The organism is Kitasatospora sp. NPDC091335 (genome assembly GCF_044757205.1).
Taxonomy (GTDB): Bacteria; Actinomycetota; Actinomycetes; order Streptomycetales; family Streptomycetaceae; genus Kitasatospora.
In genome coordinates, this window is record NZ_JBIVUM010000011.1 from 114478 (window position 1) to 172148 (window position 57671).

Sequence of the window (57671 nt, forward strand, 5' to 3'; positions counted from 1 at the left end):
GGTCGATCTCCGACCCACCACGATCCGTCCGGGTCCGATCGACCCCACCTCGATCCGGTACGCCCCGGTCCGGCTCACATCCGACCGTTCGCCCCGGTTCGTCCACCACCGATCCACGGAGGCCCACCCATGCCGCAGCCCGGCTCCGCCACGGTGCGCTCGCGTGTGCGCATCCCGCTGACCTTCCCCGACGGCTTCCGCGCCGAGGCGGAGGTCTTCACCTTCCGCGGCCTCGCCGACGGCGCCGAGCACCTGGCGCTCGCGCTCGGTACGGCCCCCGAGGGCGGGACGCCACTGGTCCGGCTGCACTCCGAGTGCCTGACCGGCGACGTCTTCGGCTCGGACCGCTGCGACTGCGGGCCGCAGCTGCGCGAGTCGGTGGAGCGGATCAGCGAGGCCGGCGGGTACTTGCTCTACCTGCGGCAGGAGGGCCGCGGCATCGGGCTCTACAACAAGCTGGACGCGTACGCCCTCCAGGACTCCGGCCTTGACACGTACGACGCCAACACCGCGCTCGGCCTGCCCGAGGACGGCCGGGACTACACCGCCGCCGCCCAGATGCTCGCCGCGCTCGGCGCCACGGACATCGACCTGCTGAGCAACAACCCCGACAAGGCGGCGCAGCTGGCCGAGCTGGGGGTGGCGGTGCGGCACCGGGTGCCGACGGGCGTGCACCTGTCGGCGAGCAACATCCGCTACCTGCGGGCGAAGGCGGAGCGGACGGGGCACACGATCGAGCTCTCCCGGCTGGTCGGCTGAGCGGTCGTACGGTCCCGCGGCCGGCGGACCGCACGGTCTGCCGACCGCTGCCGGACGTCCGACGGCAAGCGACGGCTGACAGATGTCAACCAACAGATAACAGCTGACAGATTTCGAAATCTGTCAGCTGTCAGCTGTTATCTGATACCTGTCAGCCGCCCGCCGTCACCCGCGCCCGGCCCGCCCCCACACCGTCCGCAGCCCCCCGTACACCGCCAGCGGCAGGGCCACCAGCAGCGCGGCCCAGAACGCCCCGTGCCCCCACACCTCGGCGATCGCCCGGAACAGTCCCTCGAACACCGGGATCCGCAGCGCCTCGACCGGCCCGAGCGGGCCCGGCCACGCCCCGAGGAACAGGGTGGCCGGGATCCAGAGCACGAACAGGACCCGGGCCGTGGCCGGCGTCCCGAGGGTGCTCACCAACGACACCACCGCCAGCAGGAGGACGAACCCGGCCTGGTAGGCCGCACCGGTCTGCCCCGTCCCCCAGGAGTCGGGCGTCCGGTGCACCCCGGTGGCCGCCAGCCGGACCTCGACCGCCGCCCACAGCAGCAGCACCAGCACCGCCGTCGTCCCGAGCGCGAACCGCACCCGGTCGCGCGCCCCCGCACCGCCCGTCCCCCACCGGCCGGACGAGCTGCTCCGCACCCGCTCAGCCCCGACCCCGGCACCAGCCCCCGCGCCGGCGGACGCGGACGACCGCGCCACGTTGCGCGCGTCCAGCCGCCGCCAGGCCTCCCGGACCTCCCTGCGGGCCTCCTGGGCGGGCTTCAGCAGCCGCCCGGCTCCCCGCTCGATCAGCGCGAGCCCCGCCACGATCGCCACCACCGCCGCGATGCCGGCCCAACTCCCCATCCCGCCCTCGAACATGACCACCCGCTCGGCCACCGGCTGCGGCGTCTCCAGCGCCGTCATCGGCGGTCCGAGCCGCAGGTAGCCGATCGCGAAGGCCCCGGCCCCGGTCAGCAGCACCGTGCCGACGCCCACCCGGGCGGGGAAGAAGGCGAGCACGGCGGCCGCGACGAAGCCCGCACCGAGCTGGCCGACCACCTGCCGGGCCGCCTGGTCGCCGGCCGTGCGCAGGTGGCCCCCGAAGGCACCGGTGGGCGAGATGTCGAGCTTCTCCCCCGCCTGGACCGGATGGCGGAGCACCGCCCCCGCCCACGACAGCAGCCCGAAGGCGAGGAGCAGCAGCACGACGGCCCCGGCCCGGCGCGGCAGCGCGGTGCGGGCGTGCGGCCACCAGGCCGCCAGCCGGCCCCGCCAGTCCACCGGCGGCCGGCGGCGCCGGTTGAGCCACAGCCGGGCCAGCCTCCCCTCCCGCCGTACCCCGGGCTCGGCCCCGGACCCGACACCGGGCTCGGCCCCGGACTCGGCCCCGGACCCGACACCGGGTTCGGCCCCGGGCTCGGAGCGTTCGGGCCGTCCCCGGCCACGCCGCCGCAGCGCCTCCGCCGCGACCAGGGCCGCCCGCCCGGCTGCGCCGGGTCGGCGCCCACCGCCCGGCGCCGGAGCGCGGACCAGCGGCGCCGCACCACGTCCCGGGGCGTGGCGGCCGCCGGGTCGGGGGCCGGTCGGCGGGCCACCGTCCGTACGGCACCGCGGGCGCCCGTGCCCGCCGTGAGCGCCCCGTCCACCACGGTGGCCGCGACCACGGCGGCGAGTTCCGACACCCGCGCGGGCAGCGGCAGCCGGTGCAGCGCGGCGGGCAGCGGTGAGAGCCGGCCGAGCAGCCGCCGGCGCTCCTCGGGCCGGATGCTCAGCCAGACCGCCTGCCGGTGCGCCTCCTCGCGCTCCTCCGGGCTGAGCCCGTCACCGCCGCGCCGGCCGCCGCCGACGGTGCGGGCCAGCCGGTCCACCTCGACCAGCACCTCGGGCAGTCCGGCCAGCGCGAGCAGCCGCGAGCAGTGCTCGCCCGCGCACTCGGGGTGGAAGCAGTCGTAGCGGGCGGCCACGGCAGGTCCCCCGCCCCGGACGAGTTCGTCGATGAACTCGGCACCGTCCGGCTCGGTGACCACGCGTTCCAGCCCGGTGGTGTCGATCGGACGGTCGCGGTAGTGCGGGACGGCGGACGGCGCGAAGGCGGCGCCGAGGGCGAGCACCGCGACCGCCGCCACGGACTCGCGCCGGGAGCCCGGCGACCTGGCCACGTCGGAGAGGTAGTGCAGATCGAAGCTGGTGTCCTCGACCTCGTCCCGCAGCCAGTCGCGCAGCCGCTCCGCTCCCCCGGTGGCGAGCCAGCGCGCCGCCGCGGCGGAGTTCCTGAGCAGCCCCTCGGTCAGCCGGACCGGATCGGTGAAGGGGTTGCCCAGGAAGGTGACCGGCCGGTGCACCCTGGCCTGGGTCTGCGGCCGGCGGCGGACCACCTCGGGGGTGCCGCCGGCCAGCCAGCTGCGGACCTGCGGCGCGGTCCAGCGGTCCTCCGGCATCTTGGTGAACAGCCCCTGGAGGAGCAGCAGTTGGCGCGGGTCGCGGACGGCGCCGAGGTCCACCTCCTCGCCCATGACCAGTTCCAGCTCCAGCTCCTGGTCGGCCGGGCGCTCGCCGTCCGCGCCGACGAAGCGGGGGCGGCCGACGAACAGTTCGTACAGCACGTTGCCGAGCCCCCACCAGGGCCCGGCCTGGTGGTTCTTGCCGGCCAGCTGCTCGGGGGCCATGTAGGCGACGGTCACCATCATCGCCGAGGTGAACCGGCGGCTGTCGGTGAGCCGGTCGACGCCGCCGAAGTCGGCGATCACGAACTCGCCGGACCCACGGCCGGGGCGCACCAGGATGTTGGCGGGCTTGAAGTCCAGCGGGTTTCGCTTGATCCGCTGCTGCCAGAAGTCGAGCAGGGCGACGAGCTCGTAGACGATCTGCTCGGTGGTCCGCCGGTCACCGTGCCCGCCCTCCCGCCACAGCGCGGCGACGTACGCGGCGAGGGTGGTCGGCAGGTACTCCATGGCCACCCAGTCGGCCTGGGCGCCGTGGTGCCGGACCCGCCCGAAGTCGATCAGGTGCGGGACGTGCCGGCGGAAGCCGTCGTTGCGCAGGTGGACGAGCAGCTCGTGGTCCATCGGCTGACCTGCGACGGCGACCTTGACGGCCGCGTCGCCGTGCCCGTCGGTGCGCCGGACGTACCAGACGGTGCCCTCGGAGCCGGCCCCGGCCCGGCCGAGCGGGATGAAGCGGTCCCGCAGGGCGTCCGGGAAGACTCCCTCGAAGGGGCCCTCGGCGCCGGGGAAGTCGCCGAACCCGGCCTCAGGGCCGCCCGGCCCTGCGTGGACTCCCCCGCCGGACCCTGCGTCTGGGCCACCGGCCGGGCCCGGGCTGCCGACCGGAGCGGGGCCGCCGGGCCCGATGCTGTCCTGCCAGGAGGACGAGCCCGCCCCCGGCCCGGGCCGGACGACCTCGGTCGCCGCCTCCGGGCCGACGCCTCCCGGAGGGCCGGGGCGTGCCGGCCGGACCGCCGTCGGAGCCTGCGGGTCGAAGCGCGGCCCGGAATCGGGCCTGCGCCGCGTGGCCGCCTCCGGGTCGAAACGCGGCGCGGCCGCGGGCACCCGCCGGGTCGCGGCCTCCGGGTCCACCCGGGCCGGCGGGACGGAACCGAGCCGGGACGACCGGCCCGGTACGGCGTCGGACGCCCGCCACCGCCCCCGCGACCACCGCTCCACCCTGCTCCGCGGCAGGTCGCCCGGCTCGGCCCCGGCGACCGACCGGGGTCTCGGCCCGCCCCGGCCGCCCTCCGCCGGATCCGCGCCCTCCGTCGTGCCCATGCGACGCTCTCCTCCCCCGCTGCCCGGACCGGCGCGGGGGCCGCGACCACGGGCGCGCCGGTGCCGGGGTGGTGTTCGACGCGCCATCATCCCCCATGGCGGGCACGGGTGTCGGCCGCTTTCCCGGATCAGGACCGACCTGCCGCAGGACCGATACCGAAGGCCCCGTCCGCGACGGGGGACGAGGCCTGAGCAGGACCCGAGCGGGAGCACGGGCAGGCCTTCAGCGCTCCTCGACCGGGCGCCCCTTCGGCTCCTCCACGACGCGCCGGGCGATCTCGTCCGGCCGCACCGGGCGGCCGAAGTGCCAGCCCTGCGCCCAGTCGCAGCCCATGGTCCGCAGCCGCTGGGCGTCCCGGTGGGTCTCCACGCCCTCGGCGGTGACGGTCAGACCGAGTGCGTGCGCCATCGACACCAGTCCGCTGACGATCCGCCACCCGGTGGACTCGTCCTTGCCCGGTTCGTGCAGGTCGCCGACGAAGGAGCCGGCGATCTTCAGCCCGGAGACCGGCAGGTCGCGCAGGTAGGCGAGGTTGGACCAGCCGGTGCCGAAGTCGTCCACGGCCAGCGACACGCCGAGGTCGACCAGCCCGTGCAGGGTGCGCAGCGCCTCGTCCTCGGGCCCGACCACGGTCGACTCGGTGATCTCCAGCTGCAACCGGGCCGGGTCCAGCCCGGTGTCGTCGAGGATTCGGGCGAGGTCGGTGACCAGCGCGGCGCTGCGGGCCTGCCGGACCGCCAGGTTGACGTTGAGCTGCGGGGCGGCGTCCCCGAACCGCTTGATCCAGTCCGCGGCCTGGCCGCAGGCCTGTTCCAGCACCCAGCGGCCGAGCGGCATGATCAGCCCGGTCTCCTCGGCGGTGGTGACGAACTCGTCCGGGCCGAGCACGCCGAGCTGCGGGTGGCGCCAGCGCACCAGCGCCTCCACGGCGGCCAGCCGGCCGTCCGCGAGGCGGTAGAGCGGCTGGTAGTCGATGAAGAACTCGCCGCGGTCCAGGGCCGCCGGCATCCGCACCGACACCGCGTAGCGGCTGACGGCGCGGGCGTTCTCCTTGGGGTCGAACAGCGTCCAGCGGCCGCGCCCGGCCTCCTTGGCCCGGTACAGCGTGAGGTCCGCGGCCCGTACGGCGGCGCCCGGGGTGGTGGTGGACACCCGCCGCTCCAGCACGCCGACGCTGGCGCCGACGGCGAGCTTGTGGTCACCGATCAGCACCGGCCCTGACAGGGCCTTGAGCACGGTCTTCGCGGCGGCCACCGCCTCCTGCTCGCCCCGGCACTTCTCCAGCAGGACGACGAACTCGTCGCCGCCGAGCCTGGCCACCAGGTGGCCGAGCGGGGTGAGGGCGGCCTTGAGCCGGGCGGCGACGGCGGCCAGCAGCTGGTCGCCCATGTCGTGGCCGAGGCTGTCGTTGACCACCTTGAAGCCGTCGAGGTCGACGTAGCAGAGGCCGAAACGGGCGCCCGGCTCGGGCTCCTCGAACAGCTTCTCCAGCCGCTCGAAGAAGGCCGAGCGGTTGGGCAGGCCGGTCAGCGGGTCGTGGGTGGCCTGGTAGCGCAGCCGCTCCTGGAGCCGGTACCGGTCGGTGACGTCCTCCAGCATCGCGACCTGGTACTGCGGGATGCCGTCGTCGTCGCGGATCAGCGAGACGGTCAGGTGGGTCCAGACCACCTCGCCGTCCTGGCGGTAGTACGGCTTGTCGAACTGGAAGTAGTCCCGTTTGCCACTGATCAGCTCCTCGTACGCCTCCCACACGCCCGGGGCGTCCTCGGGGTGCACGAGATCGCCGACCCGGCGGCCGATCATGTCCTCCGGGCCCGCGCCGAACAGCTCCTGGAGGGCCTTGTTGACCGCCATGATGTTGCCGTCGGTGTCGCCGATGCCGATGCCGATCGCGGCGCTCTCGAACAGTGCCCTGAACCGGGCCTCGGACGCGCGCAGCGCCCGTTCGGCCTCCTTGCGGGCGGCGTCGGCGGCGGTGCGGATCGCCTCCTGCTCGTTCAGCGTGCGCTCGCGCAGGGCGCCCGCCCAGCCGGCCGCGAAGGCGCCGGTCAGGGCGGGGCCGCGGTCGTCGTGGACGGGCTGCGCCTGGAGCAGCTCGACCGCCCTGGCCAGCAGCACCGGGTCGGTGAAGTGCGCGTCGACCAGTTCGGCGCCGGCCTGTGCGGCCAGCCGGGGCTCGAACGGGTCGTCCTCCTGGGCCCGGTGCAGCAGCGCGGCGGTGCGCGCGACCAGCCGGCCGAGCAGGCCGGGGTGGACGGCGATGCCGTGGTCGGCGGAGAGCAGCCGGGCCCAGTCCTCGTGGAACCGCTCCGCGTCGCCGCGCACCGGGGTGGTACTCATCTGCTGAACCTGGTTCCTCTGGTGCACGCGCCGGTTCCGGCGGCCGCCGCGCGGGGCGTGCGGCCGTCGGTGCCTCGTCCGTCGCGTCCGCTCAAGGGCGGATCCCCACGCCAGCCACCCCGGTCATCCGCTCGGGGTGCTCGCCGACCGTACCGGGCTGGTCCGGGCGCCACTGCGGCAGGTAGACCACGCCCGGTTCGACCAGCTCGAAGCCGGAGAACATCGCGGTGATCTGCTCGTGGGTGCGCATGGTCAGCGGGGTGGGCGTCATCCGGTAGAGCTTCTGGTGGTCCTCGGCCTGGTCGGGGCGGCCCTCCAGGGAGGCGTGCGAGAGGACCAGCGCGCTGCCGGGCGGGAGGGCGTCGCGGATCGTCCCGATCAGCTTCCACGGGTCCTCGTCGTCGCTGACGAAGTGCGCGACGGCGACCAGCAGCACGGCCACCGGCTCCCCGGCCGCGAGCAGCTCGGTGACCTCGGGGCGGGCCATCAGGTCGGCGACGTCGCGCAGGTCCGCCTGGACGACGTCGCTGTCCGGGTCGTCCTCCAGCAGCAGGCGGCTGTGCGCGACGGCGACCGGGTCGCGGTCCACGTAGACGACCTTCGACTCGGGGCGGATCGCGCGGGCGATGTCGTGCAACGCGCCGAAGGTCGGGATGCCCGAGCCGATGTCCAGGAAGCGGGTGATGCCCTGCTCGGCGAGGAAGGTCACGGCGCGACGCAGGAAGGCGCGGTTGGAGCGCATGATCTGGGGCAGCTCGGGCCACAGGGCGATCGCCTTGCGGGCCATCTCCCGGTCGACCTCGAAGTTGTGTGAGCCCCCCAGGTAGTAGTCGTAGACCCGCGCGGCGTTCGGTTTGTCCAGGTCCGTACCCTCCGGTACCCAGTTCGGTCGCCGCATGCCTGTGACTCCTTCACTCCGGTTTATGGGGCCGCAGCGCCCTGAGGGTGCTGCTGTGACTGATGAGACTACAAGCACAGAAGATCCTCCTCCGCACCCCGAACGGGTGCAAGCGGAGTGCACCCTTCCTGGCGGGCGGGCGTTTCCGGAACGTTCACCTCCGCTCCGGGCCCGGGTCGCGGACCAACTCGGCAACGGCCCACCGGCGTTCGGGCCTCGGTCCGGCCGGGCCGGACTAGGGTGGGGACGTGGACCCGAACCACTACCGATTCCGGGGCGTCTGGCGGCTCGCGGCTCCGGCATCCGCCGTGTACGCGGCGCTGGAGGACGTGCAGGGCTATCCGCGGTGGTGGCCGGAGATCCGCGAGGTCCGGCGGACCGGCGCGGACTCCGGGGACGTGGTGGTGCGCGCGCTGCTGCCGTACCGGCTGGTGATCGGACTGACGGCGACCCGGCGCGACCCGGCCGCCGGAGTGCTGGAGGTGGCCATGCGGGGCGACCTGGACGGATGGTCGCGGTTCACCGTGACGGCGGACGGACAGCCGGGCGGGGCGGGCGGGACGGTCGGGGCGGGCCGCGGGGGCAGTCGGGTGCTGTTCGAGGAGGACACCCGGCCCGGCAAGCCACTGCTGCGCCGGCTGGCCCTGCCGCTGCACCCGCTGTTCCGGGCCAACCACGCGGTGATGATGTGCCGGGGACGGCGGGGGCTCGCGGCGCACCTGGCGGAGCGGGGTGACAGATGAGCGGGGTGACAGATGACAGACGACAACTTTCAGCGAACAGATGACAGATTTCGAAATCTGTCATCTGTTCGCGGCGCACCCCGACCTGCCCCCGGACCCGCCCCCGCCCCTGCCGTCCCTGCCGTCCCTGCCGGCACCCCCGCCGGCACCCCCGACTTCGGCTTCGACGCCCCCTTCGACCGCACCGGCACCGGCAGCAGCAAGTGGGCCCGCGCGGACGCCCCCGGGGTGATCCCGATGGGCCTCGCCGACATGGACCTGCCCGGCCCGCCCGCCGTCGCCGAGGCACTGGAGCACCGCGCCCGCCACCGCGCGTACGGCTACACGGTCTGCGACCCGGCCGGCCGCTTGCTGGTGGCCGACTGGTACCGCACCCGGCACGGCGCCGCGGTGGACCCGGACTGGGTCCTGCTGCTGCCCTGCGGCCCGCGCACCGCCCTGCGCGTCCTGCTGGAGGCCGTACGGCCGCAGGCCCCCGTCCTCTTCCCCACTCCCGAGTGGGGCGGCTTCGCCCAGCTCTGCCGCGCGGCCCGCCTCCCGTACCGCGAGCTGCCGCTGCACCTCGGCCCCGGCGGGTACCGGCTCCCGCCCGGTCCGCTCCCCCGCCCGGCCGCGGCCCTGCTGCTGAGCAGTCCGCACAACCCCTCCGGCCGGGTGTGGCCGACCGGCTCGGTGCGCGACCTCGCCGCGCGGGCGGCGGAGAACGGCACGCTGCTGGTCTCGGACGAGGTGCACGGCGACCTCACCCACCCCGGTCACCCGCACCCCGTCGCCGTCACCACCGCCGACCCGGCGCACCGCCACCTCGTCGTCACCCTGAGCTCCGTCGGCAAGACCTTCAACTGCTCCGGCATCCCCAGCAGTTTCGCGCTCGTCCCCGACCCCGGGCTGCGGGCCCGGTTCGCCGAGGCACTGGCCGGCTACGGCCTCTGGGAGGGCGGCCTGCTGGAACAGACCGTGCAGCAGGCGGCGCTGCGCGAGGGCGGCCCCTGGCTGGACGCGCTGCTCGCCCACCTCTCCGCAGCCCGCACCCGCCTGACCGACCGGCTGGGGCCCGCCGTCCGCTCCGCCCCGCAGGCCTCCTACCTGCTCTGGCTGGACGCCTCCGCACTCGGCCTGCCGCCCGCCGACGCCCGCCGGGCACTGTTGGAGCGCTGCGGCCTGGAGGCCTCCGACGGCGCCGACTTCGGCCCCGGCGGCCGGGGCTCGCTGCGCCTGAACTACGCCCTCCCCGGCCCGGCGCTGACGACCGTCCTGGCGCGCCTGGAGCGCCTGTGACCCCGGCACATGCCCCGGCCGGACGCCGCCCGTTCCCCACCCGCCGACCGCCGGAAAATCCCCGTTCTCACCCGTTCGCCACACCCCTGACCTGCAAGAACGAACGTTCACACGATTTTTGCGGGGCGCCCCCGCATGCTCCGTAGCAGACTGGGCAGGAAGACCGGGCCGCAATCGTGATCCCGAGGATGGTGAGTCCGGTGATACCGGTATCCCGCACCACTCCGCCCGACCGGCAGAGCACGCCACCACCCCCCGCGGGGGTGACCCCGTTGACCGAATCGGGGGCGCGCAGCCACGTGTCGGGCGTCTGTTTCAAGATCGGACCTCCCCGCCTGGTCGGGGTGGAGGTCGAGTGGTTCGTCCACGACGACCGATGTCCGACCCGACCCGTACGGCCCGAACTGCTCCACGCCGCACTGGAGTCGCTGCCCCTCGGCGGCTCGGACGGCACCTCGCTCCCCTCCGGTTCGCGTCTCACGCTCGAACCCGGCGGACAGGTAGAGCTCAGCTCCCCGCCCGCCACCGGCCTCGTGGCCTGCGTCGAGGACACCCGACGCGATCTGACCGCCCTGCGGGCCGCCTTCGCGGCGCAGGGCCTGCGACTCACCGGCACCGGGACGGACCCACTGGCCCGCCCCCGAGAGATGGTGCTGGACCACCCCCGCTACCTCGCGATGGAGCGTTTCTTCGACTCCGCCGGGCCCTGGGGCCGGATCATGATGACCGGTACCGCGTCCGTGCAGGTGTGTCTGGACGCCGGTGAGGCCGACGGCGCGCACGCGGTCGAGCGCCGCTGGCGGCTGGTCCACCGGCTCGGCCCGGTACTGGTCGCCGCCTTCGCCAACTCCCCCGTCCTGGACGGCCGTCCGACCGGCTACCGGTCCACCCGGCAGACCGTCTGGTCCCGGATGGATCCGACCCGCACCCTCGCACCCGAGCCCGACCACGGCGATCCGCGCGAGGCCTGGGCACAGTACGTGCTGGATGCCCAAGTGCTGTGCGTACGACGGCCCGAGGGCCTGCCCTGGACGGTGCCGGCCGGACTGACCTTCCGCGACTGGATCCGCGGCGGAGGCGAACGCCCGCCCACGCTCGACGACTTGGACTACCACCGCACCACCCTCTTCCCGCCGGTGCGCCCACACGGCCACCTGGAGCTGCGGATGATCGACGCCCAGCCCGGGGACGGCTGGACGGTGGTCACCGCGCTGGTCACCGCGCTGCTGGACGACCCGGTGGCCGCCGACGCCGCGCTGGCCGCGGTGGAGCCGCTGGAGTGCGCGGGCGGTCCACGCCCACCGCGCAGCGAGGCCTGGCACCGGGCCGCCACCCTCGCGATGGCCGACCCCGAGCTGCGCCGGGCCACCCTCGCCTGCTTCGCCGCCGCCGACGCCGCGCTGGGCCGCCTGCCCGGTGCCGGGCGGCTGCGCGCCGCCGTCGCCGACTTCGCCGAGCGCTACCCCGCGCGCGGCCGCTGCCCGGCCGACGACCAGCTGGACGCCCTGCGCTCCGGCGTCCGACCCACGCCCCCGGAGGAGGCCTCATCATGACCGACGTCCGACCCCACGGGGGTGCCGGGGCAGGCAGCACGGACCGCACCGGCGCCACCAGCGCCACCGGGTCGATCGGGTCGATCAGCGACATCGACGGCATCAGCGACATCGGCGGCCTCGACAGTGTCGGCACCGAGGCCCTGCGCGAGAGCATCGCCGCCGAGCTGCTGGCCGCCCGCGCCCGGACCGCCGCGCTGACCGACTGCGTCGACGAGGGCGATCTCACCGCCCAGCACTCCCCGCTGATGTCCCCGCTGGTCTGGGACCTCGCGCACATCGGCAACCAGGAGGAACTCTGGCTGCTGCGCAACGTCGGCGGCCGCGATCCGATGCACCCGGAGATCGACCCGATGTACGACGCGTTCCAGCACCCGCGCGCCGAGCGCCCCAGCCTGCCGCTGCTGCCGCCCGCCGAGGCCCGCGCCTACGCCCACGACGTCCGCGGCCGGGTGCTGGACCTGCTGGCCGCCAGCCCGCTGGAGGGCGCGCCGCTGCTGGAGGCCGGGTTCGCGTTCGGGATGATCGCCCAGCACGAGCAGCAGCACGACGAGACCATGCTGATCACCCACCAGCTCCGCAAGGGGGAGCCGGCCCTGGCCGCGCCCCCGCCACCGCCCGCACCCGCCGACGCCGCCACCCTGCCCACCGAAGTCCTCATCCCCGCGGGCCCGTTCACCATGGGCACGGACACCGAACCGTGGGCGCTGGACAACGAGCGCCCGGCGCACGCCGTCGACCTGCCGGCCTTCCTGCTGGACACCACCCCGGTCACCAACGCCGCCTACCAGCGCTTCATCGCGGACGGCGGCTACGACGACCCGCGCTGGTGGAAGCCGGAGGGCTGGGAGCACCGCCGGCGCGCCGACCTGACCGCCCCGCTGTTCTGGCACCTCCAGGACGGCCAGTGGCTCCGCCGCCGCTTCGGCACGGTCGAGCCGGTCGAGCCGAACGAACCGGTGCTGCACGTCAGTTGGTACGAGGCGGACGCGTACGCCCGGTGGGCCGGGCGGCGGCTTCCCACCGAGGCGGAGTGGGAGAAGGCCGCCCGGTACGACCCGGCCACCGGCCGTTCCCGCCGCTACCCCTGGGGCGACGGGCCGCCCGGTCCCGAGCACGCCAACCTCGGCCAGCGGCACCTGCGCCCGGCCGGTGCCGGAAGCTATCCGAAGGGCCAGTCCCCGTACGGTGTCCGGCAGTTGATCGGTGACGTGTGGGAGTGGACGGCGAGCGACCTCCGCGCCTACCCGGGCTTCCTGGCCTGGCCGTACCGGGAGTACTCGGAGGTGTTCTTCGGACCCGAGTACAAGGTGCTGCGCGGCGGCTGCTTCGCGGTGGCGCCGGTCGCCTGCCGGGGCACCTTCCGCAACTGGGACTACCCGGTCCGACGGCAGATCTTCGCCGGGTTCCGCACCGCGCGCGACCTGGAGACCAGCTGATGTGCCGTCATATCGCCTACCTGGGCGTGCCAGTGGCGCCCAGGGAGCTTCTGGTGCATCCGCCGCACGGGCTGTACCGGCAGTCCTGGGCGCCCCGGGTCCAGCAGTACGGAACGGTCAACGTGGACGGCTTCGGCCTCGGCTGGTACGCGGACGGGGACGAGGTGCCCGCCCGCTACCGCCGGACCGGACCGATCTGGGCCGACGAGACCTTCGCCGACCTGGCCCGGGTGGTCCGGACCCGGGCACTGCTGGCCGCCGTCCGCTCCGCCACCGAGGGCTGCGCGGCGGGCGAGAGCGCGGCCGCGCCGTTCACCGCCGACCGCTGGCTGTTCAGCCACAACGGAGCGGTGACCGGCTGGCCGGGCAAGCTGGACGCACTGGCCGCCCTGCTGCCCCCGGCCGAACTGCTGGACCTGGAGGCGCGCACCGACTCGGCGCTGCTGTGGGCGCTCACCCTGCACCGGCTGCGGGCCGGCGCCGGACTCGGCGAGGCACTGGCGGGCACCGTCGCGGACGTCGCCGCGCACACCACCGGGCGGCTCAACCTGCTGCTCACCGACGGCACCGCGATCGCCGCGACCACCTGGGGCGACACCCTCCACCACCGCACCCTGCCCGGCCTGGGCACGGTGGTGGCCTCCGAGCCGTACGACGACGCACCGGGCTGGACGCCGGTGCCGGACGGTTCGCTGCTGCTCGTGGACTCGCGAGGCGTCACCACGGGCCGGATTCCCGGCCGCGACTGACCTCACTCTCCCTTCAACTCCTGAACAGAGGAACCACCCCGTCATGGAAACCTTCGATCTCACCCGACTGCTGCCCGCCGACCACTTCAGCACCGCGCTGCGCCACGACGTGCAGCTCGGACTGACCTCCGAGCCCAAGTGGCTGCCGCCGAAGTGGTTCTACGACGCGAGGGGCAGCGAGCTGTTCGAGGAGATCACCCGGCTGCCCGAGTACTACCCGACCCGCGCGGAACGGGCCATCCTGACCGCCGGGGCCGGCGAGATCGCCGCGGCCACCGGGGCCCGCACCCTGGTCGAGCTGGGCTCCGGCTCCTCCGAGAAGACCCGGCTGCTGCTGGACGCCCTGCGCGCGCTCGGCACCCTGGAGACGTACGTCCCGGTGGACGTCAGCGAGAGCGCGCTGACCGCGGCCGGCGCCGCGCTCGCCGCCGAGTACCCCGGGCTCGCGGTGCACGGCGTGCTCGCCGACTTCACCGCCAGGCTCGGCCTGCCCCCGGAGGGCGGCCCGCGCCTGGTCGCCTTCCTCGGCGGGACCCTCGGCAACCTGCTGCCCCACGAGCGCGCGGTCTTCCTGCGCGGCCTGCGCGCCGCCCTCGACCCGGGCGACTTCCTGCTCCTCGGAACCGACCTGGTCAAGGACCCGGCGGTGCTGGTCGCCGCCTACGACGACGCCTCCGGGGTGACCGCCGAGTTCAACCGGAACGTGCTGAACGTGCTCAACCGCGAGCTGGGGGCCGACTTCGACCCGGACGCCTTCGAGCACGTCGCGCGCTGGGACGCCGAGCAGGAGTGGATCGAGATGCGGCTGCGCTCGCTGCGCTCGCAGACCGTGAAGATCCCGGCCCTGGACCTGCCGGTGCACTTCGCCGGGGGCGAGGAGCTGCGCACCGAGGTGTCGGCCAAGTTCCGCCGGGAGCGGGTGGCCGGGGAGCTGGCGGCGGCCGGGCTGCGGCTGAGCCACTGGTGGACCGACCCGGAGGGCCGGTTCGGGCTCTCGCTCGCGGTGCCGGCCTGACCGCCCCGCCCGGGAAGCCCGCCCGGACGGTCCGGCCGGGCTGCCCGGGCGGGGCGAGCCACCCCAGCCGTCCACTCGTTCGGACCGTCCACCCGCCGGGAGAGCCCTCGGGCAACCCAATTTGCTTGTTCACCTTACGAATTCTCAGAGCAAAACTTGAGCATCCTGATGTACAAGTCTTAAACGAATAGGGGTTACGATCTCGGCGACCGAGCTCAGCGTTGAGTACCAGGAGTCAGATCGTGAGCGTCACCCAGAAGCCCTCCGGGGCGGTCGAGGCCCCCGCGCCCGGCCGCCTCGGCTTCGTCGTCTTCATCGCCGCGGCAGCGGCCCTCGGTGGCTTCCTGTTCGGCTACGACAGCTCCGTGATCAACGGCGCCGTCTCCGGAATCCAGGAGAAGTTCGCCGTCGGCAGCGGCGTGACCGGTCTGATCGTCTCCTCCGCCCTGCTCGGCTCGGCGATCGGCGCCGCGGTGGCCGGGCGGTTCGCCGACCGCTACGGCCGCATCAAGGTCATGAAGGCGGGCGCGCTGCTGTTCGCGATCAGCGCCGTCGGCTCGATGCTGCCGTTCTCCGCCTGGGACCTGGCCCTCTGGCGCGTCCTCGGCGGCGCGGCCATCGGCATCGCCTCGGTGATCGCCCCGACCTACATCGCCGAGGTCGCGCCGACCAGGTACCGGGGCCGGCTGGCCTCCTTCCAGCAGGCCGCGATCGTGCTCGGCATCGCGATATCCCAGCTGGTCAACTGGGCGCTGGCGCGGGCCGCCGGTGGCGACACCCGGGGGCAGCTGCTCGGCCTGGAGGCCTGGCAGTGGATGCTCGGCATCTGCGTCGTCCCGGCCGCGGTCTACTTCGTGCTCTCCTCGGTCATCCCCGAGTCCCCGCGCTACCTGATCCAGGCGGGACGCCTGGACGAGGCCAGGAAGGTGCTCGCCGCGGTCGAGGGCGAGGGCGTGGACGGCGACGCCCGGATCGCCGAGGTCCAGGCGCTGATCGCCTCCGACCACCGGCCCCGCTTCCGCGACCTGCTCGGCGGCCGCTTCGGCCTGCTCCCGATCGTCTGGGTCGGCATCGGCCTGTCGGTCTTCCAGCAGCTGGTCGGCATCAACGTGATCTTCTACTACTCGTCGATCCTGTGGCAGTCGGTCGGCATCGACCAGAGCAACTCGCTGCTGATCAGCTTCGTCGGCTCGGTGATCAACATCCTCGGCACCGTGATCGCGATCGTGCTGGTCGACCGGATCGGCCGCAAGCCGCTCGCCCTGATCGGCTCGGCAGGCATGGCGGTCGCGCTCGGCACGGCCGGCTGGGCCTTCTCCTCGGCCACCGGCAGCGGCGACAACCTCACCCTGCCCGACCTCCAGGGCACCGTCGCGCTGGTCGCCGCCAACGCCTTCGTGCTGTTCTTCGCGATGTCCTGGGGCGTGGTCGTCTGGGTGATGCTCGGCGAGATGTTCCCGAACCGGATCCGCGCCGCCGCGCTCTCCGTCGCCGCCTCCGCGCAGTGGATCGCGAACTGGGTGATCACCGTCTCGTTCCCGTCCATGTCGCGCTGGAACCTGTCGGCGACCTACCTGATCTACGCCGCCTTCGCGGCGCTGTCCATCCTCTTCGTGGCGAAGTTCATGAAGGAGACCAAGGGCATCCGGCTGGAGGACATGGGCTGATCCGCCCGTCGGACCACCGGCCCCCGCACCCCGGCGCCATCGGCGCGCGGGTGCGGGGGCCGAATCGTTTCCGCAGGGCCTTGCCCGCGGAACCTTGCCCGCGGGGCACCGGTCCGTTTCGACGGGGACCGGGCCCGTACGACCCCGCCCCGCGTCAGGAACGTTCCGCCTCGCTTCGGGGCCGCCCCGACTCGGTGCGGGGCCGCTCCGCCTCGCTTCGGGGCCGCTCCGCCTCGGTTCCGCGCTGTTCGGCGAGCCTGGCGTAGCGCAGCGCGAGTCCGTCGAGCAGCGCCTCCAGGCCGGTCTCGAAGGCGCCCTCGTCCACCGCCCCCCGGTGCCCGGACAGCCGGTGCGCCTCGCCGAGGTGCGGGTAGTCGGCCGCGTCGTAGACCTCGGCGTCCGCCGGGAAGCCGGCCGCGAAGGAGGCGAGGGCCGAGCCGGTGACGAAGTAGCGCATCAGCGCGCCGATCCTGGTCGCCTGGCCCCGCGGCCACCCGGCCTCGACCAGGTGGCCGAAGACCGCGTCGGCCAGCCGCAGCGCGTTCGGCCGACGCCCGGGCCCCTGGGCGAGCACCGGGACGATGTTGGGGTGGGCGGCCAGCGCGGCGCGGTAGGAGCGGGCCCAGTCGCGCAGCGCCCGCGGCCAGGGGTTCGTCACGCTCCCGAACATCGACAGGTCGACTTCGCCGATGACGCTGTCCACCACGGCGTCCAGCAGTTCGTCCTTGGTGGCGAAGTGGTTGTAGAGCGAGGGCCCGCTGACCGAGAGCTCGGTGGCGAGGCGGCGGGTGGAGAGGGCGTCCAGTCCCTCGTCGTCGATCAGCCGCAGGGCGGCGGCGACGATGCGCTCGCGGCTGAGCAGCGGGGTGCGTGGACGGGCCATCGCGGCGGGGTCCTCCGATCCTCCGGATTCATCCGGATCATCCGGCCGGGTGTGCTGGGGCCGATTCTGGCAGGTCCCCCTTCCCAGCACCGGCCGGGCGGGGCTACAGTCCCCCATAAAACTTGCAGCGCTAGTTTAATGGGTCCGGGCCTCGCCCCCAGGCCCTGGACACCGGATTCGGGAGCCGCCGTGAACCTGGAGTTGTCCGAGGAGCAGAGCGCCGTCCGGGACCTCGCCGCCTCCTTCGCCGACCGCGAGATCGTGCCGTACGCCGCCGGGTGGGACCGCGCCGAGTCCGTCGACCGCGCGATCATCGGCAAGCTGGCGAAGGTCGGCTTCCTCGGGCTGACCATCCCCGAGGAGTACGGCGGCAGCGGCGGCGACCACCTCGCGTACTGCCTCGTCCTGGAGGAACTCGGGCGCGGCGACTCGGCCGTGCGCGGGATCGTCTCGGTCTCGCTCGGCCTGGTCGGCAAGTCGGTCAACGCCTTCGGCACCGAGGAGCAGAAGCGGCACTGGCTGCCCCGGCTCACCTCCGGCGCGGCGCTCGCCTGCTTCGCGCTCACCGAGCCCGGCACCGGATCCGACGCCGCCAACCTCACCACCCGGGCCGTCCGGGACGGCGACAGCTGGCTGATCAGCGGCGCCAAGACGTTCATCACCAACGGCACCTGGGCCGACGTCGCCCTGGTCTTCGCCCGCACCGGCGGCGGCGAGCCCGAACAGCGGGGCCACCGGGGCATCACCGCCTTCCTGGTCCCGACCGGCCTGCCCGGATTCACCCGCACCGAGATCCACGGCAAGCTCGGCCTGCGCGGCCAGGCCACCGCCGAACTCGGCTTCGACGGCGTCCGGGTGCCGGACGGCGCCCGGCTCGGCGAGGTCGGCAAGGGGTTCACGGTGGCGATGGCCGCGCTGGCCAAGGGCCGGATGTCGGTGGCTGCCGGCTGCGTCGGCATCGCCCGGGCCTGCCTGGAGGCCGCGGTCCGCTACGCCGGCGAGCGCGAGCAGTTCGGCAAGCCGATCGCCTCGCACCAGCTCGTCCAGGAGCTGCTGGCCGGCATCGCCGTGGACGTCGAGGCGGCCCGGCTGCTCACCTGGAAGGTCGCCGACCACATCGAGCGCGGCCTGCCGTTCGCCACCGAGTCCTCCGTCGCCAAGCTGTACGCCAGCGAGGCCGCCGTCCGGGCCGCCAACAGCGCGCTCCAGGTCTTCGGCGGCTACGGGTTCATCGACGAGTACCCGGTCGGCAAGTACCTGCGCGACGCGCGGGTGATGACCCTCTACGAGGGCACCAGCCAGATCCACCAGCTGCTCATCGGACGCGCCCTCACCGGCGTCAACGCCTTCTGACGTCGACGAGAGCGTCCTGCGCAAGAGCATCCCCGCCACCCGACAAGGAGCCCGACGACGTGCGCCCCGTCTACTTCGCCGCCGCCCGCCGCACACCCATCGGCCGGTTGCGCGGCGCGCTCGCCACGGTCCGCCCGGACGACCTCTCGGCCACCGTGCTGCGCGCCCTGCTGGCCGACGTGCCCGCCCTCGACCCGGCCCGGATCGACGACGTCTACTGGGGCGCCGCCAACCAGGCCGGCGAGGACAATCGCAACGCCGCCCGGATGGCCGTCCTGCTGGCCGGGCTGCCTGAAACCGTCCCCGGTGCCACCGTCAACCGGCTCTGCGCCTCCGGCCTGGAGGCCGTCACCCTCGCCGCCCGGGCCATCGGCTCCGGCGAGGCGGACGTGGTGCTGGCCGGCGGCTGCGAGTCGATGACCCGCGCCCCCTTCGTGCTGCCCCGGCCCGACGAGGCGCTGCCGCACCGGATGGAGACCTTCGACACCCGGCTCGGCTGGCGGCTGACCAACCCTCGGATGGCCGAACTGCACGGCGTACTCGGCATGGGAGAGACCGCCGAGGAGGTGGCCACCCGGTACGGCATCGGCCGGGAGCGCCAGGACGCCTTCGCGCTGCGCAGCCACCGGCGGGCCGGCGCCGCCCGCAAGGACGGGCACTTCGACGCCGAGCTGATCCCGGTCGAGCGACCGGACGGGGTGACGGTGAGCCGGGACGAGGGCATCCGCGAGGACACCAGCCTGGCGAAGCTCGCCGGGCTCAAGCCGGTGTTCCGCCCCGGGGGCACGGTCACCGCCGGGAACGCCTCGCCGATGAACGACGGCGCGGCCGGACTGGTCCTGGTCGGTGAGGAGGCGCTGCGCGACCTCGGGCTCCAGCCGCTCGGCCGGTACGTGGCGGGCGCCTCGGCCGGGGTGCACCCGGACGTCATGGGCATCGGCCCGGTGCCGGCGACGGCGAAGGTGCTCGCCAGGGCCGGCTGGTCGCTCGCCGACCTGGACACCGCCGAGCTGAACGAGGCCTTCGCCGCCCAGGCGCTCGCCTCCGCCGACGGCCTCGGGTTCGGCCCGGAGCAGGCCGAGGAGGTGGTCAACCCGAGCGGCGGCGCGATCGCGCTCGGTCACCCGCTGGGCGGCTCCGGCGCCCGTATCCTCACCACCCTGCTGCACCGGATGCGCCGTACCGGAGCCCGGCGCGGCCTGGCCACCATGTGCGTGGGCGTGGGGCAGGGTACGGCCGTGCTGGTCGAGAACGTCTGACGAACCGGTGGCGGGCCACCCGCCCGCCGCCGCTGATCCCGACTTCCGAGGAGTGAAGCATGACGCGGTTCGCTGGGAAGGTCGCCGTGGTGACCGGCGCTGCGCAGGGCATCGGGGCGGCCACCGCCCGCCGGCTGGCGGAGGAGGGCGCGGCGGTCGCCGTGGTCGACCTCACCGCCGAACGGGCGGCCGGGACGGTCGCCGAGATCGCCGCCAAGGGCGGCACCGCCCGGGCGTACGGCTGCGACGTGGCCGACTACGACGCGGTGGAGGCGGTGTTCGCCCGGGTCGCGGAGGATCTCGGCGGCGTGCACATCCTGGTCAACAACGCCGGGATCACCCGGGACAACCTGTTCTTCAAGATGCCCAAGTCCGACTGGGACGCGGTGCTGACGGTCAACCTGACCAGCGCGTACAACTGCAGCCACGTCGCGCAGAAGTACATGGTGGCGCAGCGGTACGGGAAGATCGTCTCGCTCAGCTCGCGCTCCGCCCTCGGCAACCGGGGCCAGGCCAACTACGCGGCCGCCAAGGCCGGCATCCAGGGCCTCACCGCGACCCTGGCGATCGAGCTCGGGCCGTACAACGTCAACGTCAACGCCGTCGCCCCCGGGTACATCGCCACCGCGATGACCGCCGCCACCGCCGAGCGGGTCGGCAGCAGCGCCGAGGACCACCAGACCGAGGTCGCCGCCCGGACGCCGCTGCGCCGGGTCGGGCAGCCGGAGGAGATCGCCTCCGTGGTGGCCTTCCTGGCCAGCGAGGACGCCTCCTACGTCAGCGGGCAGACGCTGTACGTCAACGGCGGGGCGCGCTAGCGAGCCCACTGACGGATCGTCACCGGGTCGTCCCAGGCGGGAGGTTACTTTCCCCTGGGGCGGCCTTTACCTTTTCGCGTGGCCGAGCATGACCACGACCTTGATCACATGACCCCTCCAAATGACTATGGCATGATCATGCAGCTCTCGATGGGATGGCCGGACCGACCCGACCGGACCAGGTCGGGCCCTGCGTCCCAAGGAGTCCCATGGGCAGCCCCGCCACCCTCCGTCGCGCCCTGGCTCTGCTCGCCGTGGGGGCCACCGCCCTCACGGCCGGCACCGTCGCCGTACCGGCCGCCGGCACCGCGACCGCCGCCCCCTCGCACAACCTCTCGGGCGTCCACGTCCGCCCCGCCTCCTTCGGGCACCACAACGCCCAGGGCCGCGTCGCCCCGCTGAGCACCACCCAGTGCGTCAGCCAGATCGGCATCCACTGCTACTCGCCGCTGCAGTACCGGAACGCCTACAACCTGAACCCGCTGTACCAGGAGGGCATCACCGGCAAGGGCCGCACGATCGTCATCGTCGACTCCTTCGGCTCGCCGACCATCCAGCACGACCTGGAGGTCTTCGACAAGCAGTGGGGCATCCCGGACACCAACGTCGAGGTGGTCAAGTGGGGCAACGTCCCCGCCTTCGACCCGAAGAACCCCGACCACACCGGCTGGGCCGGCGAGACCACCCTGGACGTCGAGTACGCCCACGCGATCGCCCCCGACGCGCACATCGTCCTGGTCGAGACCGGTGTCGCCGAGACCGAGGGCACCACCGGCCTGCCCGAGATGATGGACGCCGAGAAGAGCCTGGTCCAGCAGGGTCGCGGCGACGTCATCTCGCAGAGCTTCGGCGCCACCGAGAACACCTTCCCGGGCTTCGAGAAGGGCGACTTCACGTCGCTCACCGACCTGCGCTACGCCTTCAAGGCCGCCGCCGACCGCAACGTGACCGTGCTCGCCGCCTCCGGCGACAACGGCGCCACCGACGCCAAGGAGAACGGCTCCGACCTGTACCCGTACAAGGTCAACTCCTGGCCGTCCTCGGACCCGCTGGTCACCTCCATCGGCGGCACCCAGCTCACCCTGGACGACAACGGCAACCGCACCGCGGACGACAAGGTGTGGCACGACAAGTCCGGCGCCGGCGGCGGTGGCGTGTCCGGCGTCTTCGAGCGTCCGTGGTACCAGGCCAGTGTCGCCGGGACCACCGGCAACCACCGCGGCACGCCGGACATCAGCATGAGCGCGGCCGTGGACGGCGCCGCCTGGACGTACGAGTCCTACGACCCGACCTCGGTCGGCTGGCACCTCACCGGCGGCACCAGCGAGGCCACCCCGCTGTTCTCCGGCGTCGTCGCCCTCGCCGACCAGCTGGCCGGCTACCGCCTCGGCCAGATCAACTGGCGCCTGTACGGCCTCAGCCTGCTCCCGAGCCAGTGGAGCGGCATCAAGGACGTGAAGCAGGGCGACAACGGCTGGGACGGCGTCACCGGCTACAACGCCACCGAGGGCTACGACCTCGCCAGCGGCCTGGGCACCATCGACGGCGCCCGGTTCGTGCACGCGATCGCCGGTCGGTGACCGGGCGGCTCGCCGGGTGGCGGGCCGCGGGCGCTCGTGACGGGTGACGCGTGACGCGTGTCAGGTAACAGATAACAGATAACAGCGAACAGATGACAGATTTCGAAATCTGTCATCTGTTCGCTGTTTTCCGTCTGCTGTTCCCCGTCAGCCGTCGGCTGTCCGCCGCCCCTCCCCCGCCCGCCGTCAGCCGGTGGCGGCGAGCTGGGCGAGGTAGCGCTCGGCGGCGCGGAGCTTGCGGCCGTCCGGGCCGGGGAGGTGGGCGCGCAGTTCGATGATCTCCGGGGCGATGCGGATGGCCTCCGCACGGTCGGCGATCGCCCGCCAACAGGCCTCGGCGTTGGTGGCCGCGCGCTGGGTCTCCGGGTGGTCCGGCCCCTGCGAGCGGAGCAGCGTCAGCGCCACCTCGCGGTAGATCTCCGCGGCATCGGCCGACCGGCCCGCGAGCCGGCAGACGTGCGCCCGGACCTGCCGCACCTGGAGCACCGGTTCGGAGACGGCGCCGTGCTCGGCGATCGCCTCCAGTTCGAGGGCGAAGGCCAGGTCGGTGGCGGCGGCGTGGTCCCCGGCGTCGGCGCTGCGGACGATCCGTCCGATGACCTCGCGGTAGTCCGCACAGGGCCGGGCCGCCGCAGGGGTCTCGTCGGCCGACGCTTCGGCCGACGGCGCGTCCTCGGGTACGGCGTCGGCGGGCACCTCGTCCTGCGGCGCGGCGTCCTGCGACACGGCGTCGGAGGGCACCTCGTCCTGCGGCACCTCATCGGCCGGCGTCTCGACGGCCGGCGCCTCCTCCGCAGGTGCCGCGTCCGTCGGCGCGGGCTCCGCCGGGACGGCGTCCCGGGGCGCCTCCACGGTCTCGGGCTCCTCCGCGACCGCGGGCTCCTCCTCGGCCACGGGTGCCTGCCCGGGCGCCGCCTCGGCGACCTCCTCGGCCGGCTCCTCGGCCACGGAAGCCACCGGGCCTTCCTCCGACGGGAGTTCGGGCTCGGCGACGGCGTCCACGGGCTCCAGCCGGGCCTTGAGGAGCGTGACGCCCGCCGGGGTCGCGGTGTCCTCGGGTACGGCGTCGGCCGGGGCGGGCGTGTGCGGGGCGGGCTTGTGCAAGGTCACGCCCGCCGCCTCGGCGGTCTCGCCCGCCTTCAGCAGGCTGACCGGCCGGGCCGGCCGCGGCGGGGTGGGCGGTACGCCCGGCTTGATCAGGCTGACCGGGCCACCGGTGGTCACCGAGGGCGCGGCGGACGGTGCGGGCACCTCGGCGGGAACCGGGGCCGGCCGCTCGGGAACGGCGTCCCGCGGCTCCGCCGGACGCGGTACCGGCGGAGCCGGAGCCGGCGGCACGTCCGAGGGCAGCGCGGCGCCGGACGGCACGGGCGGCATCTCGGCCACCGGGCCCTCGCCGCGGCGGGCGGTGTTGCGGAAGAACGGGCGGTCCGGCGCGTGCGTGGCCAGGATGACCACGTCCGGCCGCAGCACCGAGTACACCTGCTGCCGCAGCTGCTCGGGTGTGAGCACCTCGCCGGCGCCGGGTCTGCCACCGTGCAGCGCCTCGATCAGGGCTCGGGTGAAGGTGCCGATCTGCTCCGGGTCCGGGCTGACGACCGCCCACAGCGGGATGCCCTCGCTGAGCGGCGACACGGTGCCCTGGAGGTACGGCCAGGCGTTCTGGTCGGCACTCAGGTCGGCGATGACGAGGGTCTGCCACTCGGCCGGACGGTGGCTCAGCTCCGCGGCGACGGCCTGCCAGGGAAGACCGTCCTGCCTGGCGTCGCGCAGGGTCAACTGGAGCTGTCCGCCGCGCTTGTCGGCGACGACGTGGCCGCCCAGGTGGATCAGCAGCGGTCCGGGGTGTCGGGAGGCGGCTCGCAGATGGGCGAGGACGGTGTGCGGGTCGCCGGCGCCGGGGAGGTGGACGGCGTCCACCGCGTCCGCGGCCAGCAGCACCTGCGGCGAGACGGCGGCGAGCATCGCCGAGAGCACCGGGGCCTGGGTCGGTCCGCCGCGGCCCCAGGTGCGGCGGCCCGAGGTGCCGTATCCGCCCTCGATCACCAGGATCCGCCCGCGCGGCGCGGCTCCCAGCCCGCCCCCGCCCCCACCGACGACGGCAGCGGCAGCGCCCGGCACCGCACTCTGGGGCACGCCCGGCACCACGCTCTGAACCGCGCTCTGGACCGGGAACGGCGGCGGGGTCACCACGGACGCGGCCCCGACGGCGGGCAGCCCGGTGAGGGTCCAGCCGGTGGGCGGAACGGGCGGCGCGGCCGGGGGCGTGGGCGCCTGCCCTGCGGGCTGCACGCCCCCCTGCGTGCCCCCTTGCATGCCCGGCCCGAAGACCGGTGCGGCACCCGAACCGGAAGCCTCGACCGGAGGCGCGACAGCCGGACCCGGACCCGGAGCGGCCGGTGGAGCCGGCGGCGGCTCGTACAGCGCGGCCGGACCGGGCGGGTGCTCCTCGCCCGTCAGGCGCGGGGGCGGCGGCGGTACGGCGTCCCAGGGCCCCGAGTCCGCTGCCGGGTCGGGACCTCCGGAAACCGCTGTCGTCTCCGCCATCTCCTGGTCACCGCCCCGCCCCGCCGCTCGCGCGGCGTCTGATGCCCTCGCCTGCATGGTGCCTGCCACCACACTCCGTGCGCGCCACCCTACGAGATCGCGGCTCACCCGTTCCAGGCCGGGTGGTCGATCGGCGCGCCCCACGCCCCAAGGTGCCGTCATGCTCGATACCGGCCGACCCCTGCTGTTCCTGGACGTGGACGGTCCGCTCATCCCCTTCGGTGATCCACCGCCCGGCGGTTGTCCCACCCACCGCAGCCCGTATGTCCCGACCGGCGCGGTGCCGGGCGGGAACCCGCTGGTCACCGGGGTGGACCCGGAGTTGGGATCACGGCTGCTGGGCCTGCCGGCCGAGCCGGTGTGGGCGACCACCTGGCTGGAGGACGCCAACGAGTGCCTCGCGCCCTGGCTCGGCCTGCCCCGACTGCCCGTCGTGGACTGGCCGGTGGACGCCGAGGACGGGCCGGGCGGCGTGCACTGGAAGACCCGCACGCTGGTCCGATGGGCGGGCGGGCGGCCGTTCGCCTGGGTGGACGACGAGATCACCGGGGCCGACCGCCACTGGGTCGCCGCCCACTCCCCCGCCCGCGCCCTCCTCCACCGGGTGGATCCCCGACGCGGGCTCGGCGACGCGGACTTCACCGCCCTGGACGCCTGGCTGCGAGCGCGCTGACCGGCCACCAGGCCCACTCCTGCTCCTGCTCCTGCTCCTGCTCCTGCCTCGCGGTCTCCCCTGCCTCACCATCTCCCTTGCCTCGTCAACACGACTGCCTCGTCAACACGACTGCCCGGCCACCCCCGAGGGAGTGACCGGGCAGTCGGCGGGCCGGGTCAGGCACCCGCGAGGAGGTCCCGCAGCAGGGCGACGGTGTCGGCGTCGAGGTCCCGGCCGGTACGACGGCTGAGCGCGTCCAACCGATTGACGGCACGCAGGAGTTGGTCCCGGGCGCCGGCCGAGGCGTAGGCGTAGAACAGGTCCCGGTGCAGCAGTTCGACGTCCGGGGCGACGGCGAGGCCCCGGAACACGGCGGCCTCGGCGCTGCGGTGGTCGCCGTACTGCAGGCGGCGGGCGGCCAGTTCATGGGCGGTGTCGACGATCGCCGCGATCATGTCCTGCCGCTCGCCCTCGGCCCAGCCGTACGAGGCGGGCGGGGCCTCGGCGAACGGCGCGCCGCGGACCAGCGCCAGGGCATGGGCGAGGGCCGCGTCGGCGGTGGCACTGGTGCTGCGCATGCCGCGCCGGTAGAGACTGCGGAACTCGTCCCAGTCGCAGGTGACCGCCGGGGCGAAGGAGTAGCCCTCGGTGCCCTCCGTGGGCAGGAAGGCGCGCCCCTCGGGCGAGCTGCCGAACCAGCCGGCCAGGTCGGCGAGTTTGGCCGGCAGCGGGCTCTTGGCGTCCGCCGCGGTGGGGTGCGGGTCGAGGTGGGCCGCGCCGGGGTGCAGGTCGTGGTCGAGGGCGTGGTGGCCGGAGCCGGGGCGCAGTGCCAGGTAGACGGCCAGCTCGGTGAGCCGGGGCAGCGCGCCGGACGCGGCCTCGCCGAGGGTTCCCGCGACGTCCACCGGGCCGAGCAGCCGGATCCGGGGGGCGTTGCGGGGGGCGTGCGCCTCCGGGGAACGGAGGATGGCGAGCAGGTCGTCGCTGTCACTGCGGCCGGACGTGGTCCTGGCGACCGGAGCGACGGCGGCCGGACCGGGCTCGGCGGCGGGGCCGTGGTCCTCCGTGGCGACGGCCCCGGCGGAGCCGCCCGAGCCGACGGGATCGGCGGCACCAGCGGCACCGGCGGGCCCGCTCCCGGAGGCGTCCGCGCCCTCGGCGGCGGACGGCGCGGACGGATCGGCCGACGGCACCGGCTCATCGACCGGATCCGCCACCACCTGCTCCGCCACCGCCTGCTCCGCCGCAGCCGGCTGCGGCACGACGGGCTGCGGCACCACCGGCTGGACCGCGAGGACGACCGTCGACGTGGACTCCGAGAAGGCGGCCTCCGACTCCCCGGCCCCCTCGGCCGGCTCCCCGCCCTCCGGCGGGCCGGGCCGCCGCAGGTCCCGGGTGGTCTCGTCGGCGGCCGCCTGCCGCCCCTGCCCGTTGACGACGAACCGCGCCGGACCGGCCGGAGTCGGCGCCGGGACCGGAGCCGACTTCCCGGAAGCCGAAGCCTGCGCAGGAACGGAGGCCGACGCCGCCGGGCCGGGCACCACGGCCGGCAGCGGCGCCGGAGCCGGCGTCACCGGATCGGTGCCCGCGAACGGGCTCGCCCCGGTGCCGATCACCCGGGTGAGCAGCCGCGGCCCGGTGGCCGCTTCCGCGCCCTCCGCCGCCCCGCCGCCGGAGGCTCCGACGGCGGCCAGCACCGGTACCGCCACGGGCAGCTCGTGGGTGTCGGCGTCCTCGGGCCCGTCCAGTGTCCAAGCCGGGGCCGGGTGCTGGGTGGGGTCGTCGGCGACCCGGAGCAGCTCGGCGACCTGGTCGTACTGCTGTCCGCTGAGCCGTTGCAGCTCGACCGTCAGGTGCAGGCCGGGGATCGCGGCCTGGCCGGAGGTCGGCAGGGTCCAGCGAGCGACCGGACCGGTGCCCCGCTCGGGGGCGCGGGTGACGACGGCGACGCAGGTACGCGGACGGGCGTCGAGCAGCCGCCCCAGTTCGGCCGGCACCTCCCCGCCGGGCTGGTGGGCGCAGAGCACGATCTCGGGCGTCCAGGACTCGTCCGCCTGGCCCCGGCTGCGGGCCTCGCGCGGGCTGCTGACCTCGGCGGCGACCAGGGTGGCGCGCGCCTTGGCGGTGCGCGGTCCGAGGGCGGCGAGCGCGGCCTCCAGGGTCGGGTGGCGGTGCACGCGTTCGGCGGCCGGACCGCTGATCAGCACGTCCTCGGCGAGGTCCACCAGATGCAGGTGCAGCCGGTCGGCGAGCGGGCTGTGGGCCAGTTCGATGGCGAGGGTGCGCAGCACGTCGCGGGCGTCGTCCGGGTGGCCGGACAGGTGGAGCAGCCGGACGGCCTCCAGGTCGGCGAGGACCACCGAGCCGTCCGGCGAGGTGCCGAGGGTGACCAGCGCGGGGTACGGCGCGGCGGTCTTCCGGGCCTGGCCGGGGCTGAGCAGGTCGCCGGAGTCGGCGCTGCACCACCACACGTTGGCGGCGTGCGCGGCGCGGAACGGCGCGATCGGGGTGGCCGGGCCGGACAGGTGCAGCTCGACGGTCTGGCCCTGGGTGATCCGGGCGGCGACGATGGCGGGCAGCCGCTTGCCGCCGCGCACGGTGTTGCGGGCCAGGGTGCGCAGGGCGCGGTCCAGCAGTTCCAGCCCGGCCTGGTCCTGCCGGGCCATCAGCTCGTTCTCGAAGGCGGCGGCCCCGGCGTCGGGCATCGCGATGCGGTGCCGGGGGCGGCGGGCGCGCTGCTGGGTGCCGCGCTTGTGGGCGACGGTGCCGATCATGATGGCGGCGAGCAGGACGCCGACGGTGGAGGCGGTGAGGGCGACGGTGTAGTCGTCGTTGGGAGCCGGGTCGGCGTGCGCGGCGGGGCCGGGCGCCTGGGTCGGCGCATGCGTGGGCGCGGGCACCGGGGCCGACTGAGGGGCACCCTGCGAAGGGGCGCCCGGGGCCGGAGCCTGGTCGGCCGGCGCCGGGGCGGGAGCAGGCGCCGGCGCGGGGGCGGGGGCGGGAGCGGCATCCCCCGGCACCGCGAGCACCATCCCCGGCACCACCACGTCCGGGTCCGTCAGCTGCTCCCCGTCCGGAGCCCGCACCCCCTTGTTCGCCTCGAACAGCTTGGGCCACTGCTCCCCGTCCCCCAACTCCCGCTGGGCGATGGCCGAAAGGCTCTCCCCGGCCTGGACGGTGACGCTCCGCTGCGCCCCGGCACCACCGGGCCCCCCAGCCTCCGTCCCCTGCTGCGGAACGTTCTGCGGGGCCCCCTGGGGCGTCCCCTGCTCCGCGCCCCCCGAGGGGGCCGGAGCCGGGGCGGGCGTCTTCGCCTCGTCCGGCTTGGCGTCCGCCGGCATCAGCAGTTCCCAGCCGGGCTGGATCGCCCGGTCGGCGTCGAAGCGGACGCCGGAATCGCCCATCGCCCGGCCGTCGTTGAGCTTGGCGATCTCCACCCACCGCTCACCCGAGCCCAGTTGGCGCTCGGCGATGGACCACAGGCTGTCGGCCGGCCGGGAGTCCCGCACCGTGTACGTGCTCTGCTGTTCGGCGGCGGGGGTCAGGGCCGGTGCGGACTGCGCGGCGGGCAGTGCGGCACGCTGCACGCCCGACGTCAACTGCGCCTGGGCCACCGGACTGTGGGCCAGTTCGGGGACGGCGGCGAAGGCCGAGCCCGCCACTGGAACCAGGGCGAGCACCGAGCCGACCAGCCCGGCCGCGAGCCGCTGGCTCCAGCCGAAGGCGGGGATGCGGCGGGCGATCCGGCCGCGCAGCTGGGCCGGGATCTCCAGCAGGACGGAGAGCGCGAAGCAGCCCCAGGCGAGCCAGCCGACCACCACCAGCGCCCACAGGAACAGGCTTCCGTCGTCCGGGCTGGTGAGCGCCTCGCCCACCCCGCCCGAGGCGACCTCGCCCATCCCGGCGACCGCTTCGGTGCCGTACAGCAGCAGCGCGGGGACGCCGCCCAGCAGGGCGAACAGGGCGACCAGCGCGCCGAGCGCGGTGATCAGGGCGCGGCCACGGCCACGCGGTCGCCGCCCGTGCGGCGGTCGGGGCGCCGGGGCGCCGGGGCCTCGCGCACCGCCGGCTCGACGGGACGCCCCGGCCCGGCCGGCAGGGGCCTGGGCGGTACGGGCCTGGTCCTTGGCACGTGGCGCGGCCATCAGTCGGTCTCCGCTTTCTCGACTCCGTGGACGAGGGTCGCACTGCCCTTGCCCTTGACCTTCCGTTCCCCGAGGGCGCCCAGCAGGACCGGCCGGTAGTCGGCCTGCACGGTGACGGTGACGACCCTGCCGTCACCGGAGAACTCGACGTCGCCCGCCCGCAGGCCGTACAGGCCCAGGTAGGCGTCGGCGGCGTCCCGGACGTACTTCTCCTGGACCTTGAAGCCCCTGCCCTGCAGGACTGCGGCCCGGTCCAGCTGCTGACCGCCGACCCGCGCCGCCTCCAGCGCGTAGGCGTCGGTCCGCTCGGCGACCCGCAACCGGCCGCCGGCGTCGATCACCAGCGCGATGACGAGCACGACGTAGGCCGCGCAGATCGCGACGAAGAGGGCCACGGCGCCCCGGTCGGACCGGCGCGCCGACAACCGTCGCCGCAGTCGGCTCACCACTCCCATCCTCGCCCCCCACTCCGCACGCTGCTCTCCCCACCGGCCCCCACCGGGCGCCACTCGGTACCGCTGTGTCATGCCCCGAGCGCTCTCCGCTTGCGTCTCCCCCGCACGGGCCGTCTCCAATCCCCTGTCCTCCCGGTGGCGTCCCCGGTCCTCCCGGTGACGTCCGCCGCCGCGGTGACGGCACCGCGCGCCGTCAGGTGCCCCGGTAACGGTCCACCACCGAAGTGAACTCGCCGACGAGGTGCTTCGTCACGGGTACGCCGGACGGTCCGCCGAGCAGGTCGGCCAGTTCCACGTCGCAGATCACCGTGACCGTCACCGTCGTGACCGGCCCGCCCGGCAGGTTCAGCTCCCCGTTGTCGACCCGGACGTCCCCGTTGCGGCAGGACACGCCCTGCTGACGCAGTGTCGCGAGGGCGGAGTCCCTGGCCGGCTGCTTCATCCCGTCCACGCTGCGCTGGAGGGAGGCGGTCCTGGCCCCGGCCCTGGCGGCGGCCTCCACGGTGCCGGCCGTGGTCTGCACCCGCCCGGCGGCGATGGCCACCAGGACCAGTGCGACCACCGCCGGCACGACGATGGCCGCCTCGATCGCGATCCCGCCCCGGTCCAGCCGGCGCTGTCGCGAACGCGGCCGCCACCGGTCCGGTGCCCGCGGCACGCGCCTCACGGCTTCACCACCGGCGGTACGAAGCGCTCGCGCGGCGCCTCGGCGAACTGGGTGAGGGCGGGCGCCCTGAGCCCGGGTATCAGCAGCGGCGGGGTCAGCCGCACGGTGACCCGGATGGTCTCCGCCGTACTGCCCTCGGTCCCCACTGTGTACTCGTGCACGCCCTGCCGGTCCAGGAAGTCCCTGGCCTGCCGCTGGGCCGCCTCGTTCTTCTCGCCGTCCGTCGCGTTCCCCTGCACCCGTCCGGCGTCCACGCCCTCGCGGGCCGCGGTGAGCGCGACCTGGCGGTCGTACCACAGCAGCGCGGCCTGGACGACGAGCATCAGGAGCAGCAGGACGACCGGGAAGACGATGGCCAGGCTCAGGCTCATCGACCCCCGGTCGCCCCTGCGGCGGAGAGCGGGACGCATCACTTGGTGGCGCCGCCCGCGCCCGCGCCGCCCGGCAGGTTCGGGTCCTGCTCGACCTTCTTGACGACCTTGTCCTTCAGCAGGTAGAGCGCGGTCGCCACGGCGCCCGCCACGAAGACCAGCGCGATGATGGCGAGGGCGAGTTCGATGCTGATCGCACCCCGGTCGCCGCGGGCGCGGGCCGCTCGCAACCGGCCCAGCCTGAAGGTGAACAGCAGCAGCGCGAACTGGACCGGCAGCAGGACGGGTTGCAGCACCCGGCCGGCCAGCCTGGCGAGTCGTACGGTCATCGGGTTCTCCCGGTTGTGACGGTGTGGTGTGGTGTGGTGTGGTGGGCGGTGGGTCGGGCCGACCGCTCCGGCGTGACCGGAGGAACCGGAACAGACGCGAGGACGGTCAGTTGAGCATCTGGTGCAGTGCCGGGAAGACGATCAGGACGGTCATCAGCAGGGTGAGGGCGGCCCCCGGCGCGACCATCCGCTCGCTGTCGGCGTTCGCGCGGGCGAGGTCCTCGGCGAGCAGTTCTCCGCGCAGGCCCTTGGCGCGGGCCCGCAGGGTGTCGTACACGGCGGCGCCGTCGGTGCCGGACAGCCGCATGATGTCGGCCACGTCCTGGAGCGGGGTGAGCCCCAGCTCCTCCGCCAGCGCGTCGAGTCCGGCCCAGGGCGGGAGCCGGTCGGTGGCCGCGCGCTCCAGCGCGTCGCGGATCCGCAGGAACACCGCGCCCTGGCCGACCGACGCGGCCCGGCGCAGCGCCTCGGCGGGGCCGCAGTCGGCGGCCCGCTCCATCGCGACCAGCTCCAGGTAGGCGGCGATGCCGTGCAGGTACTCGGTGCGGGCCTCCTTGGCCTCGCCCCGCACGACGGCGTCCGGGACGAACCAGAGCAGTCCGGCCAGCAGCGGCCCGGCGACCAGCGGCAGCGCGAAGGGCAGGCCGGCTCCCATCAGCACGGCCATCGCGCCCAGGTAGGCGGGCAGCACCAGGCCGAGCGCGGCGAACAGCAGCTTGTGCACCATGAACCGGGCCGGGGCACGGCCGATCAGGGCGAGTTCGCGGCGCGGGAGCGAGACCCCACGCAGCCGGACGGACCGCTCACCGATCCGGTCGTACCAGCGCGGCCGCTCGTCCGGGTCCTGCTCGCGGTCGGCGGGGGTGGCGTGCAGCCGGTCCAGCGCCTGGTGCAGGTCCGGTGGGGCCGGCCGCAGTTCGGCGACCAGCAGGGCGATGCCGCCCGCCGCGGCGGCGCCGGCCAGCACGGACCAGGGGGAGATCACCGGACCTCCCCGAGCTGCTCGGCCGGCGCGGGCTCGTCGGCCGGTGCGGCGGACCCCCGCCGGCCGCTCCTGCTGCGCCGGTCCGGCGTCAGCAGCCGGGGCACCGGCGGGTGGGAGGCCAGCGCCCGCATCCAGGCGATGATCGCCACGAACAGGACGGCGACCACGGCGAGCACCAGCTGGCCGAGGACCGTCCCGTAGGGCCGGGTGTACTCGGTGTTGAAGGAGCCGATCGTGACGACCAGCACGATGATGCCGACCAGCCAGCGGATGGTGGTCCTGTGCTTGGCCCGGTCGGCCTCGATGGCGCGGCGCTGGCGGACCTCCTCGCGCACCGAGTCGGCCATGTCGGAGAGCGTGCGGGCCAGGCCGGGGCCGCTGTCGCCGGCCCGCAGCACCAGTGCGGCGAGCACCTTGTCGGCGGTGGCGTCGGCGAGGCTGTCGGCGAAGGCGCGCAGCGCCTCCTCGGGCCGCCAGCGGGCCTGCAAGCGGGCCGCCAGCTCGCCGACCTCGTCCTCCAGGGCGGCCGGGGCGGTCCGGCGGCTGGTGACGATGGCCTGGTTGAGGCCGACGCCGAGCAGCAGCACGTCGGCGATCCGCTGGGTCCACTCGGACAGCGCCTCCAGGCGCTCGATCCGGTGGGTGTCGGGGCGGGTGGTGTCGAACAGCCAGGGCAGGCCGAAGACGACCAGCGGCACCAGCAGCGCGGTCAGCGGGATGCCGGTGAACAGCCAGGCCAGCGGCCCGCCGGCGAGCGCGAGCGGCAGCTGGACGCGGCGCAGCCGCACCATCCGGTGCGCGGCCGTGCCCGGGGCGCCGTACCAGAACACGTGGAGGCGGCCGGCCAGCGGGTTGGCCGCCTGCTCGGCGCCGTCCTCGGCCTCGTCACCGGCGGCGGGCTCGCCGCCACGGGCCCAGGCCACCAGGGCGATCAGGCCGCCCGCGACCGCGAGACCGCACAGGGCGAACAGCAGCATCACCGTGCGCCACCGCCGATCCGCAGCTGGAGCGGGACGGCCCAGCCCCCGTACCGGGAGCCGAGCAGCGAGGCGTCGAAACCGGCCCGGCGCAGGTCGTCCAGGCACTGCGGCGGGGTGTGCGGGACGGCCCGCGGCTCACCGAGGTCCGGCCGGGGGCCGAAGACGGTGTTCAGCGCGGGCCGGCCGCCCTCGCCGAGGCCGGTGACCTCCAGGACGTGGGAGACGAAGCGGTGCCGACGGCCGCCGACGGCGGTCTCGTCGACCATGGTGACGTGCACGATGAGGTCCAGGGCGTTGGCGGTGAGCCGGTAGGCGAGTGAATCGGTCATGTGCGAGCCGTACTCCAGGCAGAGTTCGGCGATCCGGTCGACGACCATGTGCGGTCCGCGGGCGTGCAGGGTGCACATCGAGCCGCCCTCGCCGTTGGTCATCACCCGCAGCATCGGGACGACCTCGCCGGAGCGGACCTCCCCGACGATGATCCGGGAGAGCGTCATCCGCAGTGCGGCCGGGATGAGGTCGCCGATGGTCAACTCCCCGGCCAGGCGCCCCTCGACGCGCTCGCCGTTGCCCTCGCGGGCCTCCATCGGGACGACCTGGCGCAGGTGGCCGAGGGTGTGCAGCCAGAGTTCGAACTCCGACTCCAGGGTGCCGATCCGCTCGTCCGGCGGGATCTCGGCGGCCATCGCGCGCAGCAGGCTGGTCTTGCCGACGCCCTGGGTGCCGGTGATCATCACGTTCTTCCTGGCCCGGATCGCGGAGGCCAGGAAGGCGGCCAGGGTGGCGTCCAGGGTGCCGAGTTCGACCATCTCGGGCAGAGTCGCCGAGGCCACCCGGTGGCGCCGGATCGCCACGTACGGGCGGGGCGTCACCTCGGTGAGCGCCTGGAGGCGCATGCCGCCCTCCAGGCGCAGCGCGAGGGTCGGGCTGGCGGTGGACAGGCTGCGCTCGCCGCCGCCGTGCTGGCGGGCCAGGTCCTGGAGCAGCTCGATGAGTTCGGCGTCGCTGTCGGCCACCGGCGGTACCTGGCGCAGGGGTTGGTGCACCCTGGAGACCCAGACGTCGTCGCAGCCGTTGATCAGGATGTTCTCGATCTCCGGGTCGTCCAGGTAGGGCTGGAGCCGGCCGGCCCGGAACAGCAGGTCGAAGACGGCCTCGGCGAGGGCCCTGTCCTGCTCCCGGGTGGGCGGGATGCCGTGGGTCTGCGCGTAGGCGTCGGACCACCGGGCGACGGCCTCCTCGATCAGCGCCCGGCCCCGCTGGCGGCGGGTGGCACGGTCCGGATCGGAGCCGGAGGTGGCAGTCAACCGGGTGATCTGCTGGTGCAGTTCGGCCGCGACCTGACGCTTGAGCTCACGGGCGACCTGCGGGTCGACGGCCGGCCGGGTGGCGGAGCCGCGCAGGTCGAGCGAGGGCAGCGGGGAGGGTACGGCGGTGGGCCCGGCCGCGCCGGGCGGGACGGGCTGCGCCGCGACGGGCTGGGGCGCGACCGGGCCCGGCTGGTAGCCGTACGGCGGCGCGACCTGCCCCGGCGCGGGCGCCGGTGCGGTCACCGGCCCGGGCGTGGGCGCGGCCCAGGGCAGCGCGGCCGGGTCGGCGGACGGACGCTGGTGCAGGGGGCTACCGCGCACGGAGCACCTCCCCGGGGTTGTGCGGATACGGGCCGTTCGGATCGTCCTGACGGTCCGTCACCATCGGCTGCTGGAGCGGGTACCGGTCGTCCGTCTCGCCGTGCGGCGCGGACTGGACGTGCGCCGGGAACGGCGCCGGCGCGGCCGGATGCGGGGCCAGCCCGGCCAGCGGCGCCACCGGGCCCGTGGTGATCACCGGCGGGACGGGCTGGGGCGGGGCGTACGAGGGCTGCTCGGCCTCGGCCGTCCCGTAGCCGGAGCGGCCGGGGGCCGCCTGGCCGTACACCGGCTGACCGGGGACCGGCTGGCCCTGTGTCGCCGAGCCGTAGCCGCCCTGCCCGTACCCGCCCTGCCCGTACCCGCCCTGCTCGTACGGGGTCCGGCCGTACGGGGACTGCACGTAGCCGCCCTGCTGCCCGTATCCCTGCTGCCCGCCCTGCCCGTACCCCGGCTGCCCGTACGGCCCCGGCGAGGGCACGGACGGCGGCACGGAGGAAGACGCGGGCGAGGGCACCGGCGGCTGCGGTGCCGTCGACACGGGCGGGCTCGGTATCGGCGGTGCCGGCACCGGAGACGCCGCTCCCGCGGGCGTCGGCCCGGCCGCCGCGGCCGGACCCCCCGCCGGGCCGCCCGCCGCCAGCTGAGCCGGCGCCGCACCCTGCGCGGCACCCGGCCCGAGCCGCTGGCGACGGCGGCGGACCAGTGCCTGCACCTCGTCCGCCGCCGACCGCGCCGTCCGCATCAGCTCCGAGCGGATGAACCGCCGGTCGGTGGTGTCGCCACCGTCGGAGAGCACCTTCGCCGTCCGGGTGGCGTGCGGCAGCACTCCGAGCACCGGCAGCCCGAGCTCGCGGGACACCTCCGCCCGCGAGTACGGCCCCTCGTCGACCAGCAGCAGCCCGAGCGCGTCCGCCCCGGTGCCGGCCGCGGCCAGGTCCTCGGCCAGGGCGGCGATCCTGGGCCGGACCGAACTCAGCCCGCGCAGCGTGGTGCGGACGGTGGCCACCACCACGTCGGCACGGCGGGCCAGCACCGCGCTGTGGCCGGTGGCGCCGGAGCGGCCGAGGTCCACGATGACGTCGTAGCCCTGCTGCTCCACGCCGTGCAGCAGTTCGGCGAGCGGCTCCCAGGTGTAGGCGAGGCCGGGCGCCTGGGTCGGGTCGGTCAGCCCGGGCAGCAGCAGCCGCTCGGCGCCGCCCTCGGGCGAGAGGTCGATCAGCTGCTCCCAGATGGTCTGCGCGAGCAGCCCGCGGCGGTCGGCCACGGCCAGGTTGCGCAGCCCGTAGACCGCCTCGACCCGGCCTTCCAGGGCGCCGGCGAGCACCGCGCCACCGTCCGGGTCGGCCTCGACCAGCAGGATCCGCCGGCCCGGCGGCAGCGGCCAGGACAGCAGCAGAGCCAGGGCGGTGGTGGTCGCCCCCGGTGCGCCCGGGCCGCCGACCACCGCGATCACCGCCATCAGGCGCCGCCCGTCGGGGCCGGGGCCCCCGGCGTCGGGGTGCCGGGAGCGGCGGCCCCGGAGGCGGTGGCCCCCGGGGTGGCGCCCGAGGGCGCGCCGCTCGGCGCCTGGCTCGGTGCGGTGCCGCCGGGGCCGCCCGCCGCCGCACCGCGCGGCGCGAGCAGCACCTGGATCCGTCCGCTCGCCACCCACTGCGCGAGCCGGGGCCCGTCCGCCGTGCCGACCGCGACGTCGATCACCTGGCTGCCGTCGGTGTCCACCCGGCCGACGGTGATCACCGTGGCGGGCAGCGAGTCGGCCCGGCCGTTGTCGGGCGTGAACACGACGACAATCTGCACGCCGGGCTGGAGCCGGCTGGCGGGCAGCTGGCTGCGCTTGGCCGACACCCCGACCACGATCTGCCCTGGCTGCACCGACAGCCCCTGCGCCAGGTCGGTGCCGGTGAGCATCGCGCCGCGCTTGAGGTCGGTGGCGGCCCGCATGCCGACCGCCTTCGCCCGGTCCTGGGCCGACACCGGGTGCAGCGCCGGGTCCCCCGCGATCCGCGCGACCACCAGGTCGTCCTCGGTGATCACCTGTCCCCACGGCACGTCCCTGGACAGTGCCAGCACCGCGACCCGCTGGCCGGTGCTGTTGTAGAGGACGGCTCCGCCCAGCCCGCCGGCCGCGATCAGCGCGACCGCCATCGCCAGCACCGCCGGGCGCCGCCGCCGCGCCCGCATGGTCCGCCCGGGGGCGTGCGGTGCCCCCCGGCCCTTGCCCGCGCCGCCCTGCTCCTGCTGCTCCGGGAGCGCCACGGATGCCGCGGCGCCCGCGGAGGTGCCGGATCCCGGCGTCGCGAACGTACGGTTCTCCACCGGGTTCCGCCCTTCCCTCGTTCGTCTCTGGCTGGTCTGGCTGGCCTGGTTGGTCCGGCTCGTCCGGCTGGTCAGTGCCGACGGTCAGGACCGGCCGGCCGGTCGGTGTGCGGATCGCCGCGCCGGCGCGATCAGTTGAGCACCTGCATCTCGGCGACCCTCAGCTCGAAGGGCGCGCTGCTCTGGTTGATGCCGGGGATGGTGAACGTCCGCGGGTTGGGCCCGCCGGTGACCACGACCCTGACCTCCCAGCGCATCGTCACCGTGGCGCTGAACACGCCGTTCTTCTCGCCGGCCGAGCCGGTCCTGAACTCGTAGCCGCAGTCCGGGGACTTCGCGTCGCCGTACTTGGGGTCGTACGGCGTGCCGGGGGTGGCGCAGGAGGTCTGGAGGTGGTCCCCGAAGCTCCAGTCCGCCTTGACCAGCCGGGGCGTGGCCGTGACCGAGATGCCCGCGACCGACGCGTTGCCCGGTGTGGGCAGTGCGGCGCCGTCCGCCCAGAGCCAGACCGGGGCGTTGACCACCGCCGTGCGCTGCGGCGCGGCCCGGCCCACCGGCGGCTTGAAGCGGACCCGGTCGTAGGCGCTCTGGATGGCCGTGGCCTCGGCGTTGACGTTCTGGCCGTCCGGCGAGCCGGCTTCGAAGACGATCTCGGCACCGCCCATGCCCCCGCCGGTCTGCGGGCAGACCTTCGTGTAGAGCGTGCCGTCCTTCGGGTCGTGGCCGCCCCAGGCCGGATCACCCGCGGCCGGCGGGTTGTCCAGCGGGCGGTAGTAGCAGCCCTTCTCGTTGCTGAACCAGCCCAGCTCGGGGTCGTGGCAGGCCCACGGGACCTCGTGGTAGCCGCACAGCTGGGGGCCGGTGGAGGAACCGCCGCCGCCACCGCCCGGCTTGGAGCCGCCGGGCGCCGGGGTCTTCCCGCCGGACGTGACGTCCACGCAGATCACGTTCGGGGCACACTGTTCGGCCCCGCCGCCCGACGGGTCGTCCGCGGTCGCGCTCACCGCCGAGGACAGCAGCAACCCCGCCGACATCGACGCGACGAATGCGATCCGCCGGGCCGGATTCCGTGCGTTCAGCATGTCCGGTCCACCTCCCGTTTGAAGTCGTGGATCAACCAGTGCGCTTGGAACCAGCGCAGCGACGCGGTTCCGACGTATCGGTTCAGCCGTCCTGCGGGATCCTTGGCGGCCCCGGTGACGGCATCGACGCGGTGCCAGCCCGACAGGTCGACGCAGTCCTCGATCACGGCGGTCTGCGGATCGGCATTCAGATCAACGGCCTTGACCACCGCGGAATTGCGCGGCGTGCCGGTCATCACCACTTTGGCGTCGCGCAGTTGCCGGAGGCTGACCAGACTGTCGGACAGCGCCCGTCCCGACGCGTACTGCTCCAGTCCGTACCCGTCCGAATCCGGCCGCCCGAAGACCTCGGCCTGGGTCTGCCACCAGTCCTGATACGTCTTCAGGGCCAGCCGCCCCATCGCCCCTTCCGGACCGCTGGTCGGCGCGATCGAGCCGTTTACCGAACCACCCGAAGGAGGGACCGGGTTCACTCCCGCGACGGTGGGCGCAGTCGACCCGAGACGATCGACGGAACCGCCGGCACCGCCGCTCGCACAACCGCCGAGCAGCAACACCAGGGCCGCCCCGGCGCCCCCAACCACCCCAGGGCGCACCATGTTTCCGCGCTGCCGCATGGCCCCACCTCGTTGCGACCGACCCGATCCGTGATCCACGGCCGCCAGGAGAATTCCGCCGTCCCGCCGATGTTTCCGCTGGGGATCGATTCTTCGCCAACCCACCCCATCACGGCAACACCTCAGGCCCCCTGACCTTACGTGGAAGGCGGTTCCGTCGGGGCTCTATCCCGCCACAGAACGGCCAACAGTTCTTCGGAAAGCGACAATCCGGCCAATGCGCCCCGAACCGCGGCCCGATTGCGCATCAGGAGCCGCCCGGCGTGCGACGGAACGAGCAGGCGCGCGCCAGGCGCACCCGAACTACCGGCCGGTTCCCCACCGTCCGTCAGCGCGGCCACGGCCGGCTGGAGATCGAGCGGGGCGACGGCCGCGGGGGCACCCGGAACGCCCTGGCGCAGGACGGTGGTCAGGGCCCGGCTGAACGAGCCCTCCCCGCCCGGCCGGACGGCGTCCCGGCCGCGTCTGCCCGGGGTGTAGCGGCCGGCCGGCGCGTAGCGGCCGATCCTGCCCCACAGCGGGACCCGCGAGTAGCTCAGCAGTTCGCCCGCGCCGTCCTCGCCGCGCTCCAGCGCCGCCCAGGCGTCCCGGTCGACCACCGCGTCGACCAGCAGCAGCGCCTCCTCCTGGTCCCCGTGCACCATCGCGCTGACCACCCAGTCCCAGGCCAGGCCCCGCCGGTAGGCGTTGTCCGGCGTGCTGCCGGCGGTGACCAGCGCGAGCCGGCGCCCGCGCGGGTCGGCCACCAGCTGGCCGACCAGGCAGACCAGCAGCCAGCGGCCCGGATGCTGGGCCGCGTCCCGGACGGCGGTGAGCATCGCGTTCGCGTCCGCGTCCGGCGCCACCGTGGTGACCCGGCAGCCGGCCGCGCCGGTGTCGAAGCACATCCCGGGCAGCACGTCGGCGAGCAGCCCGGCACCGTCCGGCGCCAGCGCCGCCCCGCCGAAGGCCCGGTCGGGCCCGCCGTCCGCCCCGATCACCACCAGATCGACCCCGCCCGCCATCCGGCCGTCCCCCCTCCTCCACCGTTCCTCCACCCGCCGGGCAGGCTACCGCCCCGGACCGACGCGGACGGGGCTCCCGGCCCGTCCGCTCAGGGACCATGGGCCCTATCGGTGTGCGCACCGACCGGGGACCATCGGACGCATGGAGCCTGAGGACCGTGTGGAAACCCTGAGCGAGGCCGAGTGCCTGCGGCTGCTCAGCACCGTGCCCGTCGGGCGCGTGGTGTACACCGAGCACGCACTTCCGGCCGTCCTGCCGGTCTCCTTCGAGGTCCTGGACGGGCGGCTGGTGCTCGCCGTACGCCGGGGAAGTGCCACCGCGCGGGGGCTGGACGGCACCGTGGTGGCCTTCCAGGCCGATCTGCTGGACCCGGTCACCCGTACGGGATGGAGCGTACTGGTGCACGGGCGGGCCGACGTGGTGAGCGACCCCGACCAGGTACGCCGGGTGCTGCGCTCCGGCCTGCGGCCCTGGGTGGGCGACCCGGAGCCGCTGTTCGTCGCGCTGGTGCCGGAGCTGGTCAGCGGCCGCCGGCTGTTCCCGACCGGCCCCGGCGGCCCGGGCCGGGCGGCGCTGCGCCCCATCGGCACCGGGCCCTGGAACAGCGGATCTCCGTTCGGCTCCTGACAGATACCGGTGGGTAGGCATACGCTTCCGGCGTCCTGATCCCTCCCCGGGCCTGTCCCCCCACCAGGAGCGCACCGTGACGACCTTCGCCTCCCTCGCCGAGCTGACCGCCGCCGTCGGCACCGAGCTGGGCACCAGCCGTTGGCACACCGTCGACCAGCGGCGGATCGACCTGTTCGCCGAGGCCACCGGTGACCACCAGTGGATCCACGTGGACCCGGAGCGGGCCAGGGACAGCCAGTTCGGCTCGACCATCGCGCACGGCTACCTGACCCAGTCGATGATCCCGGTGCTGGCGAAGGAGTGCTACGCCGTCGAGGGCGTGCGGATGGCGCTGAACTACGGCTCCGACAAGGTGCGCTTCCCGGCCCCGGTGCCGGTGGGCACGGCGATCCGCGCCACCGCCGAGCTGCTCTCGGCCACCGAGGTGCCGGGCGGGGTCCAGGCGGTGGTGCGGTTCACCGTCACCAGCGAGCGGAGCGCCAAGCCGCACTGCGTCGCGGAGACGATCACCCGCTTCTACGCCTGACCGGGCTCGCTTCGAGCAGGGAACGGGCAGGGAGCGGGCGCTGCCCGAGCCCGGACCGAGGGGACACCGAGGGGACGCCGAGGGAGCCGGTCCGCGCCCGGGCACCGGTCCGCGACCGCCGTCCCGGGTACTCCGATTGGCCCCGGGCGGGCCTCCCACCAGGTCCGGACGGCCCACGGCGAGTAACCTCCGACGAGATGGTTGTCGCACCGCAGCAGCCCCACCCGCCGCTGCACCGCGCGCCCCGGCATGCCCGGTAGCCGTGACCGTCCCAGGAGGAGCCGTGCCCCGCCCCGCCCCGTGGTTCTCCCGCCTCGCCGGTCTGTCCTCGCTGCTCGCCCCGCCCGCCACCGGACCCGCCGCCGAGCGCGCCGTCCCCGGCCTGGCCGGGCTGCCCCGGGCCGCCTGGCACCGGGTCCGCACCGACGCGTTCGGCGCCGAGCCCCGGGGCGAACGGCTGGCCCGGATCCGCCGCTCCCCGCAGTTCGCCGACGGCGCCTTCCGCAACCCGGTGCCGACCCGCCGGCTGGTGTACGAGCGCAGCCCGCTGGAGATCACCCGCGCCCAGCTGACCGGGGACAAGACCCACCGGGTACCGGCCGCCGCCGTGCCGGTGCACCGGCTGCTCCCGGCCGACCTGGCCGCGCCGCCGGAGTCCGGGCTGCGGCTGACCTGGCTCGGGCACGCGACGGTGCTCGCCGAGATCGGCGGACGGCGCGTACTGCTCGACCCGGTCTGGGGCGAGCGCTGCTCCCCGTTCTCCTGGACCGGGCCCAAGCGGCTCCACCCGGTGCCGCTGCCGCTGTCCGAACTCGGGCCCGTGGACGTCGTCGTGGTCTCCCACGACCACTACGACCACCTCGACATGGGGACCGTCCGGGCGCTGACCGGGACGGACGCGGTGTTCGCCGTCCCGCTCGGGGTCGGGGCGCACCTGGAGCACTGGGGGGTGCCGGCCGGGCGGATCGTCGAACTGGACTGGTGGGAGTCGGCCGAGGTCGCCGGGCTGACGCTGACCGCCACACCGGCCCGGCACTACTGCAGCCGGGGCCCGCGCACCAGCGCGCTGTTCCTGTGGGCGTCCTGGGTGGTTTCGGGCGGCGCGCACCGGGTCTTCCACAGCGGGGACACCGGGTACTTCCCCGGCTTCGCCGAGATCGGCCGCCGGCTCGGACCGTTCGACGCGACCATGATGCAGGTCGGCGCGTACAGCGACTTCTGGCCCGAGGTGCACATGACGCCCGAGGAAGGCGTACGGGCGCATCTGGACCTGGGCGGCGAGCTGTTGCTGCCGATCCACTGGTGCACCTTCAACCTCGCGCCGCACCCCTGGGACGAGCCAGCCGAGCGGGTGGTCACCGCGGCCCAGGCCCTCGGCGCCCGGCTCGCGGCGCCCCGTCCGGGCAAGCCCTTCGAACCGGTCGCGCCACCCGCGCTGCGGCTGTGGTGGCGCGCCGTCGCCGCCACCTCGCGCGGCATCCCGCCGCTGGCCGGCGAGCGGGGCGCCACGACGGCCGCCGGCGGGGAGGGAGCGGGGCGCGAACAGGCGACGACGTTCAGCGAACAGATTTCAAAGTCTGTTCGCTGAAAGTTGTCGTCTGAAAGTTGTCAGCTGAAACCCGTGGGTCGTCACCTGTTCGCCGCCTCGGACCCCGCCCGTCGACGCCGGATCAGCGCCCAGGCCCGCTGCTGCACCAGCAGGGTCAGCACCCCGGCCAGCACGATCCCCAACAGGTTCAACAGCAGCTGGACACTCGACCCCCAGAACTGCCTGACGTCGCCGTAGCCGAGAGCGACCGCCGCGTTGGCCGCGGCGGGAACGGTGGTGACCGAGATCGCCACGCCGACCAGGGTCCCGGCCTTCGCGGAGGTGAGCGAGAGCAGCCCGGCGATGCCCGCCAGGAAAGCGACCACGAAGGAGGTCGCGTCGGGCTGCCAGATGAAGGAGGTGTTCGGCCGTGCCGCGTCGAACTTCGCCTGGCTGAACAGCCCGAGACCCTCCATCAGCAACCCGAAGCAGACGGTCAGCGCCATCGCCACCACAAAGCCCGTCACCAGCGCGTTCAGCGAGCGCAGCGCCGGGCGCAGCCGCCGCTGGACGACGGCCACGCAGAACCCGGCCAACGGCCCGAACTCCGGCCCGACGGCCATCGCGCCGACGACCAGGATCGCGCTGTCCAGCACCGCGCCGCAGGCCGCGAGCATGGTGGCGACGGTGAGGAAGGCCAGGAACACCCAGGTGAGGGTGGACTCCTCATGGGTGATCTCGGAGACCGACTCCCAGACCAGCGCGTCGGCCCCCTCCCCGGGAGCCAGCCGCTCGGCCTCCTCGGCCGCCGCCGAGAGGGTCAGATCGATCGACGAGACGTCGATCGCACCGCGCTCGGTCAGTCCCGTCCCGCGCAGCGCGGCCAGGACCTCGTCCGCCGCCTCACGGGCCACGTCACAGAGCACGACGTCCCCGGCGGGCCGGACGGCCGCGTCCGGGATCAGCACGACGTGCGTCACCCCGACAACCTCGTCCAGGCAGCCGAGCACGGCATCCCGAAGGTCGGGCGGGACGATCAGGCGAAGGTGCAGCACGGACGCTCCGGCGGGAAGGGTGGGAAGGACGGGAAGGACGGGCGGAAGTCCCGCCCACCCTAGGGCCACCAGCCTCGGCCTCACCGCCCGGGCCTCACCACCCCTCGGCCTCACCACCCCGCGAGCCCCTCGCCCCGCACCCCTCAGCCCGCGAGGACGTCCCGCAGCGCCCGGGCCTCCTTGACCACCCGACCCGAGCCGGCCCGCCCGGCCGCCGCCGTCACCTCGGCGACCGGCCCGCGGGCCCCGGTGCGCCGGGCGCAGTCGGTGGCGAGCCCGATCAGGTCGCCCAGTCCGCGCGTCGCCTGGTCGGCCTCGCCCAGCAGAGCGGGCAGCGCCGGCCCGAGGACGGACCAGACCGTCGCCCGGGCGCCGGTCTCCGCCGCCATGGTGAGCGCCGACCCCAGCCGGCCGGCCATGACCGTGCCGCACACCACCAGGGCCCCCAGCTCGCGGCCGAGCAGTTCGCCGTCCAGGTCGCCGCGCGCGGCGAGCACCAGCAGGGCGTCCACCGCCGCCGTCCGGTCCTCGGCGTGCCGGGCGCCCAGGCCGTACGCCAGCGCCAGGTGCAGCGCGAGCCCGGCCGGCCCGCCGGCCTCGGCGAGCTGCGGGAGGTGGCAGGCGGCGCCGCGCTCGCCCTGGTCGGCGCCCTCGGCGAAGGGGTCGAGCCAGAGCGCGGCCAGCTCCTCCCGGTGCCAGGGCAGCATCGCGAACCAGTGCGCGACGGGCCGCCAGTTCCAGTTGTAGACCGTGCGGGCGCGGGCCACGCTGGGCTCGGTACCGTCCAGCAGCGCCCGGAACTCGGGCGTGAGCCGCTCGCCGCCCGGCCCCTTCGGCCCGGCACCGACGCCCGGCTGGGCGACGAGGATCCGCTCGACCTCCTCCCACCAGCGGTTCCCGTACTCGTTCACCCGGCGCAGCCCCTTGCCGGGCGCGAACAGCACCCGTTCGGACGGCTGGGCCGGCAGGCCTCCGGTCCGCAGCCAGTGCGCCAGCCGGCGCCCGGCCGGGGAGGTGAGCGCCTCGGCGGCCGTCAGCACCGTCCCGTCGACGGCCACGCCGACCCGCAGCAGGGCCTGGGCGAGGTCGGTCTTCCCCGGCGTGGCACCCGCCGCCTCGTACCCGGCGATCCGCTGGACCAGGACGGCCGCGTCCAGCGCGCCGGTGGTGTCCGTCGGGGTGGCGAGCAGGTACGGCGGCGGATCCCGGAACAGCTGCCGGGACGCCTCCTCCAGCCGGGCGGCGAGGACGGCCCCGTGCACGGTCGTGCGGTCGCCGCGCAGCGCGGAGCGGCCCTTGCCGCCGAGGTAGTCCCAGAGCTTCCACGGGGGCGTCTCCCCCGCCACCGCGGCCACCACGTAGAGGACGTCCCGGGGCGCGCAGTCCCCCCAGCTGCCGGCGCCGCTCCACCGGTGCACCCGGCGGACCGGCTCCACCGCCTCGGCCAGCGCGGCCCGGTCCAGGTGGCTCAGGCGGACCAGCCCGTCCAGCACCCGCTCGAAGACCGCGACGTCGGGTTCGCGCGCGGCGAGCAGCGCGGACAGCTCCTCCGCGAGCTCGGCCGCCGAGCCGATCGGCGCGCCGAGCGGGCGCGGTTCGGGCGCCGGCGGGAGGAAGTCCTGGCTCTCGATGTCCTGCCCGTCGCCGCCGACCCGCGCGCCGAACAGCTCGCCCGCGCGCTCGTGGTGGACCGGGCCCAGCGTCTCGGCGGCGGCCCGCAGCTCCGGCAGCACCGCCTCCCCCGCCACCTTCAGGTGACGGGCCACCACCTTCAGCGCCCGCTCCTGGAGGGCCGCGTCCGGGTGCCCGAAGGCCTCGGCCGCCGCCAGCACCACCGGGCCGGAACGCGCGGGGGCGCGCCGGGCGGCCTTGTCCAGCCAGGACAGCTGGGCGCGGACCAGCTTCTTCTCGCTCCGGAACAGCAGCACCGCCGAGGCCTCGGCGAGCACCTCGGGCTCGATCAGCCCGGCCTCGTCCAGCCCGACGAGCACCTCCTGGGCGTGTCCGGCGAGCACCGACAGGCCGTCCAGCAGCGCCACCACGTCGCGCAGCCGGGCCGCGTACTCCTCGGGTGTGGGGGCAAGCGCCCGCAGCACCTCCAGGAAGGCCCGCTGGTCGGCCGGCTTGCCGCCGCGCAGCAGCCGGGCCAGGCAGCGGTCGAGCAGGTCGGTCCGGTCCACGACGCCGGCCGCGGCCAGCTCGCCGATCGCCTCGGTCCAGACGTCGCCGGGGCGCGGGCTGAGCCGGAAGGTCAGCGCGTAGCCGATGTCGGCTAGTTCGAACAGCTCGGGCAGCAGCACCGGGGTGAAGGCGTCCTGGCGCAGCGTCTCGACCAGTGGCGGACGCGCGCCGCCCAGGCTGTCCCAGCGCTCCGACCAGCGGCGGACGAAGAGTTCGCCACGCGGCACCTCGCAGCCGGTGCGCCTGACCACGGCCTCCATCACCGGGTACATCGACCAGCCGTCGTTGCGCACCGGCCGGTCGGCGAGCCTGGTGACCACCTCGACCTGCCACTCCTCCGGCTGGGCCTCGATGACCTGGTGCAGTACGGAGTTCCTGGCCCAGTCGCGGACGGCGAAGTCGCGCCCGCCCAGCCAGGCCGCGGCTCCGGCCGGGCCCGCGTGGCACACCGCCCCGGCCACCAGCAGCCGGCCCTTGGCCGCGCCCGCCTCCCGCGACCACTCCGGGCGCAGCTCCTTGCGCAGCTGCTTGAGGCCGGGCAGGCACGCCCGGCGCTGGGCCGCGTCCAGCCCGGCCAGCAGCTCGGGCAGCTCTGCCAGCCGCCCGGACCGGACGGCCGTCAGCAGCTCGTCGACCGGCCCCTGCCGGTCGGCCTCCACCGTCGTGTTCATGCCGCGGCTCCCTTCGCCGGCCCGGCCGCGGCGGCCGACTCCCGCACCATGCCGACCGCCAGCGCATGCTTGCACGGCCCGCGTCCGCCCCGGTACTTGCCCCACCAGAGGCAGGTGCAGCTCATCCGCCCCGACTCGTCCGTCCGCACCCGCTGGAGGTGGTCGTCCACCGTCACGACGGCCGTCGCCCCGCCCTCCTCCAGCCGTACCGCGCCCGCCTCGACCAGCGCCCGGGCGGCCCGCAGTCGGGGGTTCGCGGCCTCGGCCCGCCCCGAGCCGTACGGGAGCTGCCGGTGGAAGTACGCGGCCTCGGCGGTGTCGTAGCCGATCTGCCCCGCGGTGCCCAGCCTGGTGAGCGCGGCGCGGACCCGCTCGGGGCTCAGCCCGGACTGTGCGGCGAGGTCCCCGACCTCGATCCGGGGCTCCCAGGCGAGCAGCACGGCGATCAGCTCGGCGTCCCGCTCGGCCGTCCCGGTGGCCAGCGCGTCGAGCACGCCGCCCTCGCCGGAGAAGCCGCGGGCGGCGTTCGGCGAGAGCGTCAGGGTCAGCCGCATGCCGGGCAGCACCGCCTCCCAGGCGGACGCGGTCGGCTCGCCGGCCGCCACCGGCCCGTACACCCGCAGGGCGAGCGCGTGCCGCAGCACCCGCTGGAGCGCCACCAGCCGCTCGGGCCCGGGCAGGCAGACCGCGCCCGGCACCGGCCGGGTGGTGGGCCGCAGCGTCTTCCCGGCCGGGACGACCCAGCCGGCGCCGGCCCGCCCGCCGCGCCCGGCGCGCGGGAGCGAGCGCAGGAACCGGACCGCCTCGGCGGCGGGCAGCTCGGCGCGCAGCTCGAAGCCGGCCGCGACCACCTGGGTCTCGGCGAATCCGCGCAGCCAGCGGTCCGGCAGCGGCACCTTCTTCTCGACCAGCGGGCCGTCGAAGGTGGTGACCTCCAGCGCGTCCGGCCCCACCGCGAGGTGCAGCGGATCGGCCGGGCCGATCCTGGTCAGCGCCTCGCGCAGCGGGTTGTTGACGTCCACGTTGGTGGTGCCGTGGCCGATCTCGTCCCCGTCGAGCCCGGCCTGGAGCACGTCGAGCCTGGCGTAGACGCCGCAGCAGCCCGAGAAGGACTCGAAGCGCAGCCGGTCCCCGTTGGCGGTGACCACCGGGTCGAGCGAGGCGCGCAGCTGCGGCTGGTAGTAGCGCGCGGCGGCGACGTCCGCGACCGCGAGCAGCGCGGCGGCGGCCGGCGCCGGATCGGCCAGGAAGCCCGCGAAGAAGCGCGGGTTGGCGGCGGCGCCGAGCGGGGTCGCGCCGCCGGAGGTGGCCAGGTCGAGGTGCCGGCCGTCGGCGCCGTCCAGGACGGCCGACGGGCGCAGATAGGCATACGCGTGTGCGGATTGCGTCATGCCGGGCACGCTAGGTGAGAGGTCTGACACATCCGCGGGGACGGCCCCGGAGTGGAACACGTTCCACCTCGCGGGACGGCCGAGGGGGAGGGCGTTACCCAGGTCACACCACCGGACGGTTGGCTTCTGCCACTATGGCTTCGTGACCGACCTGACGGACCTGACCGAACCGCGCGCCCAGGCCGAACGGGCCGCCCGCCCGGCCTCCCCGTTCGCCGAGCTGCTGGAGCTGGAGCGGCTGGACGAGAACACGTTCCGGGGCTTCTGCCACGCCGGTGCCCCGATGCGTGCCTTCGGCGGCCACGTAGCCGCGCAGGCGCTCGTCGCCGCCGGGCGCACCTGCGAGGAACGGCGCTCGGTGCACTCGTTGCACGGCTACTTCCTGCTCCCCGGTTCCCCGGCCCGCCCGATCGACTACGTGGTCGAGCGGGTCCGCGAGGGCATGTCGTACGCCACCCGCCGGGTGACGGCGCTCCAGCTGGGGAACGAGATCTTCACCCTCTCGGCCTCCTTCAAGCACTCCGAGCCGACCGCCGACCGCCGGCGCGAGGTGCCGCCGGTGCCAGGACCGGACTCGCTGCCCGACCCCGTCTCCCAGGGGTCCGAGCAGGTCCGCCGGGCGATCGCCGCGACCGGCGGCTTCCGCGACCTCGACGTGCGGTTCGTCCCGCCGGACGCCCCCGGCCTGCCGCCGGCCGTCCCCGGCCTGCTCCGGCAGTTCGTCTGGATGCGCACCGCCTCCCCGTTGCCGGACGGCGACCCGCTGCTGCACGCCGGCGCGCTCGCCTACCTTTCCGACCTCACCCTGGCCTCCACGGCCGGGCTGGACGTGCAGCCGAACTTCTTCCAGCGCACCGAACCGCCCCGGCTGCTGATGGCCTCGCTGGACCACGCGATGTGGTTCCACCGGCCGTTCCGGGCCGACGAGTGGCTGCTGTTCGCGCAGCGCAGCCCGTCCTCCTCGGACGGCCGGGGCCTGGCGCACGGCGAGTTCTACGACCTGGACGGCCGGCTGGTCGCCTCCGCCGTCCAGGAGGCGCTGATCCGCGACCAGTCGTAGCGCCCCGGGTACGGGCCCCGGGTACGGGCCCCGGGTACGGGCTCCTGCCGCACGGCCCCGGCCGTGACACCCCTGCCGTACGCCCCGGTCGCGGGGCCCCTGCGCCCCGGTGGCCTCCGGACGAACGGAAGGGGGACGGTCGGCGTCATACTCCTGAGCGGCCCCGGCCCGTATCATGGTGCGGGTGACCAAGGTTGACCTGTCACCACGGCCGGTGGAGGCGATGTCTCCGCGTCAGCTCGAACGCCGCGAAAGCCTGATCGCGGCTGCGCTCGCCCTGGTGAACGAGATCGGCGTCGAGCGGATGCAGATGAAACAGGTCTGCGAGCGGTCCGGAGTCGCCCTGGGGACGGCGTACCGCTACTTCTCCTCCAAGGACCACCTGCTGGCGGCGGCGATCGCCGAGTGGCACCGCCTGCTGCTGACCGACCTGGTGGCCGAGCTGCGCGGGCCGCGGGCCGGGCTGGGGGCCACCGACCGGGCGGTCCGGTTCGTGCGGGGAGGGATGCGGGCCTACCAGCGGCAGCCCGAACTCGCCCGGCTGCGGGTGGCCGTGGCCGCCTCCACCGATCCGTTCGCCAGCGAGGCGCTGCAAGGCATGGCCCGGGCCGACAGCACCGCCCTGCAAGCGGTGACGACCGAGGTGCCGGCCGCCGCGAGCGACCTGGTGCGGCACATCGTCGCCCACGCCTGGCAGGGCGAGCTGACCGCCTGGGTGACCGGCCGCACCACCCTCGGGGACGCCCGGCGGCGACTGGAGGACGTGGTGCGGCTGGTGCTGAACCCGTACGAGACGCGTTACCCCGCCCCGTACGAGGTCCAGTCCACCGGCTGAACCCGCGCCGGCCCGCCCGCCGGCTCAGACCACCGTCACCGGGTGGGCCACCACCGCGCCGAACAGGTAGCCCTCCCGGTTGAACACCGCCCGCTCGGGCTGGGTGTTGCCCCGGCGGTCCGTCGCGCGGGCGCGCAGCTCGTACCGGCCGGGCCCCTCGGGGCGCCAGTCGACGGTCCAGCGCGTCCAGCCGTCGGCCCGCGGCTCGTCGCGCAGTTCGGCGCGCCGCCAGGTCCGGCCCCCGTCAGTGCTCACCTCGACCCGGCGCACCGCCGCCGTTCCCGACCACGAACGCCCGTGCAGCCGGTGCTCGCGGTCCGCCGCCAGCCGCGCGCCCGCGGCCAGCTCGAAGGCGCTCTTGACCACCTGGGTGGTGAGCGGGTCGCTGCCGCCGGCCGGGTAGTCCGGGCCGAACATCCGGTAGAACACGGTGTTCCACGGCGAGTGCAGCGGATGGTCGGCGACCTCGATGCCGCCCACCCACTTGATCGAGGCGATGCCCACCCAGCCCGGCACCACCAGCCTGACCGGGGCGCCGTGGTCGGGGGTCAGCGGCTCGCCGTTCATCTCGTACGCGAGCAGCACGTCGTCCAGCGCCTTGGCGATCGGCAGCGGGCGGCGCACCGGGCCGTAGTTGACGCCGCCCGAGACGAAGTCCGGGTCCAGGCCGGTCGGCAGCACGTCCACCGCCGCCCCGGTCAGCCCGGCGGCCCGCAGCACCTCGGCCAGCCGGACGCCCCGCCAGCTCGCCGAGCCGACGCCGCCGAGCGCCCACGGCGTGCCGGGGACGGGCTGGTTCTGCTGCCCGGGGAAGTAGCTGCGGCCGTTGCCCGCGCACTCGATCAGCGCGCTGATCCGAGTGGACGGCAGCTCCCGCAGGTCGTCCAGGCCGAACTCGACCGGGCTCCCGGCCGTCGGGGCGCCGCGCAGGCCGCTGCCGAACAGCTTGAGGCTCCACGCCTCGGGGTCGATCAGCGGAGTGCTGGTGTGGTTGCGGACGAAGAACCGTTCCACCGGCACGTGCCGGCCGACGGCGGCGGAGCCGTCGGCGTCGCGGAAGGCGTCCCAGCGCGTCTCCGCGTTGGTGCCGTGCGGCACGAACCACTCGGCGGGCAGCGGCTTGAGGACTCCGGGCACCGGCCCGGGCACCTGCGCGGCGGCCACCGGGGCCGGTGCCGGGGCGGCCGGCACCTCCCCGGCCGCCGCCGGAACCGGAGCGAGCACCGGGACGGCGGACAGCGGCGTGGCGAACACCCCGGCGGCGGAGACCATCCGCACCACCGTCCGGCGGTCCACGCCGTCGGCGTGGGCGGCGTCCCGGGCGGCTCGCTTCGGGCCTGCTTCGTTCGAGGTGCGGACCTCGTCGTCCATGAACGGCGTTCCTTCCGTTTCTGCGTGGGCGGTTCGGCGGTGCGCGCGGCCACGGACGGGAGCCCGAACGCTGCCCCGGCCGGGCCGCTCACCCCCGACATGACCTTGTCATCGGAGTGAACTCCTACCGTTCCCGCTGTCGGCGAAACCCCGGGCCGGACAGGAGCGACCCACGTCACCCGCCCCGCCGCCGAGGACGGGGAGGGCCCGGACACCTGTCCGCCCGGCCGAACTCACCGGCGGGCAGCCGCCGGTGATCGAGGCTCCACCCGAACTGAGCGACGCACCACCGGAGTTCCTCCCCGTCCGGGCCGGGGACGCGACCCGGGCACGACTCCGGCGAGGAGCGAGCGGCCTGACGGGACGTAGGTCCCGACCCGCACTTCCCCGGCGCGCCGTCCCGCCGCTCGCGAAGCGAACTGGACATAGTGCGACATACAGCTTGAATCCGAGCACGCCGAGCGTGCCGAGCACGTCGAGGGGTCCGCCTGATGAGCAGCCAGCCGCCGCAACCCGACCAGCCCGAGAAGGAGCCCGACGAACCCGCCGCGACCCTTCCGGCCGACCGGGCGGTGTTCGGCATCGGTGCCGCCCTGGTGCTGGCGGTGGTCGCCTGGGGCGTCTTCGCCGAGGACTCGCTCGGCCGCACCTCCGACACCGCGCTCGGCTGGGTGCTGCACAACTTCGGCTGGCTCTTCGTGGTGGCCGCCGACGTCTTCCTCGTGCTCAGCGTGCTGCTCGCGTTCAGCCGCTTCGGCCGGATCCGGCTCGGCCGCGACGACGACGAGCCCGAGTTCTCCACCCTCGCCTGGATCGCCATGATGTTCAGCGCCGGCATGGGCATCGGCCTGATGTTCTACGGCGTCGGCGAGCCGCTCCAGCTCTTCGCCACCCCGCAGCCCGGCTCCGGCCTGGAGCCGCAGAGCGCGGCCGCCGCCCAGCAGGCCCTGGAGTTCTCGCTCTTCCACTGGACCCTGCACCCGTGGGCGATCTACGCGGTCGGCGGCCTGGCCCTCGCCTACACCACCTTCCGCAAGGGCCGGGGCAACCGGATCTCGGCCGCCTTCGTCCCGCTGATCGGACAGCGCGGCGCCGACGGCTGGGCCGGGCGGACGATCGACCTGCTGGCCGTGTTCGCCACCGTCTTCGGCTCGGCGACCAGCCTCGGCCTCGGCGCGCTCCAGGTCGCCGACGGGCTCGGCTACATCTCCTCCGTCCGCAACACCCAGAACGCCCAGCTGATCATCATCGCCTCGCTGACCGCCGCGTTCGTGGTCTCCGCGTTCTCCGGGGTGCACAAGGGCGTGAAGTGGCTCTCCACCGCGAACGTGGTGCTGGCCTCGCTGATCATGCTCTTCGTCTTCGTGTTCGGCCCGACGGTCTTCGCGCTGGACGCGATCCCCTCCTCGGTCGGCGGCTACCTCTCCGACCTGCTCGGGATGTCCACCCAGACCGGCGCCTTCACCGACGAGAGCTGGCTCGGCTCCTGGACGATCTTCTACTGGGCCTGGTGGCTCTCCTGGGCGCCCTTCGTCGGCACCTTCATCGCGCGGATCTCGCGCGGCCGCACCATCCGGCAGTTCCTGCTCGGCGTGCTGCTGGTGCCCAGCGGGGCGACGGTCATCTGGTTCTGCGTGATGGGCGGCACGGCGATCCGGCTGGCCACCACCGGCGCGGCCGACCTGGTCTCGACCATCCCGCAGGGCCCGGAGGCCTCGCTGTTCGAGATGCTGCGCTCGCTGCCGCTCGGCTCGGTGACCAGCGTGGTAGCGGTGCTGCTGGTGATGACCTTCTTCATCACCAGCGCCGACTCCGCCTCCCTGGTGCTCGGCTCGCTCTCCAGCCGCGGCTCGCTGCACCCCCGCACCTGGCTGGTGGTGGTCTGGGGCGTGCTGATGGGCGGGGTCGCGGCGGCCCTGCTGCTGGCCGGCGGGCTCACCGCGCTCCAGAACGCGACGATCCTGGTCGCACTGCCCTTCGTCGTGGTGATGCTGCTGCTGTGCGTCTCCCTGGTGAAGGAGCTCCGCGAGGACCCGGCCGCCGCCCCCTCCCGCCTCCACCCGCAGCACGGCCTGCGGGACGCCGTCCGGACGGCCGTCGGCGACCCGGACACACGCCGCTGACCAGCGCGTACGCCCCGCCCGGGGACGGGTGGGGCGTATGCGGCCAACCGACGTCCAACCCCCGCCCGGACTTCACCCGTGCGTACCGACCGTTCACGCCGCCCTGGGACTCTCCCTGTCATGAACGCCAACCCTCAGGCGCCCTACCAGGACCCGCGCTTCCCCCTGCCCCAACGGCACCGGCGGCTCCTCGCCGTCACCGCCGTCCTCGCCTCCATCGCCCTCGGCACCCTGGGCGTCGGCGCCACCGTGGAAACCGTCGAACACGGCCCCCTCGCCAGCGTCTCCGCCCGCAAGTAACGCCCGCCCCACCCGGCACCGCGATCCCCACCCCGGACGCGGTGCTTCTTGCTTTCCCGTCCGGCCCGTCCGGCCGGACCTGCCCGCGCGCGGGGCCGCCCCCGCTACGTGCGGGGGCCGGCCGGGGGCGGGATCAGCAGGGCGGGGCGGGAGTGGCGGCCGGAGCCGGGGGTGGGGTGGAGGTCGGGGGCCGGGGCGTAGCGGGCGGCCGGGGGGCGGAGGCGCCAGGCCGGCGGGCGGGTGGGGTGAGGGGTGGGGGTCATCAGGGCGAGGCGGTGGAGCAGGTCGAGGGCGTCGCGCCGCAGGGCGGTGCGGTCGGCGAGGTAGCGGGCGGGGAGGCCGTACTCGTCCGCGATGTCGCCGAGGACCCCGTCTATCAGCGCGTCCGGGATCGGGACGTCGCCGGCGACCGCCTCCCCGGGCAGCGGGCGGACCTCCTCGACCAGCCGCTCGACCAGCAGCAGCGCGGCCTGGGCGAGGGTGCTCACGCCGGGGAGGGCGAGGTCGGTGAGTTCGGCGGCCGGGTCGAGCAGGGCGACGCCCTCGGCTCGCAGTTCGGCCTCCAGACCGAGGAAATCGGCGACCGCCGCCGGGTCGCGGAGCCGGTGCTCGTGCAGCCAGGCCCGGTGGCCCTCGGGAAGGTCGGCGGCCAGGACGGCGGGCGTCTCGGCCAGCAGGCGGCGGACGGCGGTGGCGGGTTCGGCCTCGGCGGCGCGGCGGATCAGGTCGGCGGCGTCGTCGGCGAGGGCGGGCGGGCCGGCCGGGACGGCGCGGGCCAGTTCGCGGTCCACGGTCAGGACGAAGGAGTCGTCGGCCGGGTCGGCGGGCAGCTCGCCGAGCACCTGCCAGTCGGCCAGTGCGGCCAGCGCCATGGCCAGGTCGGCCGGTTCGGCGGTGAGTTCGGGGGCGGCGGCGCGCATCGCGTCGAGCAGTCTCCGGTAGCCGAGCTTCTCCGGGGAGTCAACCAGCAGGGCCAGCGCGAGGGCGAGTTGGGCGTACCCGGCCGGGGTGAACGGCGCCCCGGTGGCGGGGTGTTCGAGGCGGCGGGCGGCGTCGGGGCCGAGGCCGGCCTTGCAGAGCCTGGCGTGCCAGGGGCCGACCACGAGACGGTAGCCGAGCAGGGCGTCGAAGCGCTCGGCGAGCCAGTCGCGGTGACGGCGGATCAGCGGGAAGCCGTCGGCGTGCGGGCCGGAGGCGGTGACCAGCGGATGGGCGAGCAACAGCCGTGCGGCGATGCGGCGTTCGGCGGCCGGGAGTTCCCCGCCGGAACGGTCCGGGGTGACCACGGGAAGCGGCGCCACCCGCGTGCCCTCGGGCCTGCGGTGCCGTCCCGGCCCGCCCGGCTTGGCACCTGACCGGACGACGGGCAGCGCGGCGTCGTCGCGCCGGGCGCGGCGCAGACCGCCCTCACCGCGGTCCTCTCGGTCCTCTCGGTCCTCTCGGGAGCGTACGGGCGCGGCGCAGTGCGCGGTGGGGCCGTGCCACCAGCTGACGCCGGGATCGGCGGCGGGCTCGGCGGCGGCGCCGAGGTGGCGGGCGGGGTAGAGGCCGAAGGAGGCGGTGCAGAGGTCGTCGGCGGTGCCGGGGGTGGCGGCGGCGAACCAGTGGGCCAGCCGCAGCAGCCCCGGGTCGGGCGAGAGCATCAGATCGGCGGCCGGAGCGTCCGGCGCCTGCGCGTCGTCAGCACCGCCCCCCGCAGCCTTCCCAGGTGCCCTGTCAGCGGGACCGGCTCCGCGTACGGCGAGGACGGCGGCGGCGGTTCCCCGTCCTGCCCCGCCCGTTCGTCCGTCCGGCCTGCCGGCGGCCACCCGGGTGGCGCCGACCGCGTAGTCCTGCTGATCCATGTCAGGGTCCAGCCTAGACGGTGCCCGGGTCACCCGACGGCAGCAACCGCCCTCCCGCGGAACTCTCCGCAAGAGCCCTCGAAGCGGCCGCCCGCCCTCCGTTCACCAACCGCCCCGTCATCCACCGTGCCCCACCGGGGTTACGCACCGGTAACCGACCCTTCCGCCGCCGGTCCGGCTCCCTTAAGGTCGATCGGGACCGACGCGACGACGGAGAGGCCCATGAGCGAGCGCAGCGAGGGAGTCATCGAGAGGTGCGAGTGGGCGGATGCCCCTGCCGGGCACGGCGAGGCGGGCGCATGAGCATCCGGACCACCACCCGGGCCGTCCTCGGGGCGCGGCTGCGCTCGGCCACCGGCCTGCTGGGCGGGTTCGCGGCCACCTCGGCGGCACACCTGGGTGCGATCGTCTCGGGCGCCTCGGTGCTCCAGAACGCCACCAAGCCCGCCCTGATGCCGCTGCTGGCCGCGCACAGCGTGGCGGCGGCCAGGACGGCCGAGCGGGAGGCGCCGAAGCTGCTGGCGCCGGCGCTGCTTCTGAGCGCGGGCGGGGACGTGCTGCTCCAGCTGAGGAACGACACCGCGTTCCTCGCCGGCATGGGCTCGTTCGCGGCGGCGCACGTCTGCTACGTGACGATGTTCGTCCGGCGCGGCGCGCTCACCGACCGCCGCCGGGCCCTGGTGGTCGCGGCCGCGTACGCGACGGCCTGGGCGGCCCTGGTCGGGCAGCTCTGGCCGGACCTCGGGGACCTGCGCGTCCCGGTGGCCGGCTACAGCCTGCTGCTCGCCTCGACGGCCGTCACCTCGGCAGGACTGGGCTGGCGGACCGGGCTGGGCGGAGCGCTGTTCCTGCTCTCCGACACGCTGATCGCCACCCAGCTGGCGAAGTGGCGGGAGCTGCCCGGCCACCAGTTCTGGATCATGGCGACGTACGTGCTGGCCCAGTACCTGCTGGCCGACGGCACCCTGCGGGACCAGGCGCGCGAGGAACGGACGGAGCCGCGGACCGCCTGACGCGGCACCGCGCCGCCGGTCCGATCGGGTCCGGCGGCGCGGCACGGGGGCGTGCGGGCGGTGAGGCCGTCAGACACCGCGCCGCCGCAGCAGCCAGAAGCCGCCGACGCCGCCCGCGACCAGCGCGAGACCTCCGGCAAGCTCCGCCGGGCTGCTCGCGACCGAGCCGCCGAGGCCGGTCTGCACGGAGCCGTGCGGGGCGACCTGCTGGCTGCCCGCGCCGGACTGTCCGAGCGAGCCGGCCCACTCCCCCGCGGCCTGGCCCCAGTCGCCGAGGCCCTTGTCGGCACCCTTGTCGGGGGTGGTGGCGGCCACGGTGGTGACCGTGACGCTGGTGGCGAAGGCCCCGCCGTCCGGGCAGGAGCCGTCGACCTTGCTGTCCCCGGCGTGCTGGCCGGCCAGCCGGGCGGACCCGGTGTGCTTGCCGTCGGGGCCCAGGGTGAGGGTCGCCGGCCCGCCCTCGAAGGCGGCGGAACGGGCGGTGATGGTCTTGGCGTCGGGCTTGTCCGACTTCTCGCAGGAGACCGTGACCGTCACGGTCTGGCCCGGTGCGGCCTGGGACGGGCTGACCGAGGCCGCGCCGTCCCTGGCGGATGCGAGGGGGGCCGTCAGGCCGGTCAGCGCCGTCGCGCCGATCAGGGCGGCGGCGGCCGTACGCATGGGGCGCATGCCGGAACCTCCGGGATTCTCGGGCGCAGCCGGGGGACTCCCATGTCCACGTGTTCGATCGACTGCACCCGGTCACTCACCGACGGTAGGCACCCGCTCGGCACCCGGCCAGCGCTCACGACCGTTCGGGTTACGGCCCGTGACCCGGCGTGACGCCCGCCGGACGGCTCACAGGTCGAGGTCGACCACGACCGGCGCGTGGTCCGAGGTGCCCTTGCCCTTGCGGGCCTCGCGGTCCACGTAGCTGTCGGTGACGGCGTCGGCGAAGGGCTTGTTGGCGTAGGTGAGGTCGATCCGCATGCCGCGGTTCTTCGGGAAGGCCAGCTGGCGGTAGTCCCAGTAGGTGTAGGGGCGGTCGTACTTGAGCGGCCGGGGCACCACGTCCTGGAGGCCGATCTCGCCGAGGGCCGTCAGTGCGGCGCGCTCGACCGGGGTGACGTGGGTGAGGCCCTCGAAGGCGGCGGCGTCGAAGACGTCCTCGTCGGTCGGGGCGATGTTGAAGTCCCCCAGGACGGCGAACGGACGGGACCCGGCGGCGTCCTCGGTGGTGGCCTCGCGCAGTGCCTTCAGCCACTCCAGCTTGTACTGGTAGTGCGGGT

Annotated in this window: 47 protein-coding genes (1 of these 47 running past the window's edge); 21 read left to right on the forward strand and 26 right to left on the reverse strand. The window is 75.0% G+C overall.

Annotation, left to right across the window (positions count from 1 at the left end):
* Window positions 1–129: 129 nt before the first annotated feature.
* Entirely contained in the window at window positions 130–759 is a 630-nt protein-coding gene (gene ribA, locus ACIQOW_RS23475; RefSeq protein ID WP_401087913.1) for a GTP cyclohydrolase II, read from the forward strand.
* Between the two features lie 165 nt (window positions 760–924).
* Here ribA and ACIQOW_RS23480 read toward each other — a convergent pair whose 3' ends face one another.
* From ACIQOW_RS23480 to ACIQOW_RS23495, 4 genes are all read right to left on the reverse strand, one after another.
* Window positions 925–1809, reverse strand: coding sequence for a hypothetical protein (locus tag ACIQOW_RS23480; RefSeq protein ID WP_401087915.1), 885 nt, complete (start codon window positions 1807–1809; stop codon window positions 925–927).
* Window positions 1722–4514: a hypothetical protein gene (locus tag ACIQOW_RS23485; RefSeq protein WP_401087917.1), complete on the reverse strand. Its 2793-nt coding sequence runs from the start codon at window positions 4512–4514 to the stop codon at window positions 1722–1724. The genes ACIQOW_RS23480 and ACIQOW_RS23485 overlap by 88 nt, the downstream gene beginning before the upstream one ends.
* A 223-nt stretch (window positions 4515–4737) precedes the next feature.
* Window positions 4738–6855: a putative bifunctional diguanylate cyclase/phosphodiesterase gene (locus ACIQOW_RS23490; protein WP_401087919.1), complete on the reverse strand. Its 2118-nt coding sequence runs from the start codon at window positions 6853–6855 to the stop codon at window positions 4738–4740.
* Between the two features lie 91 nt (window positions 6856–6946).
* Window positions 6947–7753 carry an SAM-dependent methyltransferase gene (locus ACIQOW_RS23495; protein WP_401087921.1) on the reverse strand — a complete coding sequence of 269 codons (807 nt, stop codon included), beginning with the start codon at window positions 7751–7753 and terminating at the stop codon, window positions 6947–6949.
* A gap of 248 nt (window positions 7754–8001) precedes the next feature.
* On the opposite strand from ACIQOW_RS23495, the gene ACIQOW_RS23500 reads away from it, so the two are divergent.
* The 7 genes from ACIQOW_RS23500 to ACIQOW_RS23530 all read left to right on the forward strand — a co-directional run bounded on the left by ACIQOW_RS23500 (window position 8002) and on the right by ACIQOW_RS23530 (window position 16197).
* Window positions 8002–8496: an SRPBCC family protein gene (locus ACIQOW_RS23500; protein WP_401087923.1), complete on the forward strand. Its 495-nt coding sequence runs from the start codon at window positions 8002–8004 to the stop codon at window positions 8494–8496.
* Between the two features lie 12 nt (window positions 8497–8508).
* Window positions 8509–9774 (forward strand): MalY/PatB family protein, encoded by a 1266-nt coding sequence (locus ACIQOW_RS23505; protein ID WP_401087925.1) that lies wholly within the window; start codon window positions 8509–8511, stop codon window positions 9772–9774.
* Between the two features lie 263 nt (window positions 9775–10037).
* Window positions 10038–11327, forward strand: coding sequence for an ergothioneine biosynthesis glutamate--cysteine ligase EgtA (egtA, locus tag ACIQOW_RS23510; RefSeq protein WP_401087927.1), 1290 nt, complete (start codon window positions 10038–10040; stop codon window positions 11325–11327).
* On the forward strand, window positions 11324–12766 hold the full coding sequence (egtB, locus tag ACIQOW_RS23515; RefSeq protein WP_401087929.1) for an ergothioneine biosynthesis protein EgtB: 1443 nt from the start codon (window positions 11324–11326) through the stop codon (window positions 12764–12766). Before egtA ends, egtB begins: the two co-directional genes overlap by 4 nt.
* Window positions 12766–13515: an ergothioneine biosynthesis protein EgtC gene (gene egtC / locus ACIQOW_RS23520; protein ID WP_401087930.1), complete on the forward strand. Its 750-nt coding sequence runs from the start codon at window positions 12766–12768 to the stop codon at window positions 13513–13515. Before egtB ends, egtC begins: the two co-directional genes overlap by 1 nt.
* Before the next feature lie 43 nt (window positions 13516–13558).
* Window positions 13559–14530: an L-histidine N(alpha)-methyltransferase gene (egtD, locus tag ACIQOW_RS23525; RefSeq protein ID WP_401087932.1), complete on the forward strand. Its 972-nt coding sequence runs from the start codon at window positions 13559–13561 to the stop codon at window positions 14528–14530.
* A gap of 239 nt (window positions 14531–14769) precedes the next feature.
* Window positions 14770–16197, forward strand: a complete 1428-nt coding sequence (locus ACIQOW_RS23530) for a sugar porter family MFS transporter (protein ID WP_401088183.1) — start codon at window positions 14770–14772, stop codon at window positions 16195–16197.
* A 154-nt stretch (window positions 16198–16351) separates the two neighbouring features.
* Here the strand turns inward: ACIQOW_RS23530 and ACIQOW_RS23535 are convergent, their stop codons facing one another.
* Window positions 16352–17080: a TetR/AcrR family transcriptional regulator gene (locus tag ACIQOW_RS23535; protein WP_401087933.1), complete on the reverse strand. Its 729-nt coding sequence runs from the start codon at window positions 17078–17080 to the stop codon at window positions 16352–16354.
* Window positions 17081–17269: 189 nt separating this feature from the next.
* Between ACIQOW_RS23535 and ACIQOW_RS23540 the strand changes: the two genes are divergently transcribed.
* From ACIQOW_RS23540 to ACIQOW_RS23555, 4 genes are all read left to right on the forward strand, one after another.
* A complete protein-coding gene (locus ACIQOW_RS23540; RefSeq protein WP_401087935.1) occupies window positions 17270–18433 on the forward strand; it encodes an acyl-CoA dehydrogenase family protein in 1164 nt (387 codons plus the stop codon).
* Between the two features lie 59 nt (window positions 18434–18492).
* Window positions 18493–19692, forward strand: coding sequence for a thiolase family protein (locus ACIQOW_RS23545; protein ID WP_401087937.1), 1200 nt, complete (start codon window positions 18493–18495; stop codon window positions 19690–19692).
* 59 nt (window positions 19693–19751) lie between these two features.
* Window positions 19752–20510: a 3-oxoacyl-ACP reductase FabG gene (gene fabG / locus ACIQOW_RS23550; RefSeq protein WP_401087939.1), complete on the forward strand. Its 759-nt coding sequence runs from the start codon at window positions 19752–19754 to the stop codon at window positions 20508–20510.
* A 209-nt stretch (window positions 20511–20719) separates the two neighbouring features.
* Window positions 20720–22090, forward strand: coding sequence for a S8 family serine peptidase (locus ACIQOW_RS23555; protein WP_401087940.1), 1371 nt, complete (start codon window positions 20720–20722; stop codon window positions 22088–22090).
* 186 nt (window positions 22091–22276) lie between these two features.
* Here the strand turns inward: ACIQOW_RS23555 and ACIQOW_RS23560 are convergent, their stop codons facing one another.
* Entirely contained in the window at window positions 22277–24382 is a 2106-nt protein-coding gene (locus ACIQOW_RS23560) for a hypothetical protein (protein WP_401087942.1), read from the reverse strand.
* Window positions 24383–24797: 415 nt separating this feature from the next.
* Between ACIQOW_RS23560 and ACIQOW_RS23565 the strand changes: the two genes are divergently transcribed.
* Window positions 24798–25310, forward strand: coding sequence for a hypothetical protein (locus ACIQOW_RS23565; protein WP_401087944.1), 513 nt, complete (start codon window positions 24798–24800; stop codon window positions 25308–25310).
* A 158-nt stretch (window positions 25311–25468) separates the two neighbouring features.
* Here the strand turns inward: ACIQOW_RS23565 and ACIQOW_RS23570 are convergent, their stop codons facing one another.
* The 13 genes from ACIQOW_RS23570 to ACIQOW_RS23630 all read right to left on the reverse strand — a co-directional run bounded on the left by ACIQOW_RS23570 (window position 25469) and on the right by ACIQOW_RS23630 (window position 39874).
* Entirely contained in the window at window positions 25469–29437 is a 3969-nt protein-coding gene (locus ACIQOW_RS23570; RefSeq protein WP_401087946.1) for a BTAD domain-containing putative transcriptional regulator, read from the reverse strand.
* Window positions 29437–29883: a hypothetical protein gene (locus tag ACIQOW_RS23575; RefSeq protein ID WP_401087948.1), complete on the reverse strand. Its 447-nt coding sequence runs from the start codon at window positions 29881–29883 to the stop codon at window positions 29437–29439. The genes ACIQOW_RS23570 and ACIQOW_RS23575 overlap by 1 nt, the downstream gene beginning before the upstream one ends.
* 202 nt (window positions 29884–30085) lie before the next feature.
* Window positions 30086–30559: a TadE/TadG family type IV pilus assembly protein gene (locus ACIQOW_RS23580; protein ID WP_401087950.1), complete on the reverse strand. Its 474-nt coding sequence runs from the start codon at window positions 30557–30559 to the stop codon at window positions 30086–30088.
* Window positions 30556–30930, reverse strand: coding sequence for a TadE/TadG family type IV pilus assembly protein (locus tag ACIQOW_RS23585; protein ID WP_401087952.1), 375 nt, complete (start codon window positions 30928–30930; stop codon window positions 30556–30558). The genes ACIQOW_RS23580 and ACIQOW_RS23585 overlap by 4 nt, the downstream gene beginning before the upstream one ends.
* Before the next feature lie 38 nt (window positions 30931–30968).
* On the reverse strand, window positions 30969–31259 hold the full coding sequence (locus tag ACIQOW_RS23590) for a hypothetical protein (RefSeq protein WP_188298295.1): 291 nt from the start codon (window positions 31257–31259) through the stop codon (window positions 30969–30971).
* Between the two features lie 106 nt (window positions 31260–31365).
* Window positions 31366–32244: a hypothetical protein gene (locus ACIQOW_RS23595; RefSeq protein WP_401087954.1), complete on the reverse strand. Its 879-nt coding sequence runs from the start codon at window positions 32242–32244 to the stop codon at window positions 31366–31368.
* Window positions 32241–33221, reverse strand: a complete 981-nt coding sequence (locus ACIQOW_RS23600) for a type II secretion system F family protein (RefSeq protein ID WP_401087956.1) — start codon at window positions 33219–33221, stop codon at window positions 32241–32243. The genes ACIQOW_RS23595 and ACIQOW_RS23600 overlap by 4 nt, the downstream gene beginning before the upstream one ends.
* Complete coding sequence (locus tag ACIQOW_RS23605) at window positions 33221–34855, reverse strand: ATPase, T2SS/T4P/T4SS family (protein ID WP_401087958.1); 1635 nt, start codon at window positions 34853–34855, stop codon at window positions 33221–33223. Before ACIQOW_RS23605 ends, ACIQOW_RS23600 begins: the two co-directional genes overlap by 1 nt.
* The gene (locus ACIQOW_RS23610; RefSeq protein WP_401087960.1) at window positions 34845–36314 is read right to left on the reverse strand and encodes a hypothetical protein; all 1470 of its coding nucleotides are present in this window, start codon (window positions 36312–36314) and stop codon (window positions 34845–34847) included. The genes ACIQOW_RS23605 and ACIQOW_RS23610 overlap by 11 nt, the downstream gene beginning before the upstream one ends.
* On the reverse strand, window positions 36314–37171 hold the full coding sequence (locus ACIQOW_RS23615; RefSeq protein WP_401087962.1) for an SAF domain-containing protein: 858 nt from the start codon (window positions 37169–37171) through the stop codon (window positions 36314–36316). Before ACIQOW_RS23615 ends, ACIQOW_RS23610 begins: the two co-directional genes overlap by 1 nt.
* A gap of 131 nt (window positions 37172–37302) precedes the next feature.
* Window positions 37303–38253 (reverse strand): hypothetical protein, encoded by a 951-nt coding sequence (locus ACIQOW_RS23620; protein WP_401087964.1) that lies wholly within the window; start codon window positions 38251–38253, stop codon window positions 37303–37305.
* Entirely contained in the window at window positions 38247–38870 is a 624-nt protein-coding gene (locus tag ACIQOW_RS23625; protein WP_401087967.1) for a hypothetical protein, read from the reverse strand. The genes ACIQOW_RS23620 and ACIQOW_RS23625 overlap by 7 nt, the downstream gene beginning before the upstream one ends.
* Before the next feature lie 137 nt (window positions 38871–39007).
* Window positions 39008–39874, reverse strand: coding sequence for a hypothetical protein (locus ACIQOW_RS23630; protein WP_401087969.1), 867 nt, complete (start codon window positions 39872–39874; stop codon window positions 39008–39010).
* Window positions 39875–40034: 160 nt separating this feature from the next.
* On the opposite strand from ACIQOW_RS23630, the gene ACIQOW_RS23635 reads away from it, so the two are divergent.
* The 3 genes from ACIQOW_RS23635 (at window position 40035) to ACIQOW_RS23645 (ending at window position 42619) form a co-directional block, all read left to right on the forward strand.
* Window positions 40035–40502, forward strand: a complete 468-nt coding sequence (locus ACIQOW_RS23635; protein WP_401087971.1) for a pyridoxamine 5'-phosphate oxidase family protein — start codon at window positions 40035–40037, stop codon at window positions 40500–40502.
* 76 nt (window positions 40503–40578) lie between these two features.
* Entirely contained in the window at window positions 40579–41031 is a 453-nt protein-coding gene (locus ACIQOW_RS23640) for a MaoC family dehydratase (protein WP_401087974.1), read from the forward strand.
* 382 nt (window positions 41032–41413) lie between these two features.
* The gene (locus ACIQOW_RS23645; protein WP_401088185.1) at window positions 41414–42619 is read left to right on the forward strand and encodes an MBL fold metallo-hydrolase; all 1206 of its coding nucleotides are present in this window, start codon (window positions 41414–41416) and stop codon (window positions 42617–42619) included.
* Window positions 42620–42660: 41 nt separating this feature from the next.
* Here the strand turns inward: ACIQOW_RS23645 and ACIQOW_RS23650 are convergent, their stop codons facing one another.
* The 3 genes from ACIQOW_RS23650 to ACIQOW_RS23660 all read right to left on the reverse strand — a co-directional run bounded on the left by ACIQOW_RS23650 (window position 42661) and on the right by ACIQOW_RS23660 (window position 47857).
* On the reverse strand, window positions 42661–43614 hold the full coding sequence (locus ACIQOW_RS23650; protein ID WP_401087976.1) for a DUF389 domain-containing protein: 954 nt from the start codon (window positions 43612–43614) through the stop codon (window positions 42661–42663).
* Between the two features lie 143 nt (window positions 43615–43757).
* Window positions 43758–46466, reverse strand: a complete 2709-nt coding sequence (locus tag ACIQOW_RS23655; RefSeq protein ID WP_401087978.1) for a DUF6493 family protein — start codon at window positions 46464–46466, stop codon at window positions 43758–43760.
* The gene (locus ACIQOW_RS23660; RefSeq protein ID WP_401087980.1) at window positions 46463–47857 is read right to left on the reverse strand and encodes an SWIM zinc finger family protein; all 1395 of its coding nucleotides are present in this window, start codon (window positions 47855–47857) and stop codon (window positions 46463–46465) included. The genes ACIQOW_RS23655 and ACIQOW_RS23660 overlap by 4 nt, the downstream gene beginning before the upstream one ends.
* A 142-nt stretch (window positions 47858–47999) precedes the next feature.
* Between ACIQOW_RS23660 and ACIQOW_RS23665 the strand changes: the two genes are divergently transcribed.
* Window positions 48000–48917 (forward strand): acyl-CoA thioesterase, encoded by a 918-nt coding sequence (locus tag ACIQOW_RS23665; RefSeq protein WP_401087982.1) that lies wholly within the window; start codon window positions 48000–48002, stop codon window positions 48915–48917.
* A 184-nt stretch (window positions 48918–49101) separates the two neighbouring features.
* Window positions 49102–49752, forward strand: coding sequence for a TetR/AcrR family transcriptional regulator (locus tag ACIQOW_RS23670; RefSeq protein ID WP_401087984.1), 651 nt, complete (start codon window positions 49102–49104; stop codon window positions 49750–49752).
* Window positions 49753–49776: 24 nt separating this feature from the next.
* Here ACIQOW_RS23670 and ACIQOW_RS23675 read toward each other — a convergent pair whose 3' ends face one another.
* Window positions 49777–51123, reverse strand: a complete 1347-nt coding sequence (locus ACIQOW_RS23675; protein WP_401087985.1) for a sulfite oxidase — start codon at window positions 51121–51123, stop codon at window positions 49777–49779.
* A 491-nt stretch (window positions 51124–51614) separates the two neighbouring features.
* On the opposite strand from ACIQOW_RS23675, the gene ACIQOW_RS23680 reads away from it, so the two are divergent.
* Together ACIQOW_RS23680 and ACIQOW_RS23685 are read left to right on the forward strand one after the other, a co-directional pair.
* Complete coding sequence (locus ACIQOW_RS23680; RefSeq protein ID WP_401087987.1) at window positions 51615–53246, forward strand: BCCT family transporter; 1632 nt, start codon at window positions 51615–51617, stop codon at window positions 53244–53246.
* Window positions 53247–53366: 120 nt separating this feature from the next.
* Entirely contained in the window at window positions 53367–53546 is a 180-nt protein-coding gene (locus tag ACIQOW_RS23685) for a hypothetical protein (RefSeq protein WP_188300651.1), read from the forward strand.
* Window positions 53547–53650: 104 nt separating this feature from the next.
* Here the strand turns inward: ACIQOW_RS23685 and ACIQOW_RS23690 are convergent, their stop codons facing one another.
* Complete coding sequence (locus ACIQOW_RS23690; RefSeq protein ID WP_401087989.1) at window positions 53651–55390, reverse strand: DUF2398 family protein; 1740 nt, start codon at window positions 55388–55390, stop codon at window positions 53651–53653.
* 299 nt (window positions 55391–55689) lie between these two features.
* Here ACIQOW_RS23690 and ACIQOW_RS23695 point away from each other — a divergent pair, with 299 nt between their 5' ends.
* A complete protein-coding gene (locus tag ACIQOW_RS23695) occupies window positions 55690–56403 on the forward strand; it encodes a lysoplasmalogenase (protein WP_401087991.1) in 714 nt (237 codons plus the stop codon).
* 69 nt (window positions 56404–56472) lie between these two features.
* Here the strand turns inward: ACIQOW_RS23695 and ACIQOW_RS23700 are convergent, their stop codons facing one another.
* A complete protein-coding gene (locus ACIQOW_RS23700; protein ID WP_401087993.1) occupies window positions 56473–57072 on the reverse strand; it encodes a hypothetical protein in 600 nt (199 codons plus the stop codon).
* A gap of 168 nt (window positions 57073–57240) precedes the next feature.
* On the reverse strand, window positions 57241–57671 hold the 3' portion of the coding sequence (locus tag ACIQOW_RS23705; RefSeq protein ID WP_401087995.1) for an exodeoxyribonuclease III. 373 nt of this gene lie beyond the right edge of the window; 431 of the gene's 804 nt are visible here — the last part of the coding sequence; the start codon falls outside the window, past its right edge; its stop codon occupies window positions 57241–57243.

Bases quoted from the DNA above. Each gene is read 5' to 3' on its own strand.
- ribA (WP_401087913.1), top strand. From the start codon at position 130: ATGCCGCAGCCCGGCTCCGCCACGGTGCGCTCGCGTGTGCGCATCCCG.
- ACIQOW_RS23485 (WP_401087917.1), bottom strand. From the start codon at position 4,514: ATGGGCACGACGGAGGGCGCGGATCCGGCGGAGGGCGGCCGGGGCGGG.
- ACIQOW_RS23490 (WP_401087919.1), bottom strand. From the start codon at position 6,855: ATGAGTACCACCCCGGTGCGCGGCGACGCGGAGCGGTTCCACGAGGAC.
- ACIQOW_RS23495 (WP_401087921.1), bottom strand. From the start codon at position 7,753: ATGCGGCGACCGAACTGGGTACCGGAGGGTACGGACCTGGACAAACCG.
- ACIQOW_RS23505 (WP_401087925.1), top strand. From the start codon at position 8,509: ATGACAGACGACAACTTTCAGCGAACAGATGACAGATTTCGAAATCTG.
- egtB (WP_401087929.1), top strand. From the start codon at position 11,324: ATGACCGACGTCCGACCCCACGGGGGTGCCGGGGCAGGCAGCACGGAC.
- egtC (WP_401087930.1), top strand. From the start codon at position 12,766: ATGTGCCGTCATATCGCCTACCTGGGCGTGCCAGTGGCGCCCAGGGAG.
- egtD (WP_401087932.1), top strand. From the start codon at position 13,559: ATGGAAACCTTCGATCTCACCCGACTGCTGCCCGCCGACCACTTCAGC.
- ACIQOW_RS23535 (WP_401087933.1), bottom strand. From the start codon at position 17,080: ATGGCCCGTCCACGCACCCCGCTGCTCAGCCGCGAGCGCATCGTCGCC.
- fabG (WP_401087939.1), top strand. From the start codon at position 19,752: ATGACGCGGTTCGCTGGGAAGGTCGCCGTGGTGACCGGCGCTGCGCAG.
- ACIQOW_RS23555 (WP_401087940.1), top strand. From the start codon at position 20,720: ATGGGCAGCCCCGCCACCCTCCGTCGCGCCCTGGCTCTGCTCGCCGTG.
- ACIQOW_RS23565 (WP_401087944.1), top strand. From the start codon at position 24,798: ATGCTCGATACCGGCCGACCCCTGCTGTTCCTGGACGTGGACGGTCCG.
- ACIQOW_RS23570 (WP_401087946.1), bottom strand. From the start codon at position 29,437: ATGGCCGCGCCACGTGCCAAGGACCAGGCCCGTACCGCCCAGGCCCCT.
- ACIQOW_RS23585 (WP_401087952.1), bottom strand. From the start codon at position 30,930: ATGAGCCTGAGCCTGGCCATCGTCTTCCCGGTCGTCCTGCTGCTCCTG.
- ACIQOW_RS23590 (WP_188298295.1), bottom strand. From the start codon at position 31,259: ATGACCGTACGACTCGCCAGGCTGGCCGGCCGGGTGCTGCAACCCGTC.
- ACIQOW_RS23600 (WP_401087956.1), bottom strand. From the start codon at position 33,221: ATGCTGCTGTTCGCCCTGTGCGGTCTCGCGGTCGCGGGCGGCCTGATC.
- ACIQOW_RS23610 (WP_401087960.1), bottom strand. From the start codon at position 36,314: ATGGCGGTGATCGCGGTGGTCGGCGGCCCGGGCGCACCGGGGGCGACC.
- ACIQOW_RS23620 (WP_401087964.1), bottom strand. From the start codon at position 38,253: ATGCTGAACGCACGGAATCCGGCCCGGCGGATCGCATTCGTCGCGTCG.
- ACIQOW_RS23625 (WP_401087967.1), bottom strand. From the start codon at position 38,870: ATGCGGCAGCGCGGAAACATGGTGCGCCCTGGGGTGGTTGGGGGCGCC.
- ACIQOW_RS23630 (WP_401087969.1), bottom strand. From the start codon at position 39,874: ATGGCGGGCGGGGTCGATCTGGTGGTGATCGGGGCGGACGGCGGGCCC.
- ACIQOW_RS23655 (WP_401087978.1), bottom strand. From the start codon at position 46,466: ATGAACACGACGGTGGAGGCCGACCGGCAGGGGCCGGTCGACGAGCTG.
- ACIQOW_RS23660 (WP_401087980.1), bottom strand. From the start codon at position 47,857: ATGACGCAATCCGCACACGCGTATGCCTATCTGCGCCCGTCGGCCGTC.
- ACIQOW_RS23675 (WP_401087985.1), bottom strand. From the start codon at position 51,123: ATGGACGACGAGGTCCGCACCTCGAACGAAGCAGGCCCGAAGCGAGCC.
- ACIQOW_RS23680 (WP_401087987.1), top strand. From the start codon at position 51,615: ATGAGCAGCCAGCCGCCGCAACCCGACCAGCCCGAGAAGGAGCCCGAC.
- ACIQOW_RS23685 (WP_188300651.1), top strand. From the start codon at position 53,367: ATGAACGCCAACCCTCAGGCGCCCTACCAGGACCCGCGCTTCCCCCTG.
- ACIQOW_RS23690 (WP_401087989.1), bottom strand. From the start codon at position 55,390: ATGGATCAGCAGGACTACGCGGTCGGCGCCACCCGGGTGGCCGCCGGC.
- ACIQOW_RS23695 (WP_401087991.1), top strand. From the start codon at position 55,690: ATGAGCATCCGGACCACCACCCGGGCCGTCCTCGGGGCGCGGCTGCGC.
- ACIQOW_RS23700 (WP_401087993.1), bottom strand. From the start codon at position 57,072: ATGCGCCCCATGCGTACGGCCGCCGCCGCCCTGATCGGCGCGACGGCG.